This window comes from Cupriavidus sp. CP313 (assembly GCF_054072015.1).
The window spans coordinates 1-56,540 of sequence record NZ_JBSVZB010000025.1 but is presented as its reverse complement, the minus strand read 5'-3'; the positions used below and the strand labels follow the sequence as shown (position 1 = coordinate 56,540).

Here is a 56,540-nt window from a genome sequence, read left to right as displayed (position 1 = left end):
GCATTGCACATCCCGGAAATCCCGCGCTGGCATTGCAGGCTCCGCCTGCGCCGCCCCCAAGCATGCGTTAAGATTCTTCCTTTCCAGCCGTCTTTGGCGCTGCATCCTGCCGCTGCATCCCGCGTTTCGCCATGAGCAACCTGAACCAGCAATCCATCCTTTCCGTCCATCACTGGACCGACACCCTTTTCAGCTTTACCTGCACGCGCGACCCTGGTTTTCGCTTTGAAAATGGCCAGTTCGCCATGGTCGGGCTGGAAGTGAATGGTCGCCCGCTGCTGCGCGCCTACAGTATCGCCAGCGCCAACTATGAGGAAACGCTGGAATTCTTCAGCATCAAGGTGCCCGACGGCCCGCTGACCTCGCGCCTGCAGCACCTGCGCGAGGGCGACCAGATCTTCGTCGGCAAGAAGCCGACCGGCACGCTGCTGGTGGACAACCTGCTGCCCGGCAAGACGCTGTGGCTGCTGGCCACCGGCACCGGCCTGGCGCCGTTCCTGTCGATCATCCGCGATCCGGAGGTCTACGAGCGCTACGACAAGGTCGTGCTGACGCACACCTGCCGCTTCGTGGAAGAGCTGGCCTACCGCGAGCTGATCCAGGAGCACCTGCCGCAGCACGAGCACCTGGGCGATCTGGTGCGCGAGAAGCTGGTGTACTTCCCGACCGTGACGCGCGAAGAATTCGACAACCGCGGCCGCATCACCGACCTGATCGCCTCCGGCGAGCTGTTCGAGCGCCTGGGCGTGGAGCCATTCTCGCTGGAGAACGACCGCATCATGCTGTGCGGCAGCCCGGACATGCTCAAGGATGTCCGCGGCATCCTGGAAGGGCGCGGCTTTGCCGAAGGCAATATGAGCCATCCCGGCCATTTCGTGCTGGAAAAGGCCTTCGTCGGCTGAGGCCGGCCTGCCCCGGCGCGGATCGGTTCCGTGCCGGGGCGCATCTCTGCTACACCCCCCGCTACACCTCCCGCGTCATCCCCTTCAGGTCGATCCACTCGGCGAACTGCGCCTCGGTGACATGCCCGGACGCGATCGCCGCCTCGCGCAGCGACAGGTTGCGCTTGACCGCCAGCTTGGCGATTTCCGCGGCCTTGTCGTAGCCGATATGCGGATTGAGCGCGGTCACTGGCATCAGCGACCGCTCCAGCAGTTCGGCGATGCGCTCGCGGTCGGCCTCGACGCCTTCGACCATATGCTCGGCAAAGCTTGACGCGGCACCGGCCAGCAGGCTCACCGACTGCAGCAGGCTGTAGATGATCACCGGCTTGTAAGCGTTCAGCTCAAGCGTGCCCAGCCCGTTGGCCAGCGTCACCGTGGTGTGGTTGCCGATCACGCGGCAGCACACCATCGCCAGCGCCTCGGCCTGGGTCGGGTTGACCTTGCCCGGCATGATCGATGAGCCCGGCTCGTTGGCCGGCAGCACCAGCTCGGCAAAGCCGGCGCGTGGGCCTGAGCCCAGCAGCATGAAGTCGCGCGCGATCTTCAGGAACGACGAGGCCGTGGTGCTGAGCGCGCCGGACAGGTCGGCCAGCGCATCGTGCGAGGCCTGCAGCGCATAGCGGTTGGGCGCGGGCTCGAACGGCAGGCCGGTGTAGTCGGCCAGCGCGCGCGCGAAGGCCGCGGCGAAGCCGTGCGGCGCGTTCAGGCCGGTGCCTACCGCGGTGCCGCCTTGCGCCACTGGCATCGCGCGCAGCATGGCCTGCTGCAGGCGCGACTGCGCATCGGCCACTTGCGTCATGTAGCCCGAGAATTCCTGCCCCAGCGTCAGCGGCACGGCATCCTGCAGATGGGTGCGGCCGACCTTGACGATATCGGCAAAGGCTTCCACCTTGCGCGCAAAGGTCTGCTGCAGCTGCTCCAGCGCCGGCAGCAGTTCCTGCTGGATCGCGCGCGTGGCGGCGATATGCATCGCGGTGGGGAAGCTGTCGTTGGAGGACTGGCTGGCGTTGACGTGGTCGTTGGGGTGCACCGGCGCCTTGCTGCCGACCTTGCCGCCCAGCAACTGAATGGCGCGGTTCGCGATGACCTCGTTCAGGTTCATGTTGGTCTGCGTGCCGGACCCGGTCTGCCAGACCGACAGCGGGAACTCGTCAGGCCAGCGGCCTTCGATGACTTCGGTTGCGGCCTGTTCGATCGCGTGCGCCAGTTCGGGCTTGAGCACGCCAAGCTCGCCATTGGCGCGCGCCGCGCACAGCTTCAGGATGGCAAAGGCCTCGATCAGCGCCGGCGGCATCTTCTCGTTGCCGATGCGGAAGTTCTGGCGCGAGCGCTCGGTCTGCGCGCCCCACAGGTGGTCGGCGGGCACGGGCACATCGCCCAGGCTGTCTTTCTCGATGCGGGTGGCGGAGGTGGACGGGTCAGACATGGGCAGACTCCTTAGCAAGGCAGCGGGCGGTTGGGCCAGGTGGGCTGGTGCAGTCCATTAGAATACCGCTTCACCGTGGCCGGCGCCCAGGCGCTCGCCGCCTTGCCTTGCCCTTAGCGACATCCCTCGGCCGCATGCTCATCGCCCAGCTCAAGTCCTTCTTCATGGTGGCCCGCATCGGCAGCGTCACGCAGGCCGCCAAGCGCCTGGGCCTGTCGCAGCCCACCATCACCGCGCAGATCCGCGCGCTGGAAGAAGCCTACGGGGTCGAGCTGTTCCACCGCGGCGGGCGCCGCCTGGCGCTGTCGGACGCGGGGCTGGCATTGCTGCCGCGCGTCGAGGCGCTGGTGCAGCAGGAAACCGAGATCGATTTCTTCCTGCGCCATTCGGGCGACCTGCGCACCGGCAGCCTGCGCGTGGGCGCGACCGCGCCCTACTATGTGCTGGAGCTGATCCGCGGCTTCAGCGAGCGCTTTCCCGCCATCGATGTCAGCGTGGTGACGGGCAATTCGCAGGAAGTGCTGGAGGCGCTGCAGGAATACCGCGTCGATATCGCCACCTCGTCGCAGCGGGTGGACGATGCGCGCCTGTCGCGCGTGCTGCTGGGCGTGGATCCGCTGATGCTGGTGGTGCACCGCACCCATGCGCTGGCCGGGCACACCGAAGTGGCCGTCAGTGCGCTGGCAGGCTGCCGCCTGCTGATGCGCGAACTCGGGTCGACCACGCGCATCGCCACCGAAGACATGCTGGCGCAAGCACGCGTGAGCCCCGCCGCGCAGATGGAGATCGGCAGCCGGGAGTCGATCCGCGAGGCGGTGATCCGCAACCTGGGCGTATCGGTGATCGCCCGGCACGAGGTGCCGAGCCATCCGGACCTGCGCGTGCTGGGCTTCACCGATGCCTCGCCCTGCCTGCACGAGTATCTCTACTGCCTGCGCGAGCGGCGCGGCGCCAGGCTGATCGATGCCTTCGTCGCGCTGGCTGACCCGCCGCAGGGGCAGCAGGAATCGGGCGGGGACCGCTAAGCCGTCATCTTCAGGCACTGCTCCATGCAGGCTGCGCAGGCGCGGGCGCATTCCTGGCAGTGCTCGGCGTCATGGTGCTCGCATTCCTCCTTGCACCACTTGCAGACTTCGGCGCAGTCTTCGCACACCAGCGGCGCGAACTCGCTGTTGCGCAGCATGTAGGACGCGGCCAGCTGGGCGATGCCGGCGCAATCCATGTCCAGCGCGATGCAGCGCGCCATCTTGCGCACGTCCTGTTCTTCCAGGCAGGCCGCGGCGCACTTGAGTGCGGCAGCGGCTGCGGCATTGCAGGCGGCAATGCAGTCGGCGTAGCGGGCGGCGTTTTCCTGCACGGTGGGTCGGATCATGGAACGTCCTCCTTCGGGGGTAGGTGGAAGGGACCAGCATGCCCGCGGTGCCGGAAGCGGCGCACCCGCACCCGCACGGGGCATCGTTATCCACAATAGCAGGCGCTGCGGGTTCCTGTCGGCCCGGTATTTGCAGCGCCGCGCTGGTTACAATGCCGGCTGGGCGAAGCAGATTGGCGACGGCGCGCACGCAGCGCAGCCGTCACCTGCGACAATGGCCGGGCACCACCGGCCCGCATTGCGCATCTAACAGGCACGGTCCGGCCGCACTGGCGGGGCCGATGCAAACACACACCGGCAGCACGGGGAAGGAAGGCACATCATGGGCGAGGCAAAACGGCGGGGTACCCCCGAGGAGCGTGCGGCACAGGCACGCGCAAAGATAGAGGCCTTGCGCCCTGCCCAGCTGGTCTGCGGGCACTGCAAGACCGCGTTCGCGCAGTTCGACGCGCTCGACGTGCCGGGCCTGCCCGGCGTCGATGCCGTGTTCGGCGGCGAATGCCCCAACTGTGGCAACGACGTGGTGGTGTTCAAGGGCGCGCCCGACGCGGTCGCCCAGGCCATGATCGCGTGGGAGAAGATGCTGGGCGCAGATGCGCAACTGGGCTACCAGTCCAGCGATGGCCGCCACGTGCCGTTCGAGCCCGAGGGGGCCGGCGGCGCGGCGTCGGACAAGCCCGGCGGCACCATCCACTGAGCCCTCGGCCGGGGCTGCCTACTGCGGGCTGAGCTCGCCCGCCAGTTCCGGCGGGCCGATCTCATAGCGCCCGCGGCCCGCGCCCTTGGCGCGGTACAGCAGCACGTCCGCCAGCCGCATCAGTTCGCGGTCCTGCGCCGGGCCGCCGTTGTAGAGCGCCACGCCGATGCTGACGTCCACGTCGGCGGACACGCCCTCGAAGCCGAAGGGCTCGTCCATCGCCTGCAGGATGGCCTGTGCCACGCGGCGTGCCGCGGCGGGCCGGGTCATGTCTTCGAGCACCACCGCGAACTCGTCGCCACCCAGCCTGGCGACGGTGTCGCGCTCGCGCACGCAGCGGCGCACGCGCTGGGCAAAGGTCTGCAGCAGCTGGTCGCCGGCGGCGTGGCCGTGAATATCGTTGACGGCCTTGAAGCGGTCCATGTCCAGGTACAGCAGGGCCATCAGCGTGCCATGCTCGCGGCTGCGCGCCATCGCCGCATGCAGCTGGCCCTCGAATGCGCTGCGGTTCATCAACTGCGTCAGGTGGTCGGTGCGCGACATGCGCGCCAGGCGCTGCGTCTCCAGCTTGCGCTGCGTGATGTCCTGCACATGGATATGCACGCCCACCACCTCGCTGCCGTCGGCGCTCCATTCCGGGCGCAGGCTGCTCTCCATGCAGTGGTATTCGGGGTCGCTGTCTTCGGTTTCGAAGGTCACCGCAGTGCCCGCCAGCGCGCGCTGCATGAAGGGCTGCACGCGCGCATAGCGGGCCTCGCCCAGGATTTCGCGCACGTGCCTGCCGCGCAGGTCCTCCGGCTTCAGGCCGAAGACACGCTCGTAGGCCTGGTTGTTGAACACATAGCGCTCATCGGTGTCGATGAAGGCCAGCAGCGACGGCAGCGTGTCGGTCACCGCGCGCAGGCGCCGTTCGCTGCGGTCCAGCGCCTGGCGGCGCTCGCGCACGTCGCGCATCAGCTTGATGAAGGCGCGCGTCAGGTCGCCGATCTCGTCGCGCTGCTGCCGTGTCGGCAGCCGCTCGAACGCGGACAGGTCGTTGGCGCTGGCCTGCACCACCTTGTGCAGGCGCGCCAGCGGCGCCAGCTGGCGCCGCACCGCCAGCCAGATCAGCAGGGCCACTGCCGCCATGGCCACCCCGGCCATGCCAAGGAAGCGCTGCTGCATCTGGTGCAGCGGTGCGTAGGCCTCGCGCGCGGGCAGCAGCGCCACCAGTTCCCAGCCGGTGCTCGACATCAGGTAGCGCGCGATCACCGGCCGCGCCGGCGTGAGGAATTCCAGCGGCGCGGGGCTGTCATCCTCGCCGCAGGTATCGGCCACGGCCAGCGCCGGCTGGCGCGCCTGCGCGGGGTCGGGATGGCGGATGTAGACCGGCTCGGGGCCGGCCGACACCAGGCAGTAGTAGCCGGTGGTGCCGAGGCGGTTGTGCAGGATCTCGACCAGGAAGTTGGCGCTGGACAGGTCCAGCCAGCCGCCCACCAGGCCGACGAAGGTCTGGTTCGGCGCCAGCACCGGCACCGCGACCATCACCCCCATCTGGCCGTTGGTGCGCGAGCGGATGGGCGGCGACACCACGGGCGCGAGCGAGCGGGCGGCCTCGCGGAAATAGCTGCGGTCGCCAATGTCCGCACCGGCGCCGCGGTTGCTGACGATGTTGCCCTGCATGTCGGCGACCAGCAGCGCGTTGAACGCGGCCGGCACCGGGATCGCGGCGGACAGCGTATCCAGCGCCCGCTCGCGCACCGCGGCGGCTTGCGCGCCGTGCGCCTGCGCCAGCAGGCCGCTGAGTTGCGCAGCCTGGTGCGACAGCAGCACGATGCGGTCGTTCATGGCGGTGTCGAGCTGGTTGGCGGTCAGCTTGACGACGGAGTCCTGCTGGACCTGCAGCGCATCGTGCAGGTCGCGGTGGGCATCGTACAGGGCGGTCAGTACGATGCCGGTGCCGAACACCGCGGCCAGCACGGTGGTGATGATCGCAATGCGCGCTTTCAGCGTGGGTGTGTAGACGGGCATGTAGGGCGCAGTTGGGGCGCTAGCGGCGCGGACTGTCGCGTACTTGGGGGGGCGCCTCCGGTGCAACCCTACCATACGCCGCCGTGGCGGGGCATGCGGTCTTTCCCCCGACCGGGTTCAACCCCCGGGCGGGGGTGTGCGCGCTGCCTGTGCCACGGTATAGTCCCCCGTTAATGCGAAGGCACGTCCACGCAGACGGCATGCCCCTGCTGCATGCCGGAACCGATCGACCATGAGACTGACTTCGCTTTCCCCTGCCTTGTTGTCATTGCTGGTCGCGGCCGGCGGCGCGCTGTTGACGGCAGGGGCATGGCTGCAGGCGGAGCGGCTCGAGCGCCGCGAGGCGCAGCAGCATTTCGACGCGCTGCTGGGACAGGCCGGCAGCGCGCTGCGCGAGCGCATGCTGGAGAACGAACGCCTGCTGCGCGGCGTGGCCGCCGTGCTGACCGCCAACCCCGACACCTCGCGCGCGCAGTGGCGCGACTATCTCTATACCGCCCAGCTCGACGACCTGCCCACCGGCACCCAGTCGATCGGCTACGCGCCGCTCACGCCGTTGCAGCGGGTGCCGCGGCTGGTGCAGGCCGCCCGTGCCGACGGCCTTGCCGACTACGGCATTCATCCCGGCGGCACGCGCGACCTGTACGCACCGATCTTCTATATCGAACCGCTGGACGGGCGCAACACGCGCGCCGCCGGCTTTGACATGCTGTCCGAGCCAACGCGCCGGGCGACGCTGGAAGCCGCCCGCGACAGCGGCGAACCGCGGCTCACGCCCGGCCTGGCACTGATCCGCGAAGCCGAGGCGGCGCAGCGCCAGCACGGCGCGCTGGTATTCCTGCCGGTCTACGCCGGCGAGGCGGCGGTCGGCACGGTGGCGCAGCGGCGCCAGGCAGTGCTCGGCTATGTCTACGTGTCGCTGCGCCTGGGCGACCTGATGCGCGCGGTCGGTGCCCTGGCGGCGGCGGAACTGGAGCTGTCGCTGTACGAGGGCTCCCCGGCCGCTCCCGGGCCGATGCTGTCCGGCGGGCCGACCGAGGGCGAGCGCCGCGAAGACGGCAGTGCCGCGCAGCTGCAGGGCGAGCGCCAGCTCCAGTATGGCGGCGTCACCTGGACGCTGCGCGGCGCCACGCGCCCCGCCTTCGAAGCCGCACATGGCCCGCGGCAGGCGTACCTGGTGCTGGCCGCGGGCACGCTGGCCACGCTGCTGCTGGCGTGGCTCACCCATGCACTGGCACGCCAGGGCCGCGCCGCGCGCCAGCGCGAAGCGCAGGCCGTCCATGCCTGGGAAGATGACAACGCCATGCTGCAGGCGTGCATGGCGCAGTCGGCCGATGGCTTCCTGCTGGCCGATGCACAGGGCGTGGTGGTGCGCGCGAGCGAGCGGGCCGGGCAACTGTTCGGCGCCGATCCGGCGGCACTGGCCGGGCGCAGCCTGGACACCCTGGTTCCCGGCGCCACCGGCGTAGTCCCCAGCGGCGCTGCGGCAGGGGCCGAGGCCCACCGTGAACTGGCGGGCGTGCGCGCAGACGGCAGCCGCTTCGCGCTGCGCGCCAGCGCCGCGCGCCTGCCTGCGGCCGACGGCGGCACCGCGCACTGGCTGTGGGCGATCACGGACCTGGAGCCGGAACGGCGCGCCCAGCAGGCCGCCGCGGTGCAGGCCGCGCGCTATGCCGGGCTGCTCGACCATGCCGCCTTCTGCGTGATCACTTTCGATGAGGACGGGCTGATCACCGGCATCAACGCGGCTGGCCAGCGCATGCTCTGGTACAAGGCCGCGGAACTGGTCGGCCACATGCACATGACCGGCCTGCATGTTGCCAACGAACTGGCCGACCATGCCCGCATGCTCAGTGGCGAACTGGGCGAGCCGGTGCCGCCGGGGCTGCCCGCCCTGGTGGCCAAGGCACGGCTTGGCCTGACCGATGAGCGCGAATGGACCTGGGTGCGCAAGGGCGGCTCGCGCATGCCGGTGCAACTGGCGGTGTTCGCCTTGCCGGCGCCCATCGAGGCTCCGGCCGCTGACGCAGCGCCAGCCGGTCCCGCCGATGGTGCCGAGCCCCGGTCCGCGCCGTCGCCTGGCTACCAGGCCATCGGCTACGACCTGACCGAGCGCCTCCGCGTCGACGAGTACATCCGACACCTGGCGCTGCACGACCCGCTGACCGGCCTGCCCAACCGCGCCGAGCTGAGCGAGCGCGCGCAGGCGCTGCTGCTGCACGCGCGCAGCCACGGCGAGCGCGTGGCCCTGCTGCTGCTCGACCTGGACCATTTCAAGCACATCAACGACTCGCTCGGCCACCCGGTCGGCGACGACGTGCTGCGCACCATGGCCGACCGCCTCAAGGGCACGGTACGACAGGGCGACCTGGTGGCGCGCATGGGCGGCGATGAATTCGGCGTGGTGCTGGGCGGCCTGCGCCACGACAGCGAAGCCGAGCTGATTGCCGCCAAGATCCAGGCGCGCGTCAATGAAGAACTGCAGGCCGGCGGCCAGCGCCTGCGCGTGACGCCGTCGATCGGCATGGCGATCTTCCCGGACGATGGCGATAGCCTGACCGAGCTGCTTAAGGCTGCCGACTCGGCCGTCTACGCGGCCAAGCACGACGGGCGCGCGCAGTTGCGCCGCTTTGCCAGCGCCATGGCCGAGGCCTCGCTGGCGCGCTTCACCATCGAAGGGCTGCTGCGGCGCGCGCTCGCCGGCGATGAGTTCCGGCTGCGCTACCAGCCGATCGTCGATGCCGCGACCCTGGCCATCACCGGCGTCGAGGCGCTGATTACCTGGAACACCCCAGAACGCGGCGCCATGCAGCCGGCCGAGTTCATCCCCATCGCCGAGCAGAGCGGCCTGGTGGCGCCGCTGGGCGAATGGACCCTGGCCACCGCCTGCCGCGAGATCCAGGCGCTGCGCCAGGCGCTGGGCCGCGAGATCGAGGTCGCGGTCAATATCTCGCCGCTGCAGCTGCGCCAGGCCAACTTCCCCGATACCGTGGCGCACTGCCTGCAGCAGGCCGGCCTGCCGCCGCAGGGGCTGGTGATCGAAGTCACCGAAGGCATCCTGGTCGACGGCGGCGAGACCACCATCGAGACCTTCCGCCGGCTGCGCGAGCTGGGCGTGGGCGTGTCGATCGACGACTTCGGCACCGGCTACTCCGGGCTCAATTACCTGACCCGGCTGCCGATCAGCCGGCTCAAGATCGACAAGTCCTTTGTCGACGACGTGGCCACGCCCGGCCACGACCAGGCGGTGGCCGCGGCGATCATCGCGCTGGGCCACCAGCTGCACCTCAAGGTGATTGCCGAAGGGGTGGAGACGGCGGCGCAGTTCGAGTTCCTGCGCGCGCAGGGGTGCGACGGGCTGCAGGGGTTCCTGTTCAGCCAGGCGGTGCCGCAGCAGGCGCTGCGGGAGATCCTGGAAAGGGGGATGCGGGTGCCGACCCCCACGTCTGCGGGCGCCACTGCGCTGCGCGAGTCATAATCGTCCAGGGGTACCATTCGTAACTTGCCGGCGTGTCCGCGCCGGTGGCCGATCCCAAATCCCCCGATACCTCCATCGAAATACTTTGCCGATCTGCCACACGGCTGGCATCTGCGTTGCCTATGCTGGCGAGCGATTCAATTGAGATTGCGGAGATTCGGTCATGCAGGCAGGCAAGTCCGGGGAGGGCCGGGCGTTCCTGGCGGTGGAGCAGGTCAGCAAGCGCTTTGGCAGCTTTGTGGCGCTGGACGGCGTGTCACTGTCGGTCGGCCAGGGCGAGCTGCTGTGCCTGCTGGGCCCGTCCGGGTGCGGCAAGACCACGCTGCTGCGCATCATCGCGGGACTTGAGCGCGAGGACGCAGGACGCATCCATGCCGGCGCGCGTGAACTGACCGGGTTGCCGCCGCAAGCACGCGACTACGGCATCCTGTTCCAGTCCTATGCGCTGTTTCCCAACCTGACCGTGGCGCAGAACGTGGCCTATGGCCTGCACGGGCGCGGCATGGGACGCACGCACCGCGACGCGCGCGTGGCCGAGATGCTCGACCTGGTCGGCCTTGCCGGCAGCGAGCGCAAGTTCCCGGGCCAGCTCTCCGGTGGTCAGCAGCAGCGCGTGGCGATGGCCCGTGCGCTGGCGCCGGCGCCTTCGTTGATGCTGCTCGATGAGCCGATGTCGGCGCTCGACGCCCGTGTGCGTGAGCACCTGCGGATGGAACTACGCCAGCTGCAGCGCCGCCTGAACATCACCACCGTGATGGTCACCCACGACCAGGAAGAGGCCATGACCATGGCCGACCGCATTGCCGTGATGGACGGCGGGCGCATCGTGCAGGCCGGCACCCCCGCCGAGATCTATGAGCAGCCGGCGTCGGCCTTTGTCGCTGGTTTTGTCGGGCAGGCCAACTGGCTGCCGGGGCGCAGCGCGCAGGCCGGGCGCTTCACCGTTGGCGAGGGCAGCCAGGCCGTCGATTTCCTGGTCGACTCGCCGCAGCCGGCGGCATCCGCCGGCCGCCTGTGCTGCCGCCCGGAAGCGGTGCGGCTGGACCCGGATCCCGCCGAGCCCAACCGGCTGCTGGCGCGCGTGGTCGACCAGACCTACCTCGGCAACCGCTACCGGCTGGCGCTGGAAGCGGACCGCCTGCCAGGGCTGACCCTGTTTGCCGACGTGGCGCGCGAGGCGCGGCACCGGCTGCCCGACGCGGGCGGCCACAAGTTCTGGATTGCGCTGCCCGCGCAGGCGTTGCGGGTGTTTGCATGATGCGCGCGGTCACTGTCGTCCTGCCCGAGGATACACAGGCAGCATCGCTGCGCGGCACCGGCCTGGCCTCCCGGCTGGCGCACGGTGCCCCTGCCGCGATGAAGTGGATCTGGCTGGCCGGGCTGGCCGTCGGCTTGCTGCTGCCGTTGCTGGCGCTGTTCCGCCAGGCCTGGTTCGATGCGGCGGGCCAATGGGCGCTGGGCGCGCGCATGGCGGCGCTGGTGACCAGCCCCAACTTCCTGCCGATGCTCGGCCGCAGCGTGGCGGTGTCGCTGGCGGTGGTGGCGCTGATGGTGCCGCTGGCATTTGGCTTTGCCTATGCGCTGCAGCGTTCCTGCATCGCACTGCGGCCGCTGTGGCGCGGCATTGCGCTGCTGCCGCTGTTTGCGCCGTCGCTGCTGCCGGCGATCGCGCTGGTCTACCTGTTCGGCAACCAGGGCATCTTTCGCGGCGCCTTCGGGCAGGGCGGCATCTATGGCTTCTGGGGCATCGTGCTGGGCGAGGCCTTCTACACCTTCCCGCATGCGCTGATGGTGCTGGTGGCGACGCTGTCGCTGGCCGATGCGCGCCTCTATGAGGCGGCGCGCGCGATGGGCGCCAGCCCGTGGCGCACCTTCTGCACGGTCACGCTGCCGGGCGCGCGCCAGGGCCTGTTCGCCGCCGCCTGCCTGGTGCTGACGCTGGTGATCACGGACTTTGGCGTACCCAAGGTGGTGGGCGGCGGTTACCCGGTGCTGGCGCTGGAAGCGTACAAGGCGGTGGTCGGGCAGCAGCAGTTCGACCGCGGCGCGCTGATCGGCATGCTGCTGCTGGCGCCCGCGCTGCTGACCTTTGCCGTGGACATGGCAATGCAGCAGCGCCAGCGCACGCAGATGGGCAGCCGCGCGCAGGTGTATGTGCCGGCGCCAGAGCGGGGCCGCGACAGCGCGTGCCTGCTGCTGGTGGCGCTGGTCAGTGCCGCGCTGCTGGCAGTGATCGCCACCGCGGTGGGCGCGTCGCTGGTCAAGCTGTGGCCGTACAACCTGGGCCTGACGCTGGCGCATTACGACTTCGACAACATGGACGGCGGCGGCTGGCTGGCCTACCGCAACAGCCTGAAGCTGTCGGTGCTGACCGCGCTGGCGGGCACGGCGGCGATCTTCCTGGGCGCCTGGCTGACGCTGCGCACGCGCGGCCCGGCCTGGCTGCACGGTGTGCTGCGCGCGGGCTTCCTGTTGCCGATGGCGGTGCCGGGGCTGGTGCTGGGCCTGGGCTATGTGTTCTTCTTCAACGCGCCCGGCAATCCGCTGCACGCGCTGTACGGCACCATGGCGCTGCTGGTGCTGTGCAACGTGGCGCACTGCTACACCACCGGCCACCTGACCGCGGCCGCGGCGCTGCGCCAGCTCGACAACGAGTTCGAGGCCGCGGCGCTGTCGCTCGGGGTGGCGCCGCTGGTGACGTGCTGGCGCGTGACCGTGCCGGTGTGCCTGCCGGCACTGCTCGATATCTTCCGCTACCTCTTCGTGTCGTCGATGACCACGGTCTCGGCGGTGATCTTCCTGTACAGCCCCGACACCGTGCTGGCCGCGATCTCGGTGCTGAACATGGACGATGCCGGCGACACCGCGCCCGCTGCCGCGATGTCGACGCTGATCCTGCTGACCTCGGTGCTGGCGGCCTTGCTGCTGCACGCGGTCTCGGCCGGCTGGCTGCGCCGCGCGCAACGCTGGCGCGCCGGCTGACCTTTGCCCGATTCGCCTTACCCCTGCATTCCGGAATACTCACCGAACCCAAGGAGAAACCATGTCCCGCATCACCAACCTTGTCGCGGCGCTTGCCGCCGCGGCCGCCCTGCCGCTGCTGGCGGGTAATGCCTGCGCCGCCACCGTGCTGACGGTCTACACCGCGCTGGAAGCCGACCAGATCGCCGCCTACAAGGCCGCGTTCGAGAAGGTGCATCCCGATATCGAAATCAAGTGGGTGCGCGACTCCACTGGCATCGTCACCGCCAAGCTGCTGGCGGAAAAGGCCGCGCCGCGCGCCGACGCGGTGTGGGGCCTGGCCGGCTCCAGCCTGGCGATCCTGGACAAGGAAGGCATGCTCGACCCGTATGCGCCGAAGAACCTGGCCGCGATCGATGCCAAGTACCGCAGCCCGGCCAACCCGCCGGCATGGGTCGGCATGGACGTGTGGGGCGCGGCGATCTGCTTCAACACCGTGGAGGCGCAGAAGCAGGGCCTGCCCAAGCCGACCTCGTGGGCCGACCTGACCAAGCCGATCTACGCAGGCAAGGTGGTGATGCCGCACCCGGCCTCGTCGGGCACGGGCTTCCTCGACGTCAGCGCCTGGCTGCAGATGATGGGCGAGCAGAAGGGCTGGCAGTACATGGATGCCCTGCACAAGAACATCGGCCTGTACACGCACTCGGGTTCCAAGCCGTGCAAGATGGCTGCGCAGGGCGAGTTCCCGATCGGCATTGCGTTCGAGTACCGTGCCATGAAGTCGAAGAAGGAAGGCGCGCCGATCGATATCGTGCTGCCGAGCGAAGGCCTGGGCTGGGACATCGAGGCCACCGCCATCGTCAAGGGCACCAGGAACCTGGACGCCGCGCGCAAGCTGGCGGACTTCTCGGCCTCGCGCGACGCGATGGCGCTGTATGAGAAGAACTTTGCCGTGCTGGCCGTGCCCGGCATTGCCAAGCCCGACGCGCTGCTGCCCGCCGACTACGAGAAGCGGCTGATCAAGAACGACTTCCGCTGGGCGAGCGACAACCGCGACCGCATCCTGGCTGAATGGAGCAAGCGCTACGAAGGGAAGGCGGAGAAGAAGTAAGGTACAAGGCGCGCCTGGCGGCGAGGGAATGGCCCGCAGAAACGGGTACGCTCCCCGCGCCGCGGCGGCCGCCCTGGCCGGATCAGGCCAGGCGCGGCTGTTCGTCGGTGGCCGGCTGGCCGGCGTGCAGGCGGCGGTAGAGATCGTCGATGCGCTTGCGGCTGGCCTGCAGTTCTTCGCGGCCGCGCTCGGTCAGCAGGTAGACCCGGCCGATGCCGTCGCGCAGCACGCTTTCCAGATAGCCTTCCATTTGCAGGGCGCGCAGCAATGGGCGCACTGAGCCGATATCGACCTGGAAGCCGTATTCCAGCAACATGTCGGCAAGCATGGCCACCGTAGCCGGGACTTCGAGCGCAAATTGCAGGACGTAGACGCGGGCCAGCAGGCCCAGGAACTGTCGTTTCATGTGGACTGGCAACGCGGCAGACGCCGCGCCGGTTGACGCAGGCGCTGTCCGGAGCTTGGGGTTTGCAGGCGTTGTGACGCCGGCGGCGCGGCAGCCTGTCATCCTGTTGGACTGGCAGTGCCGATGCGCCGGGCAAGGCGCATTTTACCCGTTCGGACAAAAAAGAAGCCGCCAGGAGCCCTGGCGGCTTGTCGGGAATGCGTCGGAGGGGTCAATTAACTCTGGCGCAGACCAGAGTTTAATTTAATCGAAGGCGGCTTGTCACGCGTCGGCAACAGCGCCCCCTCCAGCGTGGGGTGATGACGAAAGCCTTTGGTAAGAAAAGTGACGAGTTCGCGCGACATTGTGCCGAGAACGGCGCTCAAACATGTCGTAGATCAGTCAACATCACTCAAATTCCTAGGCGGAAAGCGGGTCGCCATCGTGGCGACGGCGGGGCACAGGTCCGAATCCGGCTTGCGGTATGCGCTGCACAGGCGTCCAATCGCGGCAACCCTCAACCTGCGCCGGCTTGCACGGCGCCTCCCGGTTCCCCCGATGAAACCCGCCGATCTCGCCCGCTTGCTTGCCCTGGCCGCCATCTGGGGCGCCAGTTTCCTGTTTATCCGCATCGGCGCGCCGGTGCTGGGACCAATGCCGACCGCCTTCGCCCGGGTGTTGATCGGCGCGCTTACGCTGGCGGCATGCCTGCCGCTGCTGAAGCTGCGCTGGGATATGCAGGGCAAATGGCCGGCGGTGCTGGCGCTGGGGGTGGTCAATTCCGGTATCCCGTTTGTCATGTACGCCGTCGCCGCGCTGTGGCTGCCGGCCGGCTATTCGGCCGTGTTCAATGCCATGACCCCGCTGATGGGCGTGCTCATCGGCGCGCTGGCGTTTTCCGAACGGCTCACGCGCGCCAAGGCGCTGGGGGTGCTGCTGGGCGTGGCGGGCGTCGCGGTGCTGACCCGCACCGGACCGGTGGCGTTCTCGGCCGACGTGTTGCTGGGCGCGCTGGCCTGCCTGCTGGCCACCGCCTGCTACGGCCTGTCCGGCTTTCTTGCGCGGCGCTGGATCACGCAGCGCGGCGGACTGGACAGCCGGCTGGTCGCCGCCGGCAGCATGGTCGGCGCCACCGTGTTCCTGCTGCCCTTCTGCCTCGCCGCGCTGTGGCGCCACAACACGCTGCCCGCTGCGGGCGCCGGCGTGTGGGCGGCCATGCTGGGGCTGGGCGTGCTGTGCACGGCGCTGGCCTACATCCTGTATTACCGCCTGATTGCCGACCTGGGTCCGGTGCGCTCGCTGAGCGTCACCTTCCTGATCCCGCCGTTCGGCATCGTCTGGGGCGCGCTGTTCCTGGGCGAGGCACTGTCGTGGGCGCATGCGGCGGGTGGCGCGCTGATCGGGGTGGCGGTGTGGCTGGTGTTGCGGCCGGTGGCGGGGGCGGAGCAGGGCGCCAGTCCGGCAGGTGGTGTTGCGGTCAAACGTTGAAACTGCGGGTTCAGGCCTGTGCCGCCGTGCCCGCCGCCACGTTGTACTGCTCGCGCACCATCATCACCACCCGGCGTGCCTGTCGCAGGTGGCGCACGGCGTCGGCTTCGCTGCGTTCGGGGAAATCGACTTCGGCGCTCCAGTTGCAGCCGGTGTGGTCGGGCCGGTGCACGCAGACCGCGCGCAGCTGGCAGTCGTGGCAGCCGGGCTCCTGCCGCAGGCACAGGTTGAGCAGGCGTTTGAGTTCGGACAGCGGCTTGTTCAGGCGCTCCATGGATGGCTCCGTCAGGTGCGCGGCATGAGGCGGCGGCGCGCTTACGCGCGGGCGGGCAGCTCCGGCGTGGGCTCGGCCTCATTGGCGCCGGCCCGGCATTCCGGGCAGACGCCGTACAGCACCAGCATGTGTTCGCGCAAAACAAAGGCGTTGTCGGCGGCTACCTGGCGCTGGCGCTGCTCGATGCTTTCATCGCGGAATTCTTCCACGCGGCCGCAGGCGACGCAGATCAGGTGGTCATGGTGGCCGCCTTCGTTGAGTTCGAACACGGCGTGGTCGGACTCGAAGCTGTGCCGCAGCAGGATGTCGGCCTGCACCAGCTGGTTGAGCACGCGATACACCGTCGACAGTCCCGCGTCCTCGTCCTGCGTCAGCAGGATGCGGTAGACGTCTTCGGCGCTCAGGTGGCGCCGGGCGCTGGTGCGGAACACTTCAAGGATCCGCATGCGCGGCGATGTGGCCTTCAGGCCGGCGCGCTTGAGATGGATCGGGTTTGTGCTCTCGAATGACATGGCGGAAGGCATTGGCATGCGGCTGGCGCCCCGCGGGCAGGGCGGCGCCCGGCCTGGCGCCGCGCACGGGCGGCGTCGATGGCTTGGCGGGATTTCAGGCTGAAGCGCCACGGCCGGACCAGCGCTGGCGCTCCCGTCCCTGGCGGCGCGCCGTGCCTGCACAACGCGCGGAATAAAAAGGTGGCCTGGCTTGTCACCGGAAGACGCGATCGGGAAAGCGGGGTCTGGTTGCTTTCCCGATCTTCCGAAGACTGGCTACTGCCAAACGCTCCGCGTGACGGAGCGGTCCCCACAAAAGTCGGTGTCGGATGCCGCAGCGGCGGCATCCGGAAATCTTGTTCCTGCCAGCTTCGGTCGTTGCCGCGTGCCGCGGCGCGCCGGACCTGGCCGGTCTGCCTGTCGGGCGGTGCGCCGTGCGTCAGGCAGTGATCGAATAGTAAATGGGAATCGATCTCATTACAAGAGAAATTTTACCGGGCGCCTCATTTTTTTGAGAGTGGTCTGGTGGCGCAATGTACGACCTTGAGGACGGTAATACGAATTGTTATCATTCGTAACGATTCCTTGTCCCGGTCCTGCGCCATGTATCGACGTTCCACCCGCCATTGCCGTCCCGTCTCCGGCATGCCGCTGCAGTCAGCCCCAGCCGTGATTGCCGGCCTTGCCTGCGGCGCAGTACTGCGCGTGCCGGCATGAGCCAGGCCCACGCACCCGGCTGGCGCTATCGCGCCGGGGTGGCCTCGCGCGCGGTTGCAGCCATTGCTGGCGGCTACGCGCTGGCGGCGTTGACCACCGCGGCCCTGTCCGTCTGGCTGCCGATGGCGCGGCCCGATGCCGTGACCACGGCCACGCTGCTGTCCTTTGCGGTCTATGCCGCGGCGGCCGTCTGGGTCTTCGCGGTGCGCAGCGCCTGGCGCGCGTGGGCAGGCCTGGCGCTGCCGGCCGCGCTGCTGTCGGGGCTGCTGGCCGTGGGACGGGGCGGCTGATGCGGGCAGGTTTCAGGCAGTCGATGGCATGGCTCCATACCTGGAGCGGCCTGCTGGTGTGCTGGGTGTTGCTCCTGATGTTCTGCGGCGGCACCGCCAGCTATTTCAAGGAAGAGATTTCGCTGTGGATGCGGCCCGAGCTGCATCGCACCACGCCCGCCGCCGAGGTGCCGGCCGCGCAGGTGGCGCAGAACGCGGTGCGCTACCTCAGCCGGCAGGCACCGGATGCCGCGCGCTGGTTCATCACGCTGCCCGACGATCGCCGCCAGGCCGCCAGCGTGCGGTGGGTCTACAAGCCGGGCCAGGCGCCGCGCGATGCCGACGGCAAGCCGCGCCGATTCGACAGCCGCTTGCTCGACCCGGCCACCGGCGCGCCGCTGCAGGCCGCGCGCGAGACCCGCGGCGGCGAGTTCCTGTACCGGCTGCATTTCGACCTGCACTACATGCCGGCCAAGTGGGCGCGCTGGATTGCCGGCTTCTGCGCCATGTTCATGCTGGTCGCCATCGTCAGCGGCGTCATCACGCACCGGCGCATCTTTGCCGACTTCTTCACGTTCCGGCGCGGCAAGGGCCAGCGATCCTGGCTCGATGCGCACAATGCGCTGGCGGTGCTGGCGCTGCCGTTCCACCTGATGATCACCTACACGGGGCTGGTCACGCTGCTGTTCATGTATATGCCTTGGGGCATCGAGGCCGCCTACCGCGGCGGCGAGCGTGCTTTCCAGGCCGAGGCGATGTTGCGTCCGCCGCCAGCCAGGGCTGCGGGCACGCCCGCCGCGCTGGCAAGCGTGGCAGACATGGTGGCGCAGGCGGAGCGCCGCTGGCAGGGGGCCGCGCCGCGGCGCATCACCGTGAACCTGCCGGGCGATGCCAATGCCACCGTGGCGCTGACCCGTGCCGAGCCGCATACGCTGGCACACGATGCGCCCACGCTTGAATTCTCCGGCACCAGCGGCGCCATGCTGCGCGCGTACGCAGAAGACAAGTCCGCGGCAGAGCTGACGCGCAGCGTCATGACCGGCCTGCATATCGCCGGCTTTGCTTCACCAGGCCTGCGCGCGCTGTTCTTCCTGTGCGGTCTTGCCGGCACCGCCATGGTGGCCACCGGGGCGATCCTGTGGGCGGTACGCACGCGCCAGCAGCAGGCCAAGGCGCTGGCTGCAGGTGCACGGCCCAGCGTTGGCCTGCGCCTGGTCGAGGCGCTGAACATCAGCGCCATCGCCGGCCTGCCGATTGCCTTTGCCAGCTACTTCTGGGCCAACCGCCTGTTGCCGGTGGCACTGGCGCAACGGCCTGAAGCGGAGATCCGCTGGTTCTTCATCGCCTGGGCCGCCTGCGCGCTGCTGGCGCTGCTGCGTCCCGCGCGCGGCATGTGGCGCGCACAGTTGTGGGCGGGGGCGGCGCTGTTCGGGGGCATCCCGGTGCTCAACGCCCTGACCACCGAATCGCACCTGGGCGTGACCTTGCTGCAGGGGCGCGGGCCGGCGGCGGTGGCTGGCTTCGACCTGGTGACGCTGGCGCTCGGCATCGCGCTGGCGGCCGCGGCCTGGATGGTCGGACGCAGGCAGCCGGCACCGCGGCGCACGTCACGCCAGCCGCAGAAGGTGGCCGACGTGGCTGCCGGCACGCAGGAGCCCGCATGAACATGCTGGCTGCCTTCGCACTGTCGCTGTCAGGATTCGCCGCACTGGCGCTGTCGCTCGACCGCCACCATGCAGATATCCATGGCCGCGGCAGCATGCCGTCGAGGCGCGCGGTGGCAGGGCTGCGCGCGGCGGGTGCCGGCGCGCTCGCGCTGGCCTGGTCGCTCCACGTTGCTGCCGACGGCGGGCCGCTGGGAACGGTGTCGTGGCTTGGCACGCTGACAGCCAGCGCGTTTGCCGTGGCGCTGGGCCTGTCCTATGCGCCACGCGCGGTGCAGCGCCTGCTGCCGGGCGTGGCAGGTATCGGCCTGGCCGCGCTGGCCGCGCGCGGGCTGCTTGCAACGTGGGCGTAGCCCCTGCGCAGCTTACAGCGGCGGGGACACCCAGTACGGGTCGCGGCCGTAGTACTCGTGCAGCGACTTGCCCCACTGGGGATCCAGAAATTGCCCCAGCCCTGGCCCAGCGGATTGAAGGCCCAGCCAATATTGTTCAGCGCGTTGTACTGGCGCCCGAAGGGTCAGGCTGCCCCAGTCGCCGGAAAGTCCCGCTTAGGCCTGGCGCCCGAACAGCGCGTTGTAGCTGGCGCGGCCATCGTCGCTGCCGATGACCTGCGTTGCGCAAACGCCGGAAAGTGCGCCATCGGCCGCAGCGAGGTGGCGCGATCAGTCGCCGGCAGCCGTGGCCGGCGCATCGCGCGACAGGCCCAGGATCCAGTTGCGGAAGGCCGCCAGCGCTTCGGATTCGGGCCGGCCCTCCGGATAGGCAAAGTAGTAGCCCTGCTGCTCGTCCAGCATGCCCGCCAGCGGGATCACCAGCTGGCCGGTCTGCAGTTCGCGCTCGATCAGCAGGCGCGGCGCCAGGCCGATGCCAAGCCCGGCCGCCGCGGCGGCCGTCATCATCGTGAACAGTTCGTAGCGCGGCCCGCGCGAGGCGGCCAGGTCATAGGCCCAGCCCTGTGCCGCGTACCAGTCGCGCCAGGCGTTGGCGCGCGTGCTCAGGTGCAGGTGGCGGCAGCGCGCCAGGCTGGCGGCGTCGGTCACGGGATGCCCGGCCAGGAAGGCGGGACTGCACACCGGCACCATGCCCCCTTCGCGGAAGATCACGCCGCCGCGTGTGCCGGGCCAGAACTGGTCGCCGAAGTAAATCGCCGCGTCGTAGGCGCATTCCTGGAACGAGAACGGCTGCGAGCGCGCCGACAGGTTGACCGTCACATTGGGATGGCGCCGCGCAAAGTCCGGCAGGCGCGGGATCAGCCATTGGGTGGCAAAGGTGGGCACCACCGCCAGCTCCAGCGTGTACCCCATGGCCCGGCCGGTGGTGATTTCCAGCGTGTCGCGCTGCAGGTGGTCCAGGTGCCGGCGGATGCGCGCGGCGTATTCGCGCCCGGTATCGGTCAGCTCCAGGCGCCGGCGCACGCGCGTGAACAGCGCCACGCCCAGGCGCTGCTCCAGCTGCGCCACCTGCCGCCCCACCGCGCTGTGCGTCAGCGCCAGCTCTGCCGCGGCGCGGGTAAAGCTGCCCAGCCGTGCCGAAGCCTCGAAGGCCTGCAGCGCGCCCAGGTTGGGGATGTCGTTTCTCATGGGACTGCGAGGGAAGGAAGGCTGACAGTATAAACAGCGGCGCCAGGCCCGCACCGCTACCCTGATCGTGCGCCGCACGCACAACGTTGTGCGCAATGCGCGCTTGTGCGCGCCATGGGGGCGCCCCTATCCTGCCCCGCGGATCGTCGCCAGCCCGGCTGCCGTCCCAGTGCTCACCTGTTTGCGCCCATGACCTCCAAACTCTCCACGCTCCTCACCGCCAACGTCGGCGCCGCCCGCGCCGCGCAACTGCTCGCGCTGGTCACCTTGCCCGCGGATCTGCCGCAGGCCCCGCAGGGCCGTGCCACCCGCGCGGAAATCGCCCAGGCCCTGAACATGGTGCTGTTCGGCGGCATCCTCGAGCGCGTGCCGACCGGCCGCGCCTACACCGACGATGTCGCCGCCGCCGGCGGCAAGGTCACCTTCGACCACGGCGCGCTGCGCACGGTCAAGTGGCGCGACAACGGCGCGCTGCCCGAAGGCGAGGCCGCCTTCACCCGCATCCTGCGCCCGCTCGGCTACATGCTCAACGGCACCTATCCGCTGGACCGCATCGGCATGACCGGCCGCTCATACGCGCATGCCGACGCGCCTGAGGACATCGCTCAGTTCTTCCTCAGCGAATTCCATCCGGAACGCTTCAGCGATGCCTTCCGCGCCGCCGTCAGCCGCGTCACCGGCACCTCCGCCGACCCGCTCACGCCGCGCGCGCAGACCCTGCTGTGGCAGCTGGAGCGCGACGGCGCACTGGACCTGGCCGACGGCGCCGAGCTGGTCGGCCTGCTGGTGCCATGCTTCGAGCGCCAGCACGCCACGCCGAGCCTGGCCGACTATGAAACCCTGCTGAGTGAATCGGCGGAGATGGCCTGGGTCGCCACCGAAGGCAACGCCTTCAACCACGCCACCGACCGCGTCGACGACGTGTTCGCGCTCGCCGAGCAGCAGAAGCAGCTGGGCCGGCCGATGAAGGACAAGGTGGAAGTCTCGCGCAGCGGCCGCGTCAAGCAGACCGCGTTCCGCGCGGACACGGTGCGCCGCACCTTCGTCGGCGCGCAGGGCGAGACGGTGGAGCGGGACGTGCCGGGATCGTTCTACGAGTTCATCACGCGCGACCGCTTTGCCGAAGATGCGGCCGCGCCGCAGCGTTATGACCTGGGGTTTGATGCGGGCAATGCGCAGGGGATCTTCAAGATGACGGCGGCGGCTTGCTGAGGTGGTGAGGGGGGAGGGCGCGGGCGCGTGGATGCGCCGGCCCTCTCCCCCGGCCCCTCTCCCGCAAGCGGGCGAGGGGAGCAAACCTTTGTTACCCCGCCCGCTTCGTCGATATCACCGCCTCAGCCACATTGGCCGGCGCCTCGGCATAGTGCTTGAACTCCATCGTGTACGTCGCGCGCCCCTGCGTCAGCGAGCGCAGCGTGGTGGAGTAGCCAAACATGGTTGCCAGCGGCACCTCGGCGCGCACGATCTTGCCGCCGCCACCGGCGATGTCTTCCATGCCGTGCACCATGCCGCGACGTGACGACAAATCGCCCATCACGTTGCCGGTGAATTCCTCAGGCGTTTCCACCTCGACGGCCATCATCGGCTCCAGCAGGATGGGCCTGGCCCGGCGCATGCCGTCCTTGAACGCCATCGAGCCGGCCATGCGGAATGCGTTCTCGTTCGAGTCCACGTCGTGGTAGGAGCCGAACACCAGCGTGGCCTTGATGTCGACCACCGGGTAGCCGGCCAGCACGCCTGACTGCAGGGTCTCGCGGATGCCCTTGTCCACCGCGGGGATGAACTCGCGCGGGACCACGCCGCCCTTGATGGCATCGACGAACTCATAGCCGACGCCGTGCGGCATCGGCTCGAGGTTGAGCACCACGTGGCCGTACTGGCCGCGTCCGCCCGATTGCTTGATGAACTTGCCTTCCACGTCCTTGACCGGCTGGCGGATGGTCTCGCGGTAGGCCACCTGGGGCTTGCCGACCGAGGCCTCCACGCCGAACTCGCGCCGCATGCGCTCGACCAGGATTTCCAGGTGCAACTCGCCCATGCCGGAGATGATGGTCTGGCCGGATTCCTCGTCCGTGGTCACGCGGAAGGACGGGTCTTCCTGCGCAAGGCGGTTCAGCGCAATGCCCATCTTTTCCTGGTCGGCCTTGGTCCTGGGCTCCACTGCCTGCGAGATCACCGGTTCCGGGAAGCTCATGCGCTCCAGGATGATGACCTTGTCGGGGTCGCACAGCGTGTCGCCGGTGGTGGCTTCCTTCAGGCCGACGGCCGCGGCGATGTCGCCAGCGCGCACTTCCTTGATCTCCTGGCGCACGTTGGCGTGCATCTGCAGGATGCGGCCCAGGCGCTCGCGCTTGCCCTTGACCGGGTTGTAGACGGCGTCGCCGGATTTGACTACGCCGGAATAGACGCGGAAGAAGATCAGTTGGCCGACAAAGGGGTCGGTCATGATCTTGAACGCCAGCGCGGCAAACGGCTCGTCGTCGTTGGGATGGCGTTCGGCTTCGCGGTCGTCTTCGGTGTGGCCCAGGATGGCCGGCACGTCGGCGGGCGAGGGCAGGTAGTCGATGACGGCGTCCAACATGCTCTGCACGCCCTTGTTCTTGAAGGCGCTGCCGCACAGCATCGGCACGATCTCGTTGGCGATGGTGCGCTTGCGCAGGCCGCGCTTGATCTGGTCCTCGGTCAGGGGCTCGCCCGACAGGTACTGGTGGAGCAGCGTCTCGTCGGCCTCGGCGGCGGCTTCGACCATCTTGTCGCGCCATTGCTGTGCGGTGGCCAGCAGGTCCGCCGGAATGTCCTGGTATTCGAAGCGCACGCCCTGGCTGGCATCGTCCCAGACGATGGCCTTCATCGTGACCAGGTCGACCACGCCCTTGAAATGGTCCTCGGCGCCCAGCGGGATCTGGATCGGCACGGCGCGGCCCTTGAGGCGGTCGGCAATCTGCGTCTGCACGCGGAAGAAGTCGGCGCCGACGCGGTCCATCTTGTTGACGAAGGCAATGCGCGGCACCGCGTACTTGTTGGCCTGGCGCCAGACCGTCTCGGACTGCGGCTGCACGCCGCCGACGGCGTCATAGACCATGCAGGCGCCGTCGAGCACGCGCATGGAGCGCTCGACTTCGATGGTGAAGTCGACGTGTCCCGGCGTATCGATGATGTTGATGCGGTGTTCGGGGTAGTTGCCGGCCATGCCTTTCCAGAAGGCAGTGGTGGCGGCCGACGTGATGGTGATGCCGCGCTCCTGCTCCTGCTCCATCCAGTCCATGGTGGCCGCGCCATCGTGCACTTCGCCCAGCTTGTGGCTGACGCCCGTGTAGAACAGGATCCGTTCGGTCGTCGTGGTCTTGCCGGCGTCGATATGCGCGCTGATGCCGATATTGCGGTAGCGCTCGATGGGGGTCTTGCGAGGCACAGTGTTCTCCATGGATGAAACCCGCTGGAATAGAGTAGCACCACTGGCCGTTTGCCGTTGTCCCTGCCGTGCGCAGGGGCACACCGCCGCGGCCCGGTGCTCCGGCATGAGCGTGTGTCTGAGGCGGGCCTAGGATTCGGCTTCATGCGAAACCGATTTCTCCCATCCTGCCAGCGTCCGCGGCTCCCTATACTGGCGCAGCATCGCGCCCCGCGTGTTCATCGCCCCTGCCATCCCATGCCCGGGCGGAATGCGCCTGGTCGCCGATGCGTTCCCGGACTACGAAGCCACGCATGACAACCATCCTGATCGTTGACGACCATCCGGCGATGCGGCTGGTGCTCAGGCACCACCTGTTGCAGCTGCTTGGCGTAGACGAGGTGATCGAAGCAGACAACGGACAGTGCGCCATCGAGCTGGTGCGCGCGCGCACGCCGGACCTCGTGCTGCTCGACCTGGACATCCCGCGCTCCAGCGGGCTGGATGTGGCGCCGCGCCTGCGCGCGATCCATCCGCAGGTGCGCATTCTGGTGGTGACGGCGCTGGACCCGGCCGTGTTCATCAGCCGGTCATGGCAGGCCGGTGCGCAGGGCTTCGTCAGCAAGACCCAGGACATCAAGGAAATCCTGCGTGCGGTCGAGGCGGTGCTGGCGGGCTATACCGTGTTCCCGGTGCTCAGCCGCGGCGGCGCGCCGCGCCAGGCCATGTCGGCCGATGAGGAGATCCTGCGGCGCCTTTCCGACAAGGAACTGGTGGTGCTGCAAATGCTGGCGCGCGGCCTGTCGTACAAGGCCATCAGCGCCAGCCTCTTTATCAGCAACAAGACCGTCAGCAGCTACAAGGCTCGCATCATGGGCAAGCTGCAGGTCTCGTCCCTGGTGGAGCTGGTGGACTTTGCGCGGCGCTGCCGGCTGACGCCCTAATTCCGGTCTTTCTTATTAGACATCGTATGACTTGGCGGGCCGCACCCACCCAGGTGCGTGCGCGCCGCTCAGCCTTGGGCGCCGGCCGGCGCTGAGGCCTTGCGCAGCCGTTCGCGGCTGTTGGTCAGGTGCATGCGCATGGCGGCCTTGGCCCCGTCGGGGTCGCGGCGCTCGATCGCGTCGTAGATGTTCTCGTGTTCGATGCTGACGCGCTCCAGGTACTGCTCGCGCTCGGGCGTGCTGACCTGCAGGCGGCTGCGCGGGATCACCATGGTGCCCAGGTGGCCCATGATGTCCGTGAAGTAGCGGTTGCCGGTGGCGCGCGCAATCTCCAGGTGGAAGGCAAAGTCGCTCTCCACGGCGTCGTTGCCGGCGCCGGCACTGCGCTTGAGCTCATCCAGCGCCTGGCGCATCGCGGCCAGCTGCGCGTCGGTGCGACGCGATGCGGCCAGGCCCGCGGCCTCGGCCTCAAGGCTGACACGGAATTCCAGCATCGCCATCACATCCATGGCCGTGCCCAGCGCGTCCGGCCCGATGCGGAAGGGCGAGGGCGCCTCGGCCGCGCGCGCCAGCACGAAGGTGCCGATGCCGTGGCGCGTCTCCACCAGGCCGCTGGCCTGCAGCCGCGACAGTGCCTCGCGCACCACGGTGCGGCTGACCCCCATCGACGCCATGATTTCCGACTCGGTCGGCAGCTTGTTGCCGGGCTTGAGCTGGCCCTGGCGGATCTCTTCGCCAAGGGCCTGCACCACTTCCTCGGCAAGCGTGCGGCCGCGGCGGCGCAGCAGCGCTTGCGGCGCAGGAACAGGCGGAACGGACTGGGCGGGGGTGGAGTTCGGCATGGTGGCTACGGGCGGGGTTTCCCGGACTTGACCGGTTCGAGATGGCCTCATTATACTGGGTTATCAGTCATACGATGACAGATAACATACGCAACACGATGGCCCGGGTGGACGATACTGCGCCCGCCATCGGAAATGCCGGAGACAACCCAGAGATGACCCCAACCGCCGCCCCCGTGGCGTCCGCCCACACCCCGGTCGTGACCGAACTCACCGTGGTGCCCGTGGCCGGGCATGACAGCATGCTGATGAACCTGTCCGGCGCCCATGGCCCGTACTTCACGCGCAATATCGTGATCGTGCGCGACAGCGCCGGCCATACCGGAGTGGGCGAGGTCCCGGGCGGCGAGGGCATCCGCCAGACGCTGGAAGACGCGCGGCCGCTGCTGGTGGGCCAGCCCATCGGCCAGTACCAGGCCATCCTGAACCGCGTGCGCGCGGCATTCGCCAGCCGTGATGCCGGCGGCCGCGGCCTGCAGACCTTTGACCTGCGCATCACCATCCATGCGGTGACGGCGCTGGAGGCGGCCCTGCTCGACCTGCTCGGCCAGCACCTCGAGGTGCCGGTGGCCGCACTGCTCGGCGAAGGCCAGCAGCGCGACGCCGTGGAGATGCTGGGTTACCTCTTCTATATCGGCGACCGCCAGCGCACCACGCTGGACTACCGCACCGAGCCCGATGCCGACAACGCGTGGTTCCGCCTGCGCAATGAAGTGGCGATGACGCCCGAGGGTGTGGTGCGCCTGGCCGAAGCCGCCTATGAGCGCTACGGCTTCAACGATTTCAAGCTCAAGGGCGGCGTGCTGGGCGGCGACGAAGAGATGGAAGCGGTCCTGGCGCTGGCCGAACGCTTCCCCAAGGCGCGCATCACGCTGGACCCCAACGGCGCCTGGTCGCTGGCAGAAGCCGTGCGCCTGTGCCGCGACAAGCGCGGCGTGCTCGCCTATGCCGAAGACCCGTGCGGTGCCGAAGACGGCTACTCCGGGCGCGAGATCATGGCCGAGTTCCGCACCGCCACCGGACTGCCCACCGCCACCAACATGATCGCCACCGACTGGCGCCAGATGGGGCATGCGGTGCGGCTGCAGTCGGTCGACATCCCGCTGGCCGACCCGCACTTCTGGACCATGCAGGGCTCGGTGCGCGTGGCGCAGATGTGCGCCGAATGGGGCCTGACCTGGGGCTCGCATTCGAACAACCACTTCGATATTTCGCTGGCGATGTTCACCCACGTGGCCGCTGCCGCACCGGGGCGCGTCACTGCCATCGACACGCACTGGATCTGGCAGGACGGCGAAAACCTGACCCGCAACCCGCTGAAGATCGAAGGCGGCCTGGTGCAGGTGCCCAAGACGCCGGGCCTGGGCGTGGAGCTCGACATGGATGCCCTGGCGCGCGCGCACGAGCTGTACCAGCGCAAGGGCCTGGGCGCACGCGACGATGCCACGGCGATGCAGTTCCTGATCCCCGGCTGGAAGTTCAACAACAAGGCGCCCTGCATGGTGCGCTGATGCGGTACCGGTAACGCCCAACCGGCCGCTGCCGTCATCGGGACGGCCGGCTCATCGGATAAAGACACTGCAGGAGACAACGATGTACACGTTCCAACGCCAGCGCGCCCTGCGCCTGCACCACTGGCTGCGCGCCTTCGCGCTCGGCTCTGTCGTCACGGTGGCGGCCCTGACCGTCAGCGCCGCCGCCTACGCCGCGCCACAGGACTGGCCGCAACGCCCGGTATCGGTGGTGGTGCCGTTCCCGCCGGGGGGCTCCAGCGACGCCATCGCGCGCATGCTGACCGTGCCGCTCAATGAAAAGCTGGGCCAGCCTTTCGTCATCGACAACCGCCCCGGCGCGACCGGCGCCATCGGCGCCACCTTCGTCAAGCGCGCGCCGGCGGACGGCTACACCATGATGGTGGCGTCGATCGGCGTCTATGCGGTGAACCCGTTCCTGCAGAAGAACCTGGCCTATGACCCGGCCAAGGACTTCGACCTGCTGACCGTGGCGGTGCGCGCGCCCAACGTGCTGGTGGCCAACCCGCAGTTCCCGGCCAATACGCTGCAGGAACTGGTGGCCTACATGAAGAAGAATCCGGGCAAGGTCAGCTTTGCCTCGTCCGGCGCGGGCTCGTCCGACCACCTGACCGCGGCGCTGTTCTGGCAGAAGAGCGCCACCGACGGCCTGCACGTGCCCTACAAGGGCGGCGGCCCGGCTATCTCCGACCTGCTTGCCGGCCAGGTTGACGTGTCGTTCCAGAACGTCAACGCCGTGCTGCAGCACATCCGCACCGGCAAGCTCAAGGCCATGGCGGTGACCTCCGACAAGCGCTCGCCGGTGCTGCCCAATGTGCCGACCATGGCCGAGGCCGGCGTGAAGGATGTGGAGGTGTACTCGTGGCAAGGCGTGGCGGCGCCGCGCGGCCTGCCGCCCGAGGTGAAGAGCCGCCTGCACGGCGCGCTGGTGTCGTCGCTGAACGACCCGAAGATGCGCCAGAAGCTGTCCGAGAGCGGCTTCGAGGTGGTGGCCAACACGCCCGAGCAGTTCAACCAGTTCGAGGCGCAGGAGCTGCAGCGCTGGAAGACCGTGATCGAGACGGGCAAGATCGCGCTGGACTGAAGCCATAGCACTGAACCCAGACACTACAGCACCGACCGCGCCGGCCATGCACGCATAGCGTGCTGCGCCGGCGCGCGCGTCATCGACAGGAGACAACAGCATGACCCAGGGACGCCGCACCTTCCTCAAGCAATCCTCCGTACTGGCCGCCGGCCTGGCAGCCGGCCCGCTCGCGGGCCTGTCATCGGCCGCGCACGCCGCACCGGACTGGCCCACCCGCCCGATCCGCCTGGTGGTGCCGTACACCGCCGGCGGCTCGTCGGACATCATCGCGCGCCTGATCAGCAAGCAGCTGGGCGAGGTGCTGGGCCAGTCAGTGGTGGTGGACAACCGCCCCGGCGCCAACGGCAACGTCGGCGCGGCACTGGTGGCGCAGGCCACCGACAACCACACGCTGATGCTGTGCGATATCGGCGCGCTGGCGATCAGCCCGTCGGTCTATACCAAGCTGACCTTCAATATCGCCAAGGACCTCAAGCCGGTGTCGATGCTGGCCTACTCGCCGCACCTGCTGGTGGTGCATCCGTCGGTGCAGGCGACCAGCGTGAAGGAACTGGTGGCACTGTCGCAGCGCAGCCAGCTCAACTTTGCCGTGACCGCCATCGGCAGCGCGCCGCACCTGGCCGGCGTGGCGGTGGAGCAGGCCACCGGCGCCAAGTGGCAATACGTACCCTACAAGGGCGGCTCGCAGGCCATTGCCGATACCGTGGGCGGCAGCGCCCAGGTGCTGATGAACGGCATGCTGGCCACGCTGCCGCACGTGCAGTCGGGCAAGCTCAAGCTGATCGCCCAGTCCAAGCGCACGCGCATGCCGCTGCTGCAGAACGTGCCGACCATCGCCGAGCAGGGCGTGCCGAATTTCGAATCCGGAACGTGGCAGGGCGTGATGGCCCCGGCCAGCATGCCCGATGCGATGGTGGCGCGCATCAGCGGCGAGCTGATCCGCATCATCCGCGCGCCGGACCTACGCGCGCAGCTGGTGGCCCAGGGGGCGGAGGTGGTGACGATGACGCCGGGGGAGACTGGGAAGTTCTTTGTTGCTGAGCAGTCGCGATGGGCGGGGGTGGTGAAGCAGGCGGGGATCAAGCTGGAGGCTTGAGTGGGAGCTTTTCCGCTGCGCCCAACGAGAGACGCCCTCATCGAGGGCGTTTTTTGTTGGGCGTTGCTGAGGGCTTTATGGGGTTCTTGGGGTTGCTTTGCCTTCGTGCCATGCGGTTGGATTGTGGCTCTTGGCGGGCGTGGCTGTTTCGCCGGCGTAGCCGGCGACCTACTTTCTGTCCGAGCGACAGAAAGTAGGCAAAGAGCGCGTCGCCTGGGCGGCTGGCCATAAATTGCACGGTGTTGGTCATATGGCGGCGGTGGTTGCCGTTTTTGCGTGGTTGCCCGTTCGACCCAGCTACGCTCCCTGTCTGGTGCCTACGTCGAGGGACTATTGGACGAACCCGACTTTAGGCTATTGGCAGCCTGCTAACCAGGTTATCGGTGGGACGCCTTCGGCTGCGCTGCGCGCACTCAGCATCGTAGGTTGAGTGCCCAGGCACGGAGTGCATCGCTGCGCTCGCACGGCGCTGTCGCCAATGACGCCGGGCCAAAAGCGCAAGTCAGGAAGTGGCCATTCGTTCTGCCACGTTAGGGCCGGCGCGAAGCGCAGCCGAAGGCGTCCCACCGACGCGGTGGTTAGCAGGCGGCCAACCGCCTAAAGTCGGGTTCGTCCAATAGTCCGTCGACGCAGGCACCGGACAGGATGCGTAGCAGGGTCGAACCACCCACCACATCGAACGGAAATCACCACCGCCCGAACCACCCCCACCGTGAAATGGATGGCCAGCCGCCGAGGCGACGCGCTTTTTGGTTACTTTTTGGCGCTCGGCCAAAAAGTGACCCGCCCAGCAGGGCGGAACCAGGCCGTCGACCTACGACAACATTGAACCCCCACTACGTACCCAAGCCAACCAGCAGCACCCCCCCTCGCCCAGTTCTTCGACGCGGCGTACGTGGGCATGAGCGTCAAGGCCCATGGGATCAACCCTTCACCGCCTCCGGCAACAACGCCTGCGGCAAGTTCTGATAACAAACCGGCCGCAAGAACCGGTCAATCGCCGTCGCCCCCACGGAAGTCGAACGCGCATCCGAAGTCGCCGGGAACGGCCCGCCATGCACCATCGCGTAGGCAACCTCAACGCCAGTCGGATAGCCATTGCACAGCACCCGCCCGGCCTTGCGTTCCAGCACCGGCAACAGGCGCCGCGCGGCCGCGTGGTCGGCATCGTCGAGTTGCATCGTCGCCGTCAGCTGGCCTTCAAGCTGTCGCGCCACCGTCAGCATCTCTTCGAGATCGCGGCACACCACCAGCACCGTCGAGGGGCCGAACACCTCGGCCTGCATCCGATGATCCGCCAGGAACTGCGCCGCGGCGGTCTCGAACATCACCGGCCGCGCCTGGTTGGCCCCGTTGCCGTCGACGCCGTCGCCAATGCGTTGCAGACCGTCGAGCGACGACAGCTGCGCCACGCCTTGCTCATAGGCGGCATGGATGCCGGGCGTCAGCATGGTCGCTGCCGGCTTGCCTTGCAGCGCGCCGAGCGCCGATGCGCGGAACTTGTCGAGGGCGGGGCCTTCGATGCCGATCACCAGCCCGGGGTTGGTACAGAACTGGCCGACGCCCATCACCAGCGAATCCACCAGCTGGCGTCCGATTTCCTCGCCGCGCGCATCCAGCGCCGCGGGCAGCAGGAACACCGGGTTGATGCTGCTCATCTCCGCATATACCGGGATCGGCTGCGGGCGGCGCTGGGCAGCCTGCATCAGCGCCAGGCCGCCGGCGCGCGAGCCGGTGAAGCCCACCGCCTGGATTGCCCGATGCGAGACCAGTGCCGTGCCGATGGCATTGCCCGCCCCGACCAGCAGCGAGAACACGCCTTCGGGCAGGCCCGCGTCCTGCACGGCCTGCTGGATCACGCGCGCCACCAGTTCCGACGTGCCCAGGTGCGCCGGGTGTGCCTTGACCACGACCGGGCAGCCCGCGGCCAGCGCCGAGGCGGTGTCGCCGCCGGCCACTGAGAAGGCCAGCGGGAAGTTGCTGGCGCCGAATACCGCCACCGGGCCGATGGCGATGCGCTGCATGCGCAGGTCCGGGCGCGGCGGGTTGCGCTCGGGCAGCGCGGCGTCGAAGGTGGCCTGCTGCCAGCGGCCTTCGCGCAGCACGGTGGCAAACAGGCGCAGCTGGCCGGCGGTGCGGCCGCGCTCGCCCTGCAGGCGCGCGATCGGCAGTGCGCTTTCCAGGTGGGCGCGTTCGATCAGCGTGTCGCCCAGCGCCTCGATGCCGGTGGCGATGGCTTCGAGCAAGGCCGCGCGCTGCTCTGGCGTGGTGTTGCGGTAGGTGTCGAAAGCGGCTTCGGCCAGCGCGCAGGCGCGCTCGACCTCGGCCTGGCCGCCGCCATGGAAGTCAGGGCCCAGGGCTTCGCCGGTGGCGGGATTGATGGCCTGCAGCAGGGCTTCGGTGCCGCGCACGGCTTGCGCGCCGATCAGCATGTCGCCGGTGATGTGCATGGAAGGATTCCTTGTCAGCGTTTGGAACGGGAAGGCCGGCCGGAGGGCAAGTGCCCCGCGGCCGGCCTGTCGATATGCAATGCGAGGACGGCTTGCTTGCCGGTTACTGCGGGCCGAGCTTGTTGATCAGCGCGCCCAGCATCTCCATCTCCTCGCCGGTCAGGTCGGTCAGCGGCGTGCGCACCGGGCCGCCGTCGCGGCCGACCATGCGGGCGCCGGCCTTGACGATGCTCACGGCATAGCCGGCCTTGCGGTTGCGGATGGCCAGGTAGGGCAGGAAGAAGTTGTCGAGCAGGCGGCCCACGGTGTCATGGTCGTCCGCGGCGATGGCGCGGTAGAAGTCCATCGCGGTCCTGGGGATGAAGTTGAACACTGCCGACGAATACACCGGCACGCCCAGCGCCTTGTAGGCCGCGGCATAGACCTCGGCCGTGGGCAGGCCGCCCAGGTAAGAGAAGCGGTCGCCCAGCTTGCGGCGGATGCTGACCATGGCCTCGATGTCACCCACGCCGTCCTTGAAGCCGACCAGGTTGGAGCAGCGCTCCGCCAGGCGTGCGAGTTGCGTCGCATCCAGCTTCGAGTTGGCACGATTGTAGACGATCACACCGATATCCACCGACTTGCAGACCTCCTCCACGTGGGCGGCAATGCCGTCCTGGCTGGCTTCGGTCAGGTAGTGCGGCAGCAGCAGCACGCCGGCCGCGCCCAGGCGCTGGGCTTCCTGCGCGTAGGCGATGGCGGTGCGGGTCGGGCCGCCGGCGCCGGCCAGGATCGGCACCTTGCCGGCGCAGGTGCGCACGGCGGTGTCGACCACGGCCGAGTAGTCCTGCGGCGTCAGCGAGAAGAACTCGCCGGTGCCGCCCGCCGCGAACAGCGCGGTGGCGCCGTAAGGGGCCAGCCACTCCAGCCGCGCGGCGTAGGACTGCGGCGCGAAGTCGCCCTGGGCGTCAAAGTCGGTGATCGGGAAGGACAGCAGGCCTTCAGAGACGATTTGCTTGAGTTCGTTGGGTGCGAGCATTGCGGCAATCCTGAGCGGGCCAGTGGCCCCGGGTGGCAGTGGAGGCTGACTGCGGCGGCGCAGGTCATCCGAGTTATCAGTCATCGTACGACAAGGTTTTGGCGAAGGCAATAGGGCAGGCAATCATTCGGGGTTAACCGGGATGCGGCCGGCGTGTTCGCTGGAAAGCCTTGCGGGCGCCCAAAAAACGACAGAAACGCGCAGTCAGGGGCACTTCATGCCCGCGATTTCGGCAGTCGTACTGTGGTGAGGTAGGTGAGGCTGGAATGTGATGTTGTAGGATAACGTAGGTCAGGGCGGCTCCCTGCCGGCGCGCCGTCCACTCAGGAAATTTGAAACACCCATGCAAAGCTGCCAGTGCACGGGTCCCCGGCGACTGGCACACTGGCATCCTGGACTGACGGGGAGAACATAGTGGGAGAGTTACAGGCCTTGCTGGAAAACCACGGGCTGATGCTGGTGTTCCTGAACGTGCTGGTCGAGCAGGCCGGGCTGCCGGTGCCGGCGTACCCGATGCTGTTCGTCGCCGGCGCGCTGGGCGTGCAGGAAACCGGGCCGTCGATCGGCGCGGTGCTGGCTGCGGTGATCTTCGCCTGCCTGATTGCCGATACCGGCTGGTACTTCGCCGGACGCCGGCTGGGGCAGCCGATGCTGCGCACGATCTGCCGGGTTTCGATTTCGCAGGACTCGTGCATCCGCCAGACCCAGTCGCTCTATCTGCGCGTGGGGCCGCGCTCGCTGGTGATTGCCAAGCTGCTGCCCGGTGCCGGCGCCTTGTCCACCGCGATGGCGGGCATGACGGGCACGCCGTTGCCGGTGTTCCTGTTTTATGACGCCATCGGCGCGCTGGTCTGGGCTGGCAGCGCCTTGCTGATCGGCGTGGTGTTCAGTGATTTTATCGATGCCATCCTGGAGGCGTTCAGCGCCTACGGGCATATGGCCGTGGTGGGGCTGGTGGTGGCGTTCGCGCTGTTCCTGGCGTGGCGCTGGTGGCGCCGCCTCCGGCTGCTGCGCCGCACGCGGCGCGTGCCGCGCATGACGGTGGATGAACTGGAAGCGCGCCGGCTGGCCGGCAGCCTGCCGGTGGTGATCGACGTGCGCGCCCACGGCGACACGCCGATGGAGCGCATTCCCGGCTCGGTGGTGCTCGACATGCAGGGCGCGCTGGACAGCCTGGACGCGCTGGGCGTGCCGCATGCTGGGGCCGACATCGTGGTCTATTGCGCCTGCCCCAATGAACTGTCCGCCGCGCTGCTGGCCGAGCGCCTGCGCGTGGCTGGCTACCCGAAGACCTGGGCGCTGGCCGGCGGCTTCGACGAATGGAAGCGGCGCCACGGCGGCACCGCCCCGACCGAGGCGGCCAACCAGCCAGGGCCGGCCGAAGCCGCCTGAACCTGCCAGGCCGTCGGCGCTGCGCTCAGCGCTTGCCCGCGGTCTGGAATACCGACAGGTCCGGGTAGACCGCGCGGATCTTCTCCCACTCGGCGGCATTGAAGAACTGGCACTTGCCGGCGCCAAAGCGCTTGGACACCTCCACGCAGAAGCGCACGGCTTCGGCGATGTCGATCTCATGGTTGGCCGAGGTCGCGCTGCCCGACACCACCGACTGCGCCGTCACCGCCACGCCGACCACCGGCGCCTGGGTGGCCACGTGCGGCTGCATGATGCTGTTGAAGTGGTACAGGCCGTTGTGGTACGGCGTGATGTCCTGCTGCGAGATCGGGAAGGTCACCGCCGGGCAGCCGCTGGTGGACTCCATCGTCGCCACCAGGTCTGGCGCCACGCGCAGGATGTAACCCTGCATCGCCGTCGGCGAAATCGCAAAGCCGCGGTGCTTGATGATGCTGTTGCCCTTGGAGGCATCGATCGACAGGATCGCGTCCATCTCCGGCAGCACCTGGTAGTCGTTCATGGTGTCGGACGAGACCGGCATGCCCATGAACGGCACCGGGTCGTGCGGCTGCATCGAGACATTGGTCGACAGGTGCGTGGTCACGATCACGTCGCCCACCAGGTGGTCGCCGCGCGCCTTCATCTGCGCCAGCTTGAGCGCCACCGCCAGGCAGCCGATCGGGCCGTCGGCATCAGACACCAGCCCCACCAGTTCCGGGCGCGCGCCAATCGCGCCGTTGCGGCCGATCACGCCCAGCGTCGGCGCACTGCCGCCGCTACGCTTGCCCGCGTTGCCGGGGATCACGATGGTGATGAAGTCGGTGGTGTTGGCCGTGTTCTCGGGCGGGGCGTTGTGGATCGTGGTCACTTCCACGCTCACGCCGGCGCCAGCGTAGGGCGCGAACAGTTCGCTGACGACCGCACCGTTGGCGTGCGGGCTGTCCAGGGCTTCATGAATGACCAGCGTCTGCTGCAGGGCCATGGCTTTCTCCAAATAATGTGCCCTGCCCGCGCGGTGCGGGCAGGGCGTCTACAAAAAGTCAGAACTGGTGGCGCAGGCCGACCATCACCGTGGCCTGGCTGTCGCGCCCGTCCAGCGGCTTGCCGCTGCCGCCGGTCCAGCTGGTGGTGTTGTTGCCGAACAGGCCCGACCAGTCGCCGTGCACACGGTCGTAGGCCAGCGCCAGGTAGGCATCGGTGCGCTTGCTGAAGGCGTAGTCGGCGACCGCATAGGCAGTGGTGCGGTTGCCGCTGAAGCCGTCGGCACGCGTGCGGTTGTGCATCACGCTGCCGATCAGCGTGACGCTGCCGGTGACCGGGTAGCTCGCGCCCAGCGTGAAGAAGTCGTCGTGGCGGCTGCCGCCAAAGACCGAGCTGATGGCGGCGCGGTTGGTCGGCGTGGCGGCGGTCGACATGCTGGTGATGGTGGCCGTGTCGGTGCCGCCCTTGGACGAATCGAAGCCCGCGTCGCGGTCGCTGTGGATGTAGTTGGCGAACAGGCTGGCGCGGCCCACCGCGGCCTTCAGGCCGGCCAGGTAGATGCGCGCGGCGCGGCTCTGGCTGTCGCGGGTCTGTTGGAAGTCGCCCACTGCGCTGATGGGGCCGGCGGCGTACCTCACGCCGAACGACATCGACGAGGTCGCGCGGGTGTTGCCCGCGGTTTCGCCCAGCGCGTATTCGGCGATCACCGATACCGGGCCGAAGTTGCCGGTGTAGCTGACAGCGTTGTCGTAGCGCTGGCCGGTCAGGAAGACCATCCACGCATTGGACGGCGCCGCGCCCACGCCGAGCGGGTCGACGTAGTACAGCATGGTGTTGGCGGTGGTGTACTGCCGGCCCAGCGCCAGCTCGCCCCACTGGTTGCCGATCTTCACATACGCCTGGCGCCCGAACAGCTGCCCCTGCTGGTCCAGCTTGCCGGTGTCGGCCAGCAGGCCGTTTTCCAGCACGAAGCCGGCCTTCATGCCGCCGCCCAGGTCTTCAATGCCGCGCAGGCCGAAGCGGCTGCCCGACAGGAACCCTTCGCCGCCCTGCTGCAGCCCGACCTGGGCATCGCCCGCGGGGTTCGAGTGGGTCTGGTAGGTCAGCGCGGTATCGATCACGCCGTACAGCGTCACCCCGGACTGCGCCATCGCGGCGGCCGGCAGGCCCAGCAGCACCGGCAGTGCCAGGCGGGCGGCGTGGCGAATGGTGTGGCTCATCTTGTTTTCTCCTCCGAAGGGCAAAAGGGGGCCCGCGCGGGCGGCACGGCGCGGCCCGCGGGGCGGTTTTCTCTTTGTTGTGGCCGGGACCGGCCCGGGTCAGTGCGTCAGCGGCTCAAGGCGGTGCCGCCGGCTCAGGCAGCAAAGCCCGGCCAGTCCTGCATCCCGGCCGGACCGGTGATCTGCGACAGCGGGAACGTCTCGCCTTCGCGAATCGTTTCGGCCTTGCCTTCGGCGGGGAACCACAGCGCATGGCGCTCGCCCAGCACGGTGCCGCGGGTGCCGTCCGAGAACAGCGCCGAACCCTCGGGCAGCGCAAACACCTGCTCCGGCGCGTTGATGTGTAGGAACTCGGCCAGGCGCTCTTCGCGGCTTTCGCCGTTGTGGCCGGCGGGCTTGCCGCTGATGAAGTGCGGGTTGATCTGGAACGGCACCAGCCCCAGCGCACGCAGCGACGGCGGCTGCACGATGGGCATGTCGTTGGTGGTGCGGACGGTCGGGCAGGCGACGTTGCTGCCGGCGCTCCAGCCCACGTACGGCGTGCCCGCGCGCACCCTGGCGCGGATCGCGTCGACGATGCCGGCGTCGTACATGCGCTTGAGCAGCGCAAAGGTGTTGCCGCCGCCGACCGCGATGGCCTCGGCCTGCTCCACGGCGCGCAGCGGATCGGCGCTGTGGTGGATCGATTCCAGCGCGTAGCCCAGCGTCTCAAACACCGGCTTGACCATGCCTTCATAGGTGTCGAAGCTGAACGTCACGCCGGCGAACGGCACGAACAGCACCTTGCGCGGCTCGCGCCTGAGCAGCGTGTGGATCTGCTCGCCGGCGTGCTCGAGGTAGCCGAGGTTGTCCTTGCGCGAGCTGCTCATCAGGAGGATGCGTTGGGTCATGTCTTGGTTTCCGTCAGGAGTCTGGTGAGGTGCAATGCGGGATCAGGCGATCGCGGCGCGGATCAGCGCGGCCACGCGGTCGATCTCTTCATGCGTGTTGAAGTAGTGCAGCGAGACGCGCGCCATGGTGGACACGCCGTAGCGCGCCAGGATGGCGTCGGCCATGAAGTTGCCGGCTTCGATGATGCATTGCTGCGCTTCCAGCGCGGCCACGATGCGCGCCGGGTCCACGCCGCGCACATTGAACGGCACGATGCCGATGCGGTTGGCCACGTCGGCCGGGCCGTACAGCTCGAAGCCGGGGATCGACGCGAACCTTGCCACCGCGTACCCGGTCAGGTCGCGCACGCGCGCCTCGATGGCGTCGATGCCGATGGCGGCCGCGTAGTCGATGGCGGTGCCCATGCCGAGGATCGCCGGCACGATCGGGCAGCCAGCCTCGAAGCGCTTGGCGCCAGCCACCAGCGACAGCGCGCCGGTAGCGCGGTCGTAGGCGCCGTTCCACCAGCCCACCAGCGCGGGCTCGATCTGCTCGATCAGCGCGCGGCGCACATACAGGAAGCCCGAGCCCTCGGTCGCGCGCAGCGCCTTGCGGCCGCCGCCAGCCAGGAAATCGCAGTCCAGCTCGGCCACGTCCGAGCGCAGCATGCCCACGCTCTGCGCCGCATTGACCAGCGACAGCACGCCGTGGCGGCGCGCCACCGCGCAGATCGGCGCGGCCGGCTGCACCGCACCCGTCGAATTGGGCAGGTGCGAAAAGGTGAGCAGACGCGTGCGCGGAGTGACGGCGGCCTCGAACGCCTCGGGCGAAAGCAGCCCTTCGGCATTGGCCGCCACCATCTTCACGACGATGCCGTGCGATTGCTCCAGCCGGCGCCAGGGCAGCAGGTTGCTGAGCATCTCGGTGTCGGCCACCAGCACTTCGTCACCGGCCTTCCAGGCGATGCCGCGCGCGACGATGGAGATGCTCTCCGTGGCGTTTTTGGTGAAGGCGACTTCGTCGGCGGCGCAGTTGAGCAGCCCGGCCAGCTTGCCGCGCACCGCTTCCACGCGCGCATAGGTCTCTTTGCGGAAGGCCGGCAGGTAGATGCCGACATGGCCGGTATCGAGCAGGTAGCTGCGCACGGTATCGAGCACCGCGTCGGGCGGCAACGAGGCCGCGGCGGTGTCGAGATAGATGGTGGAGGCCGTCAGCGGGGTGTCGGCGCGGATGGCCTGGATGGCTTGGATATCCATGGAACGTCTCGGGTATTGACAGGCGGGACGCGGCGACCGCGCCCCGAGGTAAGACTCAGTTGCGCACTTACTTGCGCAGCTTGGTGACGGAGCCGAAGAAGCTGAACAGCGCGTCGCCGGCAATTACGCCGCCGGCAAAGGCGCTCATCTCGGCCACGTGCTTGTCGCCGCGCAGGCGCTGCAGCACGAAGCGGATCGCGAGGCCGGCCAGCACTGCCCAGCCGGCCAGCGGCGAGGCAATCAGCATGCCGGTGGAAAGCAGGATGCCGAGCTGGCGCCTGGAGCCGCCGATCAGCTGCAGCAGCGCGCCGGGGATGGCCCAGATCACCAGGTTGCGGGCAATCTCCGCCGACGAGCCCGCCTTGATCGAGGCCGCGTAGACGCGGTCCACCGGCGGGATCAGGTTCTGCGCGAAGAAGGTGCCGTGGAACACCAGCACCACCACCGCGGCCACGGCAAAGCCGATCATCGCGGCCAGGAACTGCTGCTTGCGCCCGGCCAGCTCGGCCTCCATGTCGCGGCCTTCGCCGCGCAGCAGGTAGCCGGTCTTGAGGTCGTAGCCCATGTCGGCAAAGGCCGGGCCGGTGGCGGCGGAGAAGCCCACCAGCACCGCCAGCGCCGTCGGCGGGAAGCCGATCAGGATGCCGATGGTCAGCGTGATCAGCGCCACCGCGAAGGCCGGGAACCAGCCCGAATGCATCGCCGCGATGCCGACGATCAGCTCATGCACATAGGCGGCAAAGGCGGCATACAGCACGAACACCACCAGCATGCCCAGCGACATGTCCGAGACATGGCCGGCCAGCACCGAGATCAGCAGCGCAATCGCCAGGTAGATCAGGAAGCCGCCCGACAGGATGCGGCTGGCGCGCGAGGCCGGGACTTCGATGGTGCGTGCGTCAGCGGCCGGGGCGTAGCGCGCGCGGCGGATTTCATTGGCGACCTGGAACAGCGCGACGATGCCCGCGCCGATCATCAGGCCGTGCGGGATATAGGCCTTGGCGATGTCGACGCCGGTCAGCGCCACCGAATAGCCGCGCACCAGCAGGCCGATGCCGAACATGGTCAGTGCCGCCAGGTTGCCCAGGAAGGCCGCGCCGAACGCGGACATCGGCACGCCCAGCCAGGCGCCGCCAACGCCCACGGCAATGCCCAGCCCCAGGAACGCGGCCTTGCGCCCGCCGCGGTCGCCGGCCCAGATGGCCTCTGCCGTGGCGATGCCGGCCGGCCAGGTGCCGGTGGCGGGGAAGATCCTGCTGCCGAACAGGAAGTACAGCATGGCGCCGTCGACGAACATGGCGATCGCCGCGCCGATCAGCATCGGCGTGGCCAGTTCCGGCATGCCCATCGCGTATGGCACGCCGATCGGGATCATCAGCGAGTTGGCGGCGCCGAAGGTGGCCGACGAGATTGCCGTCTGCACCAGGTTCTGCCGCTCCAGCACGCGGAAGCGCCGCGTGATCTCCAGCGGGATGCGCGAGAACACGATCGCGATCAGCGCGCCGATGATCGAGGTGTTGGCCGAGATCCCCAGCGACACGATCAGCTGCATCCCGATCATGGCGCCGAACACCGACAGCCCCACGGAGACCAGCAGCAGCAAGGGCTCCATGAAGCGTGTCCGTGTTGCAGGCTGCGCCGCCATCGGCGCGTTCAGTTGTGTTGGCATGGTCATGTTGTCCACCGCTCCCCGTAGTGTTGTCTGGTTTTGTCTGTTGTGTGTGATGACTTGAGCGCGCTCAGCGCATGAAACCCGCCACCGGGCCGATGGTGTTGCGCGCGGTGCGCAGCGCCTCCAGCAACCGCGGCACCGCCTCAGGCGTCAGGCGCTGCAGCGGGCCGGCGATGGCCAGCGATCCCACCACCGCCTGGGTGTCGCGGTGGCGCAGCGGCAGCGCCAGCCCGGCCACCGTGGCGGCGGATTCCTCGCAGGTGTAGGCCCAGCCGTCGGCGCGGATCTGCGCCAGCCGTGCTTCCAGTTCGGGCGCGTCGCCCACCACCTGGCAGCGGAACGCTTCCGGCTGGAACGCCAGGATGGCCTTGGCGTGCGCGCCCGCGTCGAGCGCGAAGCGCTGGCCCACCTCGATGGAAAAGCGCAGCTGGTGCTGGCTCTGGGCGATATCCGTGCACAAGCCCTCGCCACCGTCCAGCCACGACAGCGCAAGACGTTTTCGCCGGCCGAGGTGGTGCAGCCCGCGCTGGAAGCGCTGGCGCGCGAATGCGGCGAGACCGTGTTCGTCCCAGCTCGAACCAGCGCAAGCCCAAGCCGTAGCGGCCAACCGCGTCCTGCACCAGGAAGCCATTGGCGGCAAAGGTCGCCAGCACGCGGTGCACCACGGCGTGGTGCACGCCGCTGTGGCGCGCCAGTTCGCGCACGCCCCAACTGGGCTGGCGGGCGGTGAAGTGGGTCAACAGCGCCAGGGCGCCGTCCAGGGTCTTGAGCATGGTGGGTGGTTGCGTCGACTGCTTGTGTCTCTATATAAGAGACAACGTCTCTGATACAGAGAAATGCTAGGCTTCGGCCCGGCTCTCAACAATCAGGGTTAACGCGGGGCCGGCTGGCCACGCCGGGCGCATGCCTGGCGCCGGCAACAGCGGAGCGCCGCCGCCTATACTTGGCGCAGACCGACTGCTACCGGGAGGACGCGCATGGCCGCGGAACACCACGGAACCGGCGGATCCGGCGGATCTGGCGACGAGGCCACCCGCATCGCCCAGCGCCGCCGCCAGCTCGGCATTGCGCCGCGCGCCGGCGACGGCCAGCGCAACTGGGCCCTGGCGCTGTCCGGCGGCGGCATCCGCAGCGCCACCTTCTGCCTGGGCGTGATGCAGGCGATGGCGGGCACTGCGATGCCCGCCAAGGCGGCGGCGCCGGCCCCCGCGCCGGAAGCCGCGACGCCGGCGGCCGCCACCGCCGCCGCGGCGCAGACCGTGCCGGGCCTGGCCTCGCTGCTGGCGCAGTTCGACTACCTGTCCACCGTCAGCGGCGGCGGCTACCTCGGCGCCTTTTTCGTCAGCCTGTTTGTGCCCGGCCGCCTGCGCCGCGGTGCGGGCCCGGTCCAGGCCGCCACCGACGCCTATCACACGCTGCAATGCGAGCCGCCGGGGCGCATCCATACCTCGGTGTCCTACGCCGCCGACCCCGGCCGCGGCGCGGTGGCATGGCTGCGCGAGAACGGCCGCTACCTGTCGCCCACCGGCGCCGGCGACACCCTCTATGCCGCCGCGCTGGTGGTGCGCAACTGGCTGGCCATGCATTTCGTGATCGGCAGCGCGCTGCTGGTGCTGCTGGCTTTGCTGGCGCTCGGGCAACACATTGCGGTGGGGGTTTCCTACGGGTTGGGGCGCTATGAGATGGACCTGCTGCACGACGCGCGGCAGGCCTTCAACCAGGGCGAATGCGCGATCTGGTGGAGCACGCTGCTGTGGCTGCCGCTGGCCACCGCGCTGGCTGGCGCGGCGCCGCCCGGGCTGGCCTACTGGCTGATCTACCCGCGCGCCAACGATCCGCAGGCGACGGCCCGCTTCCTGAGCCCCGCGCCGCTGCTTGCCACGCTGCTGGGCCTGATGCTGCTGGCCGCGGCGCGCTGGTCGCAATGGCTCGGTTCGGGGCTGGTCATCGGCAAGCTCTTTGCCGCGCTGGGCGTGCTGACGCTGCTGGGCGTGCTGTGGTGCCTGGCGCTGCTGCAGGGCGAGCCGCGCACCGTGGCCGCCTACCGCGTGCGCGCCACGCGCGCACTGCGTGGCGCGCTGACGCTGACCCTGTGGCTGGCGGCGCTGGGCATTGCCGACACCATCGCACGCACCGCTTACCTGTTTGCCCACCAGGCCCACCACCAGTGGGGCGCGGCGCTGCCCGCAACCGTGCTGGGCGTGCTGGTCTGGCTGGTGCACTACGGCTCGCGCTGGCTCGATGCCGGCCGCAAGGGCAGCGCCGACACGCCCTGGCGCGCGCTGTGCGCGCGGCTGCCGGTGTCGCTGCTGGCGGGCGCGGCAGCGGCCGTGCTGGCGCTGCTGCTGTTCGTGCTGTGGTCGTGGCTGGTGCTGTGGGTGCGCTGGGACGGGCGCGAGCCGGTCGACTGGCTGGTGTTCGGCAACGTCTATACCGGCCCGGCGCTGGCCACGCTCACCGTGGTCAGCCTGGTGCTGGCGCTGGTGGCGGGGCGCTTCTCCGGCTTCCTGAACCTGTCGACGCTGCAGCCGTTCTACGCGGCGCGGCTCACGCGCGCGTTCCTGGGCGCATCCAACGGGGAGCGCTTCGCGGCCCCCGATCCGAGTGCCGACCGCGACGGCAGCCAGCGCGCCCGCTTCAGCGTGGCCGAGCCCGTGCCCGGCGACCAGCTCAGCCTGAACGCGTATTACGATCCGCGCGTGCTGGCGCCGCTGCACCTGATCAACGTCACGCTGAACCTGACCGTCGATCCGGCCGCGCAACTGGTGCAGCGCGACCGCAAGGGCATGCCGCTGTGCCTGGCGCCCGGACCCTGCGTGGCGCAGGCCGGCGCGGCGGCGGCGCTGCCGCCGGACGCCTACGCACGCTTCACCATCGATGGCTGGGCTTGCTGCCCGGATGTGTCATGGCCGTCGTCGGGCAAGCTGGCCGAATCGCGTACCGTGGGCGACTGGATCGCGATCTCGGGCGCGGCTGTGTCCACCGGGCTGGGGCGCGCGACCACGCTGGGCACCTCGCTGCTGCTCGGCCTGGCGAACCTGCGGCTGGGCACATGGTGGCCGTCGTATCCGGCCAGCCACGCGCGCGAAGGCGGGCGCCGGGGCCGCGCGCGGCGCCATCCGGAACGCGCCACGCATCCGTGGCTGGCCGCGGGCATCGCGCTGTTCCGCACGCAGTACTACCTGGGCTGCGAACTGAGCGCGCGCTTCCACGGCACGCGGCGTGGCTGGCAGTATCTGTCCGATGGCGGGCATTTCGACAACACCGGCGTGTACGAGCTGCTGCGCCCGGGCCGCGATGTCTCGCTGATCGTGCTGTGTGATTGCGGGGGCGACCCCGACTACCGCTTCGGCGACCTGGCCAACCTGATCCGGCTGGCGCGCATCGACCATGGGCTGGAGATCGTGGTCGATACCGAGGCTGCCACCACGCACCCGGTGCTGAGCCGTGTCTTCGGCGTACCGGATGATTTCCTGCCGGGCGCGCCGACTGGCGACAAATGCGCGGTGCTGCTCGACGTCTATCGCACCGGCCCGGAGTGCGGGGCGCCACGCGCGCGCACCTGCCGCATCGTGCTGCTCAAGCCGCGGCTGGTGTCATGGGCGCCGGCCGACGTGCGCCACTACGGCGCGACCCATCCCGCGTTTCCCCAGGAGGCCACCGGCGACCAGTTCTTCGATGAGGCGCAATGGGAGAGCTATCGCGCGCTGGGCCATGCGATCGGCCAGCGCGTGCTGGGCGGGGCCGTGGGCAAGGCCCTGCTGGTGTGAGCGAGGGGCGCGTCAGCGCACGAAGCCGATGACGTCTTCCAGCCGGCCGCTGGCATCGCGCAGCGCCTCCAGCAGGCGCGGCACCGCGGCTTCGTCCAGCCGCTGCTGCGGCCCGGCGATGGCGACCGAGCCCACCACCGCGCTGCGGTCGCGCGACCACAGCGGCAACGCCAGGCCGGCCACGCTGGCGGCGGCTTCCTCGCGCGTGTGGGCCCAGCCGCGCTCGCGCACCTCGGCCAGTTGCTGCTCGATGCGCTCGCGGTCCAGCGTCGCGTGGGGGGCCATGCGCGCCAGCCCCTGGCGGTAGACCTCATCGCGAAAGGCATCGTCCTGGAAGGCCAGCATGGCCTTGGCATGCGCGCCCGCATAGAGCGGAAAGCGCTCGCCCAGCTCGATCGAGAAGCGCAGCTGGTGCTGGCTCTGCACCAGTCCCACGCACAGGCCCTCATGGCCATCGAGCCACGACAGGAACACGGTCTCGCCGCTTTGCGCGGCGAGCTTTTCCAGCACCGGGCGCACGATCTCGTCGGGCGAGAAGCTTTTGCGCACCACCTGTCCCAGCTCGAACAACCGCAGTCCCAGCGAATACTTGCCGGTGGCCGCGTCCTGCACCAGGAAGCCGTTGGCGGCAAACGTGGCCAGCACGCGGTGCACCACGGCGTAGTGCACGCCGCTGTGCTTGGCCAGCTCACGCACGCCCCAGGTCGGCTGGCGCACGGTGAAGTGGGTCAGCAGGGCCAGCGCACCGTCCAGTGTCTTGAGTGTCATCGCTTGTTCCTTCGCATCGGGCTGCATGGTACGGGCAAGCGCGGCGCGACTCAATCTTTCGTGCCCCCGAATATACCCACGCCGCCCGAAGGGCCGCGATCAGGCCGCCAGCACGATCGCGCCTGGGTCTCTAAGATAGCGAGCCATACGCATTGCCCGCGTGCGGCACCAGCCGCCCGCCATCCACCACATGAATCACGACTCTATCCCCAACGGCGCAGGCGTTGCCTGGTCCGTGCTGGACCTGGCCCCCATCCCTGAAGGCAGCGATGCCGGCCAGGCCATGCGCAACTCGCTCGACCTGGCCCGCCATGCCGAGCAGCTGGGCTACCACCGCTACTGGCTGGCCGAGCATCACAACATGCCCGGCATTGCCAGCGCTGCCACCGCCGTGCTGATCGGCTATGTCGCCAATGGCACCAGGACCATCCGCGTGGGCTCGGGCGGCGTGATGCTGCCCAACCATTCGCCGCTGGTGATCGCCGAGCAGTTCGGCACGCTGGCCTCGCTCTACCCGGGCCGCATCGACCTGGGCCTGGGCCGCGCGCCCGGCACCGACCAGGCCACCGCGCGCGCCTTGCGCCGCCACCTGTCGGCCGACAGCGCCGATACCTTCCCGCAGGACGTGGAAGAACTGCAGGCCTATTTCGACGACGTGCGCCCCGGCCAGCGCCTGCGCGCGGTGCCCGGCGCCGGGCTCAAGGTGCCGATCTGGTTGTTGGGTTCGAGCCTGTTCAGCGCGCAGCTGGCCGCGGCGATGGGCCTGCCGTTCGCCTTTGCTTCGCACTTTGCGCCGGGCTTCATGCGCCAGGCGGTGGACCTGTACCGGCGCACCTTCCGGCCCTCGGAATCCTTGGACCGACCCTACGTGATGCTAGGGCTGAACGTGTTCGCGGCCGAGACCGGTGACCAGGCGCGCCGCCTGTTCAGCTCGCTGCAGCAGCAGTTCCTGGCGCTGGTGCGCGGCACTCCGGGGCAGCTGCGCGCGCCGGTGGACGATATCGAATCGCTGTGGAACGAGAGCGAGGCCGACCATATCCGCCGCTCGCTGGCGTGCTCTGTGGTGGGCGATCCTGACGCCGTGCGTGCCGGCATGCAGCGCTTTGTCGATGACCTGCGCCCGGACGAGCTGATGCTGACCGGGCAGATCCATGATCACCAGGCGCGCCTGCGCTCGTTCGCCATCGCCGCCGATGCGGCGCGCAGCCTGAAGACCTCGTCAGCCCTCTGAGCGCCTGCGATGCTCCGGTATGGCGTGCGCCGCACTTGCGGCGTGCGCCCGCGAGCGTGCCTCCCCTAATCCTGTTTGCGCACCGCCGATCCGCTCGGATACATTAGAAGGCCCGAGACACAGAGGCGCGGCTCCCGCAGCACGCGCCCGACAGTCCGCCCGATCCACCGCCCCTTACGCATCATCCGGAACCCGTGGGGCCGACGGCAGCGACGACAGGAGACAGCGATGGACCTGCGGCAACGCGAGCACATCGAGACGGTGGTCCAGGCCACCACATACCTTGCCCCGCCGGCCGTGCTTGCGGACCGGATCGCGCACGACGCCATCATCCAGAACTCATGGCGCCGCTGCGTGCACCAGTACGGCCTGGATCCGTCGCGCATGCAGGAGGCGCGCATCCTGCCGCAGCCGCGCCTGCGCGAACACCAGGAACGTATCGACGACTTCGCGCGCATCGCGCGCCACGGCCTGCAGAGCCTGTACGGCCAGGTGGCGGGCCTGGGCTATGTGGTGCTGCTGACCGATGCGCAGGGCGTGACCGTCGACTATATCGGCGAGGCCCGCAGCGATGCCGCGCTGCGCCACGCGGGCCTGTACCTGGGCGCCGAGTGGAGCGAGAGCGGCGCCGGCACCTGCGCGGTCGGCACCGCCCTGGCCACCGGCCAGGCGCTGACGGTGCACCAGGCCGACCATTTCGACGCCACCCATATCCCGCTGACCTGCACCGCCGCGCCGCTGTTCGATACGCACGGCAACCTGCACGCCATCCTCGACATCTCCGCTTTGACCTCGCCGCAGGCCAAGGACAGCCAGGGGCTGGCGCTGCAGATGGTGCGCATCTACGCCGCGCATATCGAGAACGCCAACTTCCTGCGCGCGCACCGCCGCGACTGGATCCTGAAGCTGAACGTGGCGCCGGAGTTCGTCGACGTCAATCCCGAATACCTGCTGGCGCTGGATGAGGCCGGCCGCATCGTCGGCCATAACCACCGCGCCAGGCTGATGCTGGAGGGCGAGCTGGGTGGCGCACCGGGCGCCACCGTGCTGGGCCAGCGGTTCGAGACGCTGTTCGACGCGCGCCTGGAGGACCTGGGCCACTATGTCTATTCGCGCCCGAGCGAGCAGCGCCTGGTGGCGCTGACCCGCAGCGGCGGCCTGCTGTACCTGAGCGTGCTGCCGCCCGCGCTGCGCTGGCAGGCGCCGCCCGCCGAAACGCAGGTGGCGATGCCGGATGTCCTGGCGGCGCTGACCGGCGGCGATGCCGCGCTGCAGCAGCAGTTGCAGCGCGCGGCGCGCCTGGTCGATTCGCCCATCAACCTGCTGATCCACGGCGAGACCGGCAGCGGCAAGGAGTTCCTGGCCAAGGCGCTGCATCTTGCCAGCGCGCGCCGCGGCGGGCCGTTCGTAGCGGTGAACTGCGCGGCGATCCCTGAAACACTGATTGAAAGCGAATTGTTCGGGCACCTGCCCAACAGCTTCTCCGGCGCAGGCCCGCGCGGCAAGCGCGGCCTGATCCAGGAGGCCGACGGCGGCACGCTGTTCCTGGACGAGATCGGCGACATGCCGCGCGAGCTGCAGTCGCGGCTGCTGCGCGTGCTGGCCGAGGGCGAAGTGCTGCCTGTCGGCGCCGCGCGGCCGGTGCCGGTGCGGCTGCGGGTCATCTCCGCCACGCACCACAGCCTGGAGCAACTGGTGGCCGACGGGCGCTTCCGCGAGGACCTGTACTACCGCCTCAACGGCGCACGCTTTACGCTGCCGCCGCTGCGTGCTCGCACTGACCTGGACTGGCTGGTCAGCAAGCTGCTGCAGGAAGGGGGCGCAGAGGGCAGCGAGATCACGCTGTCGCCCGCGGCACGCGAGCGGCTGCACCGCCACCGCTGGCCCGGCAACCTGCGCGAGCTGCGCAACGTGCTGGAGTACGCGCGCGCGGTCTGCGCCGACGGCTATATCGATGTGCCGGACCTGCCTGACAGCCTGGCGGGACCCGCACCGTCCGCCGCCCTGCCGCAGCCCGGAGCCGTCCAGTCACCCGCTGCCGCACCGTTCGATCCGCACCAGTTGCCGCCGGAAGGCATGCTGCTGATGCAATACCTGCGCGCTTCCGGCTGGAACCTGAGCGCGGTCGCGCGGCAGATCGGCGTCAGCCGCATGACGCTGTACCGGCGCATGGAGCGCTACGGCATCCAGTCCCCCAACCGGCGCGACGGCGGCCCAGAGCCCACCGACGCATAAGCCGGCAGGCAGCACGGCGCACGCGCGCCGTCCGTGCGATACGGTTGTCCATCCCCTGTACACCTGCGCTGTGACACCTGTCACAGCGCAGCGTCGTTTTTGCCCTGCCGCCTCGGGGTAATCCCTCGGATCCGACCCCGCTGACGCCCCTGTTTCCCCGGTTTTGACTGCCTGCGCGCACTGGCACAGCCATTGCAAATACGCCTGGCAAGACAACGACAACAGGAGACAGGCAATGGGGCACGCAGCAGGCGCCAGCGCGCAGATCGCGCCAGTGGTCGGCATCATCGCCAACCCGATTTCCGCGCGCGACATCCGCCGTGTGATTGCCAACGCCAATAGCCTGCAGCTGGCCGACCGCGTCAATATCGTGCTGCGCCTGCTGGCTGCGCTGGCGTCCTGCGGCGTGGAGCGCGTGCTGATGATGCCCGACCGCGAAGGCCTGCGCGTCATGCTGGCGCGGCACCTGGCACGCCGGCAGGGGCCGGACTCGGGCCTGCCCGCAGTCGACTACCTTGACATGCCGGTCACCGCGCGCGTCGACGACACCCTGCGCGCCGCGCGCTGCATGGCCGATGCGGGCGTGGCCGCCATCATCGTGCTGGGCGGCGACGGCACCCACCGCGCGGTGGTGCGCGAGTGCGGCGCGGTGCCGATCGCGGGCCTGTCGACCGGCACCAACAATGCCTACCCCGAAATGCGCGAGCCCACCATCACCGGGCTGGCCACCGGCCTCTATGCCGCGGGCCGCATTCCCCCTGCGCAGGCGCTGGCGTCGAACAAGCGGCTCGACATCGTCATCCGCGACGGCAACGGCGGCTTTCGCCGCGATATTGCGCTGGTGGATGCGGTGATCTCGCGTGAGCATTTCATCGGCGCGCGCGCCCTGTGGAAGACCGACACGCTTGCCGCGGTCTACGTGTCCTTTGCCGACCCCGAGGCCATCGGCCTGTCATCCATCGCCGGGCTGCTGGAGCCGGTGGGCCGGCGCGAAGAGGGCGGCCTCGCGATCGAGCTGGCCGCGCCCGGCGACGGCGAATTCGACCTGTGCGCGCCGATCGCGCCCGGCCTGATGTGCACCGTGCCGGTGGCCGGCTGGCAGCGGCTTGAACACGGCCGGCCCCATCGCGTGCGCCAGCGCAGCGGCATTGTCGCGCTGGACGGCGAGCGCGAACTGGCCTTCGGCCCGGACGACGAAGTCACCGTCACCCTGCATGACCACGCCTTTCGCAGCATCGACGTCGCGGCCTGCATGCGCTATGCCGCGCGCCACCACCTGATGCGCAGCCTGCCGCGGCACGCCGCGGCGGGATGACGCGCGGGCACCGCGTCCGCTCGCTTTTCCCCTTTCTTGAAGTGCAACACCTGAAAACGAAGGAGACAGACATGACAGCCAGAGCTTCTCAAGATTCCGCCGCGCTGCCGCTCGACAAGGAGACGTTGCTGACGGTGTACCGGAAGATGCGCACCATCCGCGATTTCGAAGAACGCCTGCACGTGGACTTCGGGCGCGGCGACATCCCGGGCTTCGTCCACCTGTACGCGGGCGAGGAAGCCACGGGCGTCGGCATCCTGCACCACCTCAACGATGGCGACCGCATCGCCAGTACGCACCGCGGCCACGGCCATTGCATTGCCAAGGGCGTCGATCCGGTGGCGATGATGAAGGAGATCTACGGCAAGAAGGGCGGCTCGTGCAACGGCAAGGGCGGCTCGATGCATATCGCCGACCTGTCCAAGGGCATGATGGGCGCCAACGGCATCCTGGGCGCGGGCGCGCCGCTGATCTGCGGCGCCGCGCTGGCTGCCAAGTTCCGCGGCAAGGGCGAGGTCGGCATCACCTTCTGCGGCGACGGCGCCTCCAACCAGGGCACCTTCCTGGAGAGCCTGAACCTGGCCGCGGTCTGGAACCTGCCGGTGATCTTCGTGATCGAGAACAACGGCTATGCTGAATCGACCTCGCGCGATTACGGCACCGCGGTGGACAGCTACGTGGACCGCGCCGCCGGCTTCGGCATTCCGGGCGTGACGGTGGACGGCACCGACTTCTTCGCCGTCCATGAAGCGGCCGGCGAAGTGATCCGGCGCGCGCGCGAAGGCGGTGGGCCGTCGCTGCTCGAATGCAAGATGGTTCGCTTCTACGGCCACTTCGAGGGCGATGCGCAAACCTACCGCGCCGCCGGCGAACTCGACGACATCCGTGCCAACAAGGATTGCCTGAAGCTGTTTGGCCGCGCCGTGACCCAGGCCGGCGTGGTCGCGCGCGAAGGACTCGACGCCATCGACCGCGAGGTCGCCGCGCTGATCGAGCATGCCGTGCAGGAGGCCAAGGCCGCACCGCAGCCCGGGCCCGAAGACCTGCTCACCGACGTCTACGTCAGCTACTGATCCGCCACGCGCTAACCCAATATCAGGAGACAAACCATGGCTCGCAAACTGAGCATCAAGCTGGCGATCAACGAGGCGATCGACCAGGAAATGACCCGCGACCCCAGCGTCATCATGCTGGGCGAAGACATTGTCGGCGGCGCCGGCGCGGACGGCGAGAAGGACGCCTGGGGCGGCGTGCTGGGCGTGACCAAGGGCCTGTACGCCAAGCACGGCGACCGGCTGCTGGACACGCCGCTGTCTGAATCCGCTTACGTGGGCGCCGCCATCGGCGCCGCGGCCTGCGGCATGCGCCCGATCGCCGAGCTGATGTTTATCGATTTCATGGGCGTTTGCTTCGACCAGATCTTCAACCAGGCCGCCAAGTTCCGCTACATGTTCGGCGGCAAGGCCGAAACCCCGGTGGTGATCCGCGCGATGGTCGGCGCGGGCTTTCGCGCGGCCGCGCAGCACAGCCAGATGCTGACGCCGCTGTTCACGCATATCCCCGGCCTGAAGGTGGTGTGCCCTTCTACGCCGTACGACACCAAGGGCCTGCTGATCCAGGCGATCCGCGACAACGACCCGGTGATCTTCTGCGAGCACAAGAACTTGTACGGCCTGGAAGGCGAGGTGCCCGAAGGCGCCTACGCGATCCCGTTCGGCGAAGCCAATATCGTGCGCGATGGCAAGGACGTGTCGATCGTCACCTATGGGCTGATGGTGCATCGCTCGCTCGAAGCGGCCGCCGCGCTGGCGAAGGAGGGCATCGAGGCGGAAGTGATCGACCTGCGCACGCTCTCGCCGCTGGACATGGACACCGTGCTGGAATCGGTCGAGAACACCGGCCGCCTGGTGGTGGTGGACGAGGCCAGCCCGCGCTGCAATATCGCCACCGATATCTCCGCGCAGGTTGCGCAGCAGGCGTTCGGCGCGCTCAAGGCGGGCATCGAGATGGTGTGCCCGCCGCATACGCCGGTGCCGTTCTCGCCGACGCTGGAGGACCTGTACATTCCCAGCGCCGCGCAGATCGTGGCCGCCGCGCGCAAGACCATGAAGGGAGGCAAGCACTGATGGCAACCGCAATTTCCCCCACGATTGTCCCGATCGTGATGCCCAAGTGGGGCCTGTCGATGAAGGAAGGCACGGTCAATGCGTGGCTGGTCGACGAAGGCACCGAGATTACCGTGGGCCTGCCGATCCTCGACGTGGAAACCGACAAGATCGCCAATGCGGTGGAGGCGCCCGACGCGGGCACGCTGCGCCGCAAGGTGGCGCAGGCCGGCGACGTGCTGCCGGTGAAAGCGCTGCTGGGCGTGCTGGCACCTGCGGAGGTGAGCGATGCGCAAATCGATGACTATGTCGCGGCTTATGAAACGCCGGCGGACGACGCTGGCGAAGAAGACGCCGCTGCCGCGTACCAGTTTGCCGATGTCGACGGCATCCGGGTCCGCTATGCCCGCAAGGGTGGCGGCGCCGAAACCGTGCTCTTCATCCACGGATTTGGCGGAGACCTGGACAACTGGCTGTTCAACCTCGATCCCCTGGCCGACGCGTACACCGTTGTGGCGCTCGACCTGCCCGGCCACGGACAGTCGTCGCCGCGGCTCGCGGGCACGACGCTGGCGCAGATGGCCGGCTTTGTAGCGCGCTTCATGGACGAGACCGGGATCGAGGCGGCGCACGTGGTCGGCCATTCGATGGGCGGCGGCGTGGCGGCGCAACTGGCGGTGGATGCACCGCAGCGGGTGCTGTCGGTGGCGCTGGTGTCGCCGGTGGGCTTTGGCGATGCCGTCAACAGCGGCTATACCGAAGGCTTCGTCAGTGCCCAGTCCCGGCGCGAGCTCAAGCCCGTGGTCGAACTGCTGTTCGCCGACGCGGGGGTGGTCAGCCGGCAGATGCTGGACGACCTGCTGCGCTACAAGCGGCTGGACGGCGTCACCGAGGCGCTGACGGCGCTGGGGCAGGGACTCTTCGGCGGTGGCCGCCAGAGCGAACAGCCTGGCCAGCGGCTGGCCGGCAGCGGCAAGCGCGTGCTGGTGGTGTGGGGCGGTCAGGACCAGATCATCCCGGCCGCGCACGTGGAAGCCGCGCCGCCGGGAGCAACCGTCAAGGTCTTTGCCGATGCTGGCCACATGAGCCAGATGGAGAAGGCCAATGACTTCAACGCGCTGCTGAAAAAGCATCTGGCCAGCTGATGCCGCGCGCGGATGGCCCCGCGCCAGGGCGCCATCCGCTCGGCCAGCTTGCCTTGTTCGAATTCAAGACAGGACACCTCATGACCACAGACCTGAAGACCCGCCTGACCGAGATCAACAAGCAATTCGGTGCGCTCGGCCAGGCCCAGCCCGCCGCCATGAGCGCCTTCCAGGGCGTGATGAAGGCCGCCACGCAGGACGGCAGCCTGCCGGCCGCCGTCAAGGAACTGGTTGCCGTCGCGCTGGCGGTGCAGAAGGGCTGCGACGACTGCGTGCTGTTCCACACCAGCCAGGCGCTGCGCCATCGCGCTACGCGCGAGCAGCTGGCCGAAGTGCTGGCCATCAATATCGAGATGGGCGGCGGACCCGGCGCCATGTATGCGTCGAAGGCGCTGGCGTACTTCGATGCGCTCAATGCCTAGCCTTGCTAGACTCGGCACGTTGCCATCCGGAGGCTGGTGCCATCCCATGCCGTTTGAATTTGTCGATGCGGCCCATGCCGGGCAGGCGGGCAGCGACCCGCTGCAGGATGAGCTGGCCTTGCTCGATCTCGCGGCACAGGGCCGGCAGGTGGCGCAGCTGTGGGAGGCGCCGCTGTCGCTGGTGGTGCCGCGCACCTACCTGCGCCACGCCGCGCTGGAAACCGCGCGCGCCGACTTCGCGCAACAGGGATGCCCGGTGTTCCTGCGCATGTCGGGCGGCGGGTTGGTGCCGCAGGGCCCTGGCATCCTCAACCTGAGCCTGGCCTACGCAGTGGGACAGCCGCCGGGTGCGCGCAGCGACGCGGTCTACCTGCACTTGTGCGAGGTCATCGGCGACGCGCTGCAATCGCTGGGCGTCGACACGCACTGGCAGGCGGTGGCCGGCTCCTTCTGCGACGGCCGCTACAACCTGGCCTGGGGCCCGCCCGAAGCCGCGCGCAAGATCGCCGGCACGGCACAGTACTGGCGGCGCGCACCCGCGGCCATGCAAGCGCCCGACGGGCAGCGCCACCTGGTGCTGGCCCATGCGGTGCTGCTGGTCAGCGCCGACCCCGTGCAGATCAACGCGCGCGCCAATGCGTTCGAAGCGGCCATCGACAGCGGCCGGCGCTATGACGCGGGCAAGGTCGTCAGCGTGCGCGAGGCATTGTTGGCCAGCGGCCGCGCGGTCGATGACGACGCCACGCTGATGGCGCAGGTATCGGATGCGCTGCGGCGAAGCGTCGGGCAGACGCCGCCACCGGCATAGCCGCTTGACGGGGAGACGCCAATTGGCGATCCCAAAAAAAATCGCGGCCCACGCGGGGCCGCTAAAAATCGGGAATGCGAGGCGTGTCAGATGCCTCAGGAGACGTTATCGGCACAACGTGGGCCGCCAAGACCCCACTTCGGTGGGGTCTGTCGAGCACAATCTTGGAGGCGAGTGATCGCTTACGCGATCAGGTAGGCGGAGTGCGGGTCGGGCCGGATGGCAGTGCGCAGTTTGCGAACGCTGGCTTCCAGTTCGGCATGGGCGGCATCGAGCCAGGCCACGCGATGGCGCACCGGATCCTTGGCCGACAGGTCGCTGGCGGTGATCTCGCGCAGGAAGTAGCGCACCATGCTGCCGGCGCGCGCGGGCACTGGCATCATCCCCAGCAGTTGAGGCTTCGCCAGCAGCCGGCGGCTGACTGCATGCCGCAGCCCTGCCCAGGCGGTACGGCCCAGCGCGATGTACAGCGCATCAGTGCGCATCTGCCGCACGGTGCCCAGGAACTGCGCTTCGAATACCTCGCGCAGCATCGGGGTCTCCAGCAGTTCTTCCAGTGGGCCGTCGAACGCCAGACCGCGCCGCGTGGTGGCATGCGGCAGCAAGGCAAGCGGTTGCAGGCGCTCGAACCCGTCGTTCCACAATGCCGCGGCGTGCGGCAGGCCGACCAGTTCCGGCACCCGGAAGTGGTCGAGCATGCGGATCAGGTTGGGCCGCACCAGCTTGCCGCCCAGCTCGACGCGCCGCTTGTTCTCGCGCTGGATCACGCGGCCGGGTGCATGGGCGCGCATCAGTTCTTCGGTGACGGCGGCGGCCAGCCGCACATGGGCGTGGCCGGGCGTGGTGCTGACCAGCACCAGGGGTGCCTGCGTGTTCAGGTATTCGCAGGGCACGTAGTGCATGGCGTAGGTGCCGTCCTGTGCCACCACAACCGGTTTGGCGATCACGCCGACTGCGCCCGCAAGCCGAACCTGCGCGCAATACGCTTCGATGAAGTTGGTCAAGGAACCCCCCGCTCGCTTCGATGTATCGGCGCTTTCTACTGGCGCCTTCTACTTGTTCTGCTTTCCGTTCATGGTAAGCCTGCGGTGCATGGCAGATAAAGCGCGCGGCGCCGGTTTGACCGGAATGCGACGAAACCTTGGTGGGCCAGCCAACACACCGGGGCAGGATGCCCCTCGAACGGGTGGGGCGCGCGCCTGGTTCACGCCCGGTACGGTATCGCACCGCGCGCGTCAGGACGATGACATCAGGCAGGAGGGAATCAGCCGGAACGGGACTGCCGCGACGGTGGGTCGCCGGAAAGAAAAGACCGGACACGTGCGTGTCCGGTGAACCCATTTGCTGACTCAGGTCGTGTCACAGCCCGAGAGACTAAATGCTAACGATTATCATTTAGTATGGCAATAGCAAAGGGTGCGATCTTGCCGGGTGGGATCAGGCAATCGAAGTCTGGATGGAAAACTGTCCCGACAAGGTCTTGTGCACCGGGCAGCGGTTCGCCACGCGGAGCAGGTCACCCAGGATCTGGGGCGTAAGCTCTCCGCTGACCTTGACCTCGCGGTTCATCGTATAGGTCCCGTTGGCCTCTTCATGACCGACCGATACATGGACTTCGGTGATGGCGTAGCCCTTGCGTTTGGCGTATAGCTGCAAAGTCAGCGTGGTGCAGGCGGCCAGGGCCGAATCCAGCAGGTCATGCGGGCTCGGGTATTGGGTGTCGCCGCCGGCAGATGCATCCAGGTCGGCCTGCCACTCGGCAGTCCCGTTGGTCAGGTGGCAGATGCTGTTGCCCTGGCTTGGTTGCCAGGTCGCTTGGATAGTCATCAAACGTCCCCATCTATAAGAGAGCGGCCCGGCGGGCCGGAACAGCCATTCTATAAGCAGCGCCGGGCGAGGGCTGAAGTGGCTTGGAATGCCTTTTTTAGGCAGTTCGGCTTTTTTTCGAAATACCCCTTGCCAACCCCGCTGCGGTCACTTAATATTCGCCCCCTCGCAACACAACGCAGCGCTGCAAAGCAGACGCAGCAAGGGGTTGCGGGGTCGACCGGGAGGTTGGCGCAGCGAAGTTTGCAGCGCTGACCGCAGCGAAAAAAGTTGCTAAAACGGTTGACGAAACGAAG

The 56,540-nt window shown here is 68.8% G+C and carries 45 protein-coding genes and 2 pseudogenes; 26 read left to right on the top strand and 21 right to left on the bottom strand.

Going from position 1 to position 56,540, the window contains the following annotated elements:
• Nucleotides 1-131: 131 nt before the first annotated feature.
• Complete coding sequence (locus tag ACW4E8_RS28615) at nt 132-902, top strand: ferredoxin--NADP reductase (protein ID WP_456807586.1); 771 nt, start codon at nt 132-134, stop codon at nt 900-902.
• Between the two features lie 61 nt (nt 903-963).
• Here the strand turns inward: ACW4E8_RS28615 and fumC are convergent, their stop codons facing one another.
• Entirely contained in the window at nt 964-2,370 is a 1,407-nt protein-coding gene (fumC, locus tag ACW4E8_RS28610) for a class II fumarate hydratase (protein ID WP_456807585.1), read from the bottom strand.
• A 134-nt stretch (nt 2,371-2,504) separates the two neighbouring features.
• Between fumC and ACW4E8_RS28605 the strand changes: the two genes are divergently transcribed.
• The gene (locus tag ACW4E8_RS28605) at nt 2,505-3,395 is read left to right on the top strand and encodes a LysR family transcriptional regulator (RefSeq protein ID WP_035820799.1); all 891 of its coding nucleotides are present in this window, start codon (nt 2,505-2,507) and stop codon (nt 3,393-3,395) included.
• On the opposite strand, the gene ACW4E8_RS28600 is transcribed toward ACW4E8_RS28605, so the two are convergent.
• On the bottom strand, nt 3,392-3,742 hold the full coding sequence (locus ACW4E8_RS28600) for a four-helix bundle copper-binding protein (RefSeq protein ID WP_456807584.1): 351 nt from the start codon (nt 3,740-3,742) through the stop codon (nt 3,392-3,394). The two genes, ACW4E8_RS28605 and ACW4E8_RS28600, sit on opposite strands and share 4 nt — an antisense overlap.
• 322 nt (nt 3,743-4,064) lie before the next feature.
• On the opposite strand from ACW4E8_RS28600, the gene ACW4E8_RS28595 reads away from it, so the two are divergent.
• On the top strand, nt 4,065-4,439 hold the full coding sequence (locus ACW4E8_RS28595; RefSeq protein ID WP_456807583.1) for a hypothetical protein: 375 nt from the start codon (nt 4,065-4,067) through the stop codon (nt 4,437-4,439).
• An 18-nt stretch (nt 4,440-4,457) separates the two neighbouring features.
• Here the strand turns inward: ACW4E8_RS28595 and ACW4E8_RS28590 are convergent, their stop codons facing one another.
• Complete coding sequence (locus ACW4E8_RS28590; RefSeq protein ID WP_456807582.1) at nt 4,458-6,449, bottom strand: diguanylate cyclase domain-containing protein; 1,992 nt, start codon at nt 6,447-6,449, stop codon at nt 4,458-4,460.
• 232 nt (nt 6,450-6,681) lie between these two features.
• Between ACW4E8_RS28590 and ACW4E8_RS28585 the strand changes: the two genes are divergently transcribed.
• The 4 genes from ACW4E8_RS28585 (at nt 6,682) to ACW4E8_RS28570 (ending at nt 13,999) form a co-directional block, all read left to right on the top strand.
• Nucleotides 6,682-9,927 carry a bifunctional diguanylate cyclase/phosphodiesterase gene (locus ACW4E8_RS28585; RefSeq protein WP_456807581.1) on the top strand — a complete coding sequence of 1,082 codons (3,246 nt, stop codon included), beginning with the start codon at nt 6,682-6,684 and terminating at the stop codon, nt 9,925-9,927.
• 163 nt (nt 9,928-10,090) lie between these two features.
• Nucleotides 10,091-11,185 (top strand): putative 2-aminoethylphosphonate ABC transporter ATP-binding protein, encoded by a 1,095-nt coding sequence (locus ACW4E8_RS28580; protein WP_456807580.1) that lies wholly within the window; start codon nt 10,091-10,093, stop codon nt 11,183-11,185.
• A complete protein-coding gene (locus tag ACW4E8_RS28575; RefSeq protein WP_456807579.1) occupies nt 11,182-12,909 on the top strand; it encodes a putative 2-aminoethylphosphonate ABC transporter permease subunit in 1,728 nt (575 codons plus the stop codon). The genes ACW4E8_RS28580 and ACW4E8_RS28575 overlap by 4 nt, the downstream gene beginning before the upstream one ends.
• Before the next feature lie 61 nt (nt 12,910-12,970).
• Nucleotides 12,971-13,999 (top strand): putative 2-aminoethylphosphonate ABC transporter substrate-binding protein, encoded by a 1,029-nt coding sequence (locus ACW4E8_RS28570; protein WP_456807578.1) that lies wholly within the window; start codon nt 12,971-12,973, stop codon nt 13,997-13,999.
• Nucleotides 14,000-14,081: 82 nt separating this feature from the next.
• Here the strand turns inward: ACW4E8_RS28570 and ACW4E8_RS28565 are convergent, their stop codons facing one another.
• A complete protein-coding gene (locus tag ACW4E8_RS28565; RefSeq protein WP_456807577.1) occupies nt 14,082-14,405 on the bottom strand; it encodes a PadR family transcriptional regulator in 324 nt (107 codons plus the stop codon).
• A 537-nt stretch (nt 14,406-14,942) separates the two neighbouring features.
• On the opposite strand from ACW4E8_RS28565, the gene ACW4E8_RS28560 reads away from it, so the two are divergent.
• Nucleotides 14,943-15,872 carry a DMT family transporter gene (locus ACW4E8_RS28560; RefSeq protein ID WP_456807576.1) on the top strand — a complete coding sequence of 310 codons (930 nt, stop codon included), beginning with the start codon at nt 14,943-14,945 and terminating at the stop codon, nt 15,870-15,872.
• 10 nt (nt 15,873-15,882) lie between these two features.
• On the opposite strand, the gene ACW4E8_RS28555 is transcribed toward ACW4E8_RS28560, so the two are convergent.
• Nucleotides 15,883-16,146 carry a hypothetical protein gene (locus ACW4E8_RS28555; protein WP_316155379.1) on the bottom strand — a complete coding sequence of 88 codons (264 nt, stop codon included), beginning with the start codon at nt 16,144-16,146 and terminating at the stop codon, nt 15,883-15,885.
• Between the two features lie 41 nt (nt 16,147-16,187).
• Complete coding sequence (gene fur / locus ACW4E8_RS28550) at nt 16,188-16,676, bottom strand: ferric iron uptake transcriptional regulator (RefSeq protein WP_456807575.1); 489 nt, start codon at nt 16,674-16,676, stop codon at nt 16,188-16,190.
• Between the two features lie 674 nt (nt 16,677-17,350).
• On the opposite strand from fur, the gene ACW4E8_RS28545 reads away from it, so the two are divergent.
• The 3 genes from ACW4E8_RS28545 to ACW4E8_RS28535 are packed head-to-tail and all read left to right on the top strand — an operon-like array spanning nt 17,351 to nt 19,640.
• On the top strand, nt 17,351-17,644 hold the full coding sequence (locus ACW4E8_RS28545) for a DUF3649 domain-containing protein (RefSeq protein WP_456807574.1): 294 nt from the start codon (nt 17,351-17,353) through the stop codon (nt 17,642-17,644).
• Complete coding sequence (locus ACW4E8_RS28540) at nt 17,644-19,287, top strand: PepSY-associated TM helix domain-containing protein (protein ID WP_456807573.1); 1,644 nt, start codon at nt 17,644-17,646, stop codon at nt 19,285-19,287. Before ACW4E8_RS28545 ends, ACW4E8_RS28540 begins: the two co-directional genes overlap by 1 nt.
• Nucleotides 19,284-19,640, top strand: a complete 357-nt coding sequence (locus ACW4E8_RS28535) for a DUF3325 domain-containing protein (RefSeq protein ID WP_456807572.1) — start codon at nt 19,284-19,286, stop codon at nt 19,638-19,640. Before ACW4E8_RS28540 ends, ACW4E8_RS28535 begins: the two co-directional genes overlap by 4 nt.
• An 83-nt stretch (nt 19,641-19,723) precedes the next feature.
• Here the strand turns inward: ACW4E8_RS28535 and ACW4E8_RS28530 are convergent.
• Nucleotides 19,724-19,892 (bottom strand): annotated as a pseudogene (locus ACW4E8_RS28530) (porin); the annotation flags it as partial.
• Between the two features lie 57 nt (nt 19,893-19,949).
• Entirely contained in the window at nt 19,950-20,867 is a 918-nt protein-coding gene (locus ACW4E8_RS28525) for a LysR substrate-binding domain-containing protein (protein WP_456807571.1), read from the bottom strand.
• Nucleotides 20,868-21,056: 189 nt separating this feature from the next.
• Here ACW4E8_RS28525 and ACW4E8_RS28520 point away from each other — a divergent pair, with 189 nt between their 5' ends.
• Complete coding sequence (locus tag ACW4E8_RS28520) at nt 21,057-22,079, top strand: 2-oxoadipate dioxygenase/decarboxylase family protein (protein WP_456807570.1); 1,023 nt, start codon at nt 21,057-21,059, stop codon at nt 22,077-22,079.
• 91 nt (nt 22,080-22,170) lie between these two features.
• Here the strand turns inward: ACW4E8_RS28520 and fusA are convergent, their stop codons facing one another.
• Nucleotides 22,171-24,279: an elongation factor G gene (fusA, locus tag ACW4E8_RS28515; RefSeq protein WP_456807569.1), complete on the bottom strand. Its 2,109-nt coding sequence runs from the start codon at nt 24,277-24,279 to the stop codon at nt 22,171-22,173.
• 293 nt (nt 24,280-24,572) lie between these two features.
• Between fusA and ACW4E8_RS28510 the strand changes: the two genes are divergently transcribed.
• The gene (locus tag ACW4E8_RS28510) at nt 24,573-25,202 is read left to right on the top strand and encodes a response regulator (protein WP_456807568.1); all 630 of its coding nucleotides are present in this window, start codon (nt 24,573-24,575) and stop codon (nt 25,200-25,202) included.
• Between the two features lie 68 nt (nt 25,203-25,270).
• Here ACW4E8_RS28510 and ACW4E8_RS28505 read toward each other — a convergent pair whose 3' ends face one another.
• Nucleotides 25,271-26,044 carry a FadR/GntR family transcriptional regulator gene (locus ACW4E8_RS28505; RefSeq protein ID WP_456807567.1) on the bottom strand — a complete coding sequence of 258 codons (774 nt, stop codon included), beginning with the start codon at nt 26,042-26,044 and terminating at the stop codon, nt 25,271-25,273.
• Between the two features lie 155 nt (nt 26,045-26,199).
• On the opposite strand from ACW4E8_RS28505, the gene gudD reads away from it, so the two are divergent.
• The 3 genes from gudD (at nt 26,200) to ACW4E8_RS28490 (ending at nt 29,759) form a co-directional block, all read left to right on the top strand.
• Entirely contained in the window at nt 26,200-27,555 is a 1,356-nt protein-coding gene (gene gudD, locus ACW4E8_RS28500; protein WP_456807566.1) for a glucarate dehydratase, read from the top strand.
• A gap of 82 nt (nt 27,556-27,637) precedes the next feature.
• A complete protein-coding gene (locus ACW4E8_RS28495) occupies nt 27,638-28,660 on the top strand; it encodes a Bug family tripartite tricarboxylate transporter substrate binding protein (RefSeq protein ID WP_456807565.1) in 1,023 nt (340 codons plus the stop codon).
• A gap of 100 nt (nt 28,661-28,760) precedes the next feature.
• A complete protein-coding gene (locus ACW4E8_RS28490; protein WP_456807564.1) occupies nt 28,761-29,759 on the top strand; it encodes a Bug family tripartite tricarboxylate transporter substrate binding protein in 999 nt (332 codons plus the stop codon).
• Between the two features lie 923 nt (nt 29,760-30,682).
• Here the strand turns inward: ACW4E8_RS28490 and ACW4E8_RS28485 are convergent.
• Together ACW4E8_RS28485 and kdgD are read right to left on the bottom strand one after the other, a co-directional pair.
• Nucleotides 30,683-32,209: an aldehyde dehydrogenase (NADP(+)) gene (locus ACW4E8_RS28485; protein ID WP_456807563.1), complete on the bottom strand. Its 1,527-nt coding sequence runs from the start codon at nt 32,207-32,209 to the stop codon at nt 30,683-30,685.
• 103 nt (nt 32,210-32,312) lie between these two features.
• Nucleotides 32,313-33,227: a 5-dehydro-4-deoxyglucarate dehydratase gene (gene kdgD, locus ACW4E8_RS28480; protein ID WP_456807562.1), complete on the bottom strand. Its 915-nt coding sequence runs from the start codon at nt 33,225-33,227 to the stop codon at nt 32,313-32,315.
• Nucleotides 33,228-33,641: 414 nt separating this feature from the next.
• On the opposite strand from kdgD, the gene ACW4E8_RS28475 reads away from it, so the two are divergent.
• Nucleotides 33,642-34,619: a DedA family protein/thiosulfate sulfurtransferase GlpE gene (locus tag ACW4E8_RS28475; RefSeq protein ID WP_456807561.1), complete on the top strand. Its 978-nt coding sequence runs from the start codon at nt 33,642-33,644 to the stop codon at nt 34,617-34,619.
• A gap of 25 nt (nt 34,620-34,644) precedes the next feature.
• Here the strand turns inward: ACW4E8_RS28475 and ACW4E8_RS28470 are convergent, their stop codons facing one another.
• The 6 genes and pseudogenes from ACW4E8_RS28470 to ACW4E8_RS28445 form a co-directional block, all read right to left on the bottom strand.
• On the bottom strand, nt 34,645-35,601 hold the full coding sequence (locus tag ACW4E8_RS28470) for a DUF1177 domain-containing protein (RefSeq protein WP_456807560.1): 957 nt from the start codon (nt 35,599-35,601) through the stop codon (nt 34,645-34,647).
• 58 nt (nt 35,602-35,659) lie between these two features.
• Complete coding sequence (locus tag ACW4E8_RS28465) at nt 35,660-36,820, bottom strand: porin (protein WP_456807559.1); 1,161 nt, start codon at nt 36,818-36,820, stop codon at nt 35,660-35,662.
• A 134-nt stretch (nt 36,821-36,954) separates the two neighbouring features.
• Entirely contained in the window at nt 36,955-37,710 is a 756-nt protein-coding gene (gene pepE, locus ACW4E8_RS28460; RefSeq protein ID WP_456807558.1) for a dipeptidase PepE, read from the bottom strand.
• Between the two features lie 42 nt (nt 37,711-37,752).
• Nucleotides 37,753-38,946: an aminotransferase class V-fold PLP-dependent enzyme gene (locus ACW4E8_RS28455; protein WP_456807557.1), complete on the bottom strand. Its 1,194-nt coding sequence runs from the start codon at nt 38,944-38,946 to the stop codon at nt 37,753-37,755.
• A gap of 67 nt (nt 38,947-39,013) precedes the next feature.
• Nucleotides 39,014-40,621, bottom strand: a complete 1,608-nt coding sequence (locus ACW4E8_RS28450) for an OPT/YSL family transporter (protein ID WP_456807556.1) — start codon at nt 40,619-40,621, stop codon at nt 39,014-39,016.
• A 64-nt stretch (nt 40,622-40,685) separates the two neighbouring features.
• Nucleotides 40,686-41,391 (bottom strand): annotated as a pseudogene (locus ACW4E8_RS28445) (IclR family transcriptional regulator).
• Between the two features lie 204 nt (nt 41,392-41,595).
• Here ACW4E8_RS28445 and ACW4E8_RS28440 point away from each other — a divergent pair.
• Nucleotides 41,596-44,388, top strand: coding sequence for a hypothetical protein (locus ACW4E8_RS28440; protein ID WP_456807555.1), 2,793 nt, complete (start codon nt 41,596-41,598; stop codon nt 44,386-44,388).
• Between the two features lie 12 nt (nt 44,389-44,400).
• Here the strand turns inward: ACW4E8_RS28440 and ACW4E8_RS28435 are convergent, their stop codons facing one another.
• Nucleotides 44,401-45,156, bottom strand: coding sequence for an IclR family transcriptional regulator (locus ACW4E8_RS28435; RefSeq protein ID WP_456807554.1), 756 nt, complete (start codon nt 45,154-45,156; stop codon nt 44,401-44,403).
• Between the two features lie 190 nt (nt 45,157-45,346).
• Between ACW4E8_RS28435 and ACW4E8_RS28430 the strand changes: the two genes are divergently transcribed.
• The 8 genes from ACW4E8_RS28430 to ACW4E8_RS28395 all read left to right on the top strand — a co-directional run bounded on the left by ACW4E8_RS28430 (nt 45,347) and on the right by ACW4E8_RS28395 (nt 54,417).
• Entirely contained in the window at nt 45,347-46,387 is a 1,041-nt protein-coding gene (locus tag ACW4E8_RS28430; protein WP_456807553.1) for an LLM class flavin-dependent oxidoreductase, read from the top strand.
• A gap of 228 nt (nt 46,388-46,615) precedes the next feature.
• The gene (locus ACW4E8_RS28425) at nt 46,616-48,622 is read left to right on the top strand and encodes a sigma-54-dependent Fis family transcriptional regulator (protein ID WP_456807552.1); all 2,007 of its coding nucleotides are present in this window, start codon (nt 46,616-46,618) and stop codon (nt 48,620-48,622) included.
• Between the two features lie 235 nt (nt 48,623-48,857).
• Nucleotides 48,858-49,937 carry an ATP-NAD kinase family protein gene (locus tag ACW4E8_RS28420; RefSeq protein ID WP_456807551.1) on the top strand — a complete coding sequence of 360 codons (1,080 nt, stop codon included), beginning with the start codon at nt 48,858-48,860 and terminating at the stop codon, nt 49,935-49,937.
• A gap of 71 nt (nt 49,938-50,008) precedes the next feature.
• Complete coding sequence (locus ACW4E8_RS28415; RefSeq protein ID WP_456807550.1) at nt 50,009-51,010, top strand: thiamine pyrophosphate-dependent dehydrogenase E1 component subunit alpha; 1,002 nt, start codon at nt 50,009-50,011, stop codon at nt 51,008-51,010.
• Nucleotides 51,011-51,046: 36 nt separating this feature from the next.
• Nucleotides 51,047-52,063: an alpha-ketoacid dehydrogenase subunit beta gene (locus ACW4E8_RS28410; protein WP_340525846.1), complete on the top strand. Its 1,017-nt coding sequence runs from the start codon at nt 51,047-51,049 to the stop codon at nt 52,061-52,063.
• Nucleotides 52,063-53,187 carry an acetoin dehydrogenase dihydrolipoyllysine-residue acetyltransferase subunit gene (locus tag ACW4E8_RS28405; RefSeq protein WP_456807549.1) on the top strand — a complete coding sequence of 375 codons (1,125 nt, stop codon included), beginning with the start codon at nt 52,063-52,065 and terminating at the stop codon, nt 53,185-53,187. The genes ACW4E8_RS28410 and ACW4E8_RS28405 overlap by 1 nt, the downstream gene beginning before the upstream one ends.
• 80 nt (nt 53,188-53,267) lie before the next feature.
• A complete protein-coding gene (locus ACW4E8_RS28400) occupies nt 53,268-53,609 on the top strand; it encodes a carboxymuconolactone decarboxylase family protein (RefSeq protein WP_340525849.1) in 342 nt (113 codons plus the stop codon).
• A 46-nt stretch (nt 53,610-53,655) separates the two neighbouring features.
• Nucleotides 53,656-54,417: a lipoate--protein ligase family protein gene (locus tag ACW4E8_RS28395; RefSeq protein ID WP_456807548.1), complete on the top strand. Its 762-nt coding sequence runs from the start codon at nt 53,656-53,658 to the stop codon at nt 54,415-54,417.
• Nucleotides 54,418-54,599: 182 nt separating this feature from the next.
• Here ACW4E8_RS28395 and ACW4E8_RS28390 read toward each other — a convergent pair whose 3' ends face one another.
• Complete coding sequence (locus ACW4E8_RS28390; protein ID WP_456807547.1) at nt 54,600-55,421, bottom strand: hypothetical protein; 822 nt, start codon at nt 55,419-55,421, stop codon at nt 54,600-54,602.
• Between the two features lie 433 nt (nt 55,422-55,854).
• Nucleotides 55,855-56,244, bottom strand: coding sequence for an OsmC family protein (locus tag ACW4E8_RS28385; RefSeq protein WP_456807546.1), 390 nt, complete (start codon nt 56,242-56,244; stop codon nt 55,855-55,857).
• Between the last annotated feature and the right edge of the window lie 296 nt (nt 56,245-56,540).

Excerpts from the sequence above, each read along its gene's own strand:
- ACW4E8_RS28435 (WP_456807554.1), bottom strand. The coding sequence starts at position 45,156 with ATGACACTCAAGACACTGGACGGTGCGCTGGCCCTGCTGACCCACTTC.
- ACW4E8_RS28385 (WP_456807546.1), bottom strand. The coding sequence starts at position 56,244 with ATGACTATCCAAGCGACCTGGCAACCAAGCCAGGGCAACAGCATCTGC.
- ACW4E8_RS28590 (WP_456807582.1), bottom strand. The coding sequence starts at position 6,449 with ATGCCCGTCTACACACCCACGCTGAAAGCGCGCATTGCGATCATCACC.
- fumC (WP_456807585.1), bottom strand. The coding sequence starts at position 2,370 with ATGTCTGACCCGTCCACCTCCGCCACCCGCATCGAGAAAGACAGCCTG.
- ACW4E8_RS28400 (WP_340525849.1), top strand. The coding sequence starts at position 53,268 with ATGACCACAGACCTGAAGACCCGCCTGACCGAGATCAACAAGCAATTC.
- gudD (WP_456807566.1), top strand. The coding sequence starts at position 26,200 with ATGACCCCAACCGCCGCCCCCGTGGCGTCCGCCCACACCCCGGTCGTG.
- pepE (WP_456807558.1), bottom strand. The coding sequence starts at position 37,710 with ATGACCCAACGCATCCTCCTGATGAGCAGCTCGCGCAAGGACAACCTC.
- ACW4E8_RS28450 (WP_456807556.1), bottom strand. The coding sequence starts at position 40,621 with ATGACCATGCCAACACAACTGAACGCGCCGATGGCGGCGCAGCCTGCA.
- ACW4E8_RS28510 (WP_456807568.1), top strand. The coding sequence starts at position 24,573 with ATGACAACCATCCTGATCGTTGACGACCATCCGGCGATGCGGCTGGTG.
- ACW4E8_RS28395 (WP_456807548.1), top strand. The coding sequence starts at position 53,656 with ATGCCGTTTGAATTTGTCGATGCGGCCCATGCCGGGCAGGCGGGCAGC.
- ACW4E8_RS28595 (WP_456807583.1), top strand. The coding sequence starts at position 4,065 with ATGGGCGAGGCAAAACGGCGGGGTACCCCCGAGGAGCGTGCGGCACAG.
- ACW4E8_RS28555 (WP_316155379.1), bottom strand. The coding sequence starts at position 16,146 with ATGGAGCGCCTGAACAAGCCGCTGTCCGAACTCAAACGCCTGCTCAAC.
- ACW4E8_RS28455 (WP_456807557.1), bottom strand. The coding sequence starts at position 38,946 with ATGGATATCCAAGCCATCCAGGCCATCCGCGCCGACACCCCGCTGACG.
- ACW4E8_RS28430 (WP_456807553.1), top strand. The coding sequence starts at position 45,347 with ATGAATCACGACTCTATCCCCAACGGCGCAGGCGTTGCCTGGTCCGTG.
- ACW4E8_RS28415 (WP_456807550.1), top strand. The coding sequence starts at position 50,009 with ATGACAGCCAGAGCTTCTCAAGATTCCGCCGCGCTGCCGCTCGACAAG.
- ACW4E8_RS28560 (WP_456807576.1), top strand. The coding sequence starts at position 14,943 with ATGAAACCCGCCGATCTCGCCCGCTTGCTTGCCCTGGCCGCCATCTGG.
- ACW4E8_RS28545 (WP_456807574.1), top strand. The coding sequence starts at position 17,351 with ATGAGCCAGGCCCACGCACCCGGCTGGCGCTATCGCGCCGGGGTGGCC.
- ACW4E8_RS28615 (WP_456807586.1), top strand. The coding sequence starts at position 132 with ATGAGCAACCTGAACCAGCAATCCATCCTTTCCGTCCATCACTGGACC.
- ACW4E8_RS28490 (WP_456807564.1), top strand. The coding sequence starts at position 28,761 with ATGACCCAGGGACGCCGCACCTTCCTCAAGCAATCCTCCGTACTGGCC.
- fur (WP_456807575.1), bottom strand. The coding sequence starts at position 16,676 with ATGCCAATGCCTTCCGCCATGTCATTCGAGAGCACAAACCCGATCCAT.
- ACW4E8_RS28580 (WP_456807580.1), top strand. The coding sequence starts at position 10,091 with ATGCAGGCAGGCAAGTCCGGGGAGGGCCGGGCGTTCCTGGCGGTGGAG.
- ACW4E8_RS28470 (WP_456807560.1), bottom strand. The coding sequence starts at position 35,601 with ATGGCCCTGCAGCAGACGCTGGTCATTCATGAAGCCCTGGACAGCCCG.
- ACW4E8_RS28420 (WP_456807551.1), top strand. The coding sequence starts at position 48,858 with ATGGGGCACGCAGCAGGCGCCAGCGCGCAGATCGCGCCAGTGGTCGGC.
- ACW4E8_RS28540 (WP_456807573.1), top strand. The coding sequence starts at position 17,644 with ATGCGGGCAGGTTTCAGGCAGTCGATGGCATGGCTCCATACCTGGAGC.
- ACW4E8_RS28585 (WP_456807581.1), top strand. The coding sequence starts at position 6,682 with ATGAGACTGACTTCGCTTTCCCCTGCCTTGTTGTCATTGCTGGTCGCG.
- ACW4E8_RS28575 (WP_456807579.1), top strand. The coding sequence starts at position 11,182 with ATGATGCGCGCGGTCACTGTCGTCCTGCCCGAGGATACACAGGCAGCA.
- ACW4E8_RS28405 (WP_456807549.1), top strand. The coding sequence starts at position 52,063 with ATGGCAACCGCAATTTCCCCCACGATTGTCCCGATCGTGATGCCCAAG.
- ACW4E8_RS28410 (WP_340525846.1), top strand. The coding sequence starts at position 51,047 with ATGGCTCGCAAACTGAGCATCAAGCTGGCGATCAACGAGGCGATCGAC.
- ACW4E8_RS28535 (WP_456807572.1), top strand. The coding sequence starts at position 19,284 with ATGAACATGCTGGCTGCCTTCGCACTGTCGCTGTCAGGATTCGCCGCA.
- ACW4E8_RS28505 (WP_456807567.1), bottom strand. The coding sequence starts at position 26,044 with ATGCCGAACTCCACCCCCGCCCAGTCCGTTCCGCCTGTTCCTGCGCCG.
- ACW4E8_RS28605 (WP_035820799.1), top strand. The coding sequence starts at position 2,505 with ATGCTCATCGCCCAGCTCAAGTCCTTCTTCATGGTGGCCCGCATCGGC.
- ACW4E8_RS28570 (WP_456807578.1), top strand. The coding sequence starts at position 12,971 with ATGTCCCGCATCACCAACCTTGTCGCGGCGCTTGCCGCCGCGGCCGCC.
- kdgD (WP_456807562.1), bottom strand. The coding sequence starts at position 33,227 with ATGCTCGCACCCAACGAACTCAAGCAAATCGTCTCTGAAGGCCTGCTG.
- ACW4E8_RS28495 (WP_456807565.1), top strand. The coding sequence starts at position 27,638 with ATGTACACGTTCCAACGCCAGCGCGCCCTGCGCCTGCACCACTGGCTG.
- ACW4E8_RS28485 (WP_456807563.1), bottom strand. The coding sequence starts at position 32,209 with ATGCACATCACCGGCGACATGCTGATCGGCGCGCAAGCCGTGCGCGGC.
- ACW4E8_RS28425 (WP_456807552.1), top strand. The coding sequence starts at position 46,616 with ATGGACCTGCGGCAACGCGAGCACATCGAGACGGTGGTCCAGGCCACC.
- ACW4E8_RS28600 (WP_456807584.1), bottom strand. The coding sequence starts at position 3,742 with ATGATCCGACCCACCGTGCAGGAAAACGCCGCCCGCTACGCCGACTGC.
- ACW4E8_RS28465 (WP_456807559.1), bottom strand. The coding sequence starts at position 36,820 with ATGAGCCACACCATTCGCCACGCCGCCCGCCTGGCACTGCCGGTGCTG.
- ACW4E8_RS28440 (WP_456807555.1), top strand. The coding sequence starts at position 41,596 with ATGGCCGCGGAACACCACGGAACCGGCGGATCCGGCGGATCTGGCGAC.
- ACW4E8_RS28525 (WP_456807571.1), bottom strand. The coding sequence starts at position 20,867 with ATGAGAAACGACATCCCCAACCTGGGCGCGCTGCAGGCCTTCGAGGCT.
- ACW4E8_RS28520 (WP_456807570.1), top strand. The coding sequence starts at position 21,057 with ATGACCTCCAAACTCTCCACGCTCCTCACCGCCAACGTCGGCGCCGCC.
- ACW4E8_RS28565 (WP_456807577.1), bottom strand. The coding sequence starts at position 14,405 with ATGAAACGACAGTTCCTGGGCCTGCTGGCCCGCGTCTACGTCCTGCAA.